This window comes from Mojavia sp., from assembly GCF_059505145.1.
The window spans coordinates 1-53,987 of record NZ_JCACKA010000081.1 but is presented as its reverse complement, the minus strand read 5'-3'; the positions used below and the strand labels follow the sequence as shown (position 1 = coordinate 53,987).

The 53,987-nt window shown below is 42.1% G+C and carries 39 protein-coding genes and 1 pseudogene; 17 read left to right on the top strand and 23 right to left on the bottom strand.

Annotation, left to right across the window (positions count from 1 at the left end; translation table 11 throughout):
* From AC5JL8_RS23870 to AC5JL8_RS23850, 5 genes are all read right to left on the bottom strand, one after another.
* Positions 1 to 2,713, bottom strand: a 2,713-nt coding sequence (locus AC5JL8_RS23870; RefSeq protein WP_495882156.1) for an Hpt domain-containing protein, incomplete at its 3' end; no start/stop codon positions are given.
* 135 nt (positions 2,714 to 2,848) lie between these two features.
* Entirely contained in the window at positions 2,849 to 5,776 is a 2,928-nt protein-coding gene (locus AC5JL8_RS23865; protein ID WP_495882155.1) for a methyl-accepting chemotaxis protein, read from the bottom strand.
* 16 nt (positions 5,777 to 5,792) lie between these two features.
* Positions 5,793 to 6,323: a chemotaxis protein CheW gene (locus tag AC5JL8_RS23860; RefSeq protein WP_495882154.1), complete on the bottom strand. Its 531-nt coding sequence runs from the start codon at positions 6,321 to 6,323 to the stop codon at positions 5,793 to 5,795.
* A 13-nt stretch (positions 6,324 to 6,336) separates the two neighbouring features.
* The gene (locus tag AC5JL8_RS23855) at positions 6,337 to 6,702 is read right to left on the bottom strand and encodes a response regulator transcription factor (protein ID WP_086687337.1); all 366 of its coding nucleotides are present in this window, start codon (positions 6,700 to 6,702) and stop codon (positions 6,337 to 6,339) included.
* Positions 6,703 to 6,884: 182 nt separating this feature from the next.
* Positions 6,885 to 8,108: a response regulator gene (locus AC5JL8_RS23850; RefSeq protein ID WP_495882153.1), complete on the bottom strand. Its 1,224-nt coding sequence runs from the start codon at positions 8,106 to 8,108 to the stop codon at positions 6,885 to 6,887.
* A 404-nt stretch (positions 8,109 to 8,512) separates the two neighbouring features.
* Here AC5JL8_RS23850 and hmpF point away from each other — a divergent pair, with 404 nt between their 5' ends.
* Positions 8,513 to 10,288 (top strand): pilus motility taxis protein HmpF, encoded by a 1,776-nt coding sequence (gene hmpF, locus AC5JL8_RS23845; protein WP_495882152.1) that lies wholly within the window; start codon positions 8,513 to 8,515, stop codon positions 10,286 to 10,288.
* Between the two features lie 350 nt (positions 10,289 to 10,638).
* Here hmpF and AC5JL8_RS23840 read toward each other — a convergent pair whose 3' ends face one another.
* Entirely contained in the window at positions 10,639 to 10,977 is a 339-nt protein-coding gene (locus tag AC5JL8_RS23840; protein WP_495882151.1) for a hypothetical protein, read from the bottom strand.
* Positions 10,978 to 11,224: 247 nt separating this feature from the next.
* On the opposite strand from AC5JL8_RS23840, the pseudogene AC5JL8_RS23835 reads away from it, so the two are divergent.
* Positions 11,225 to 11,720: pseudogene (locus tag AC5JL8_RS23835) on the top strand (DUF4351 domain-containing protein).
* A 128-nt stretch (positions 11,721 to 11,848) separates the two neighbouring features.
* Here AC5JL8_RS23835 and AC5JL8_RS23830 read toward each other — a convergent pair.
* From AC5JL8_RS23830 to AC5JL8_RS23820, 3 genes are all read right to left on the bottom strand, one after another.
* Complete coding sequence (locus tag AC5JL8_RS23830; protein WP_495882150.1) at positions 11,849 to 13,030, bottom strand: low temperature requirement protein A; 1,182 nt, start codon at positions 13,028 to 13,030, stop codon at positions 11,849 to 11,851.
* A gap of 80 nt (positions 13,031 to 13,110) precedes the next feature.
* Positions 13,111 to 13,791: a peroxiredoxin-like family protein gene (locus tag AC5JL8_RS23825; protein WP_495882149.1), complete on the bottom strand. Its 681-nt coding sequence runs from the start codon at positions 13,789 to 13,791 to the stop codon at positions 13,111 to 13,113.
* A gap of 120 nt (positions 13,792 to 13,911) precedes the next feature.
* Positions 13,912 to 16,440, bottom strand: coding sequence for an AAA-type ATPase lid domain-containing protein (locus AC5JL8_RS23820; protein WP_495882170.1), 2,529 nt, complete (start codon positions 16,438 to 16,440; stop codon positions 13,912 to 13,914).
* Positions 16,441 to 16,572: 132 nt separating this feature from the next.
* On the opposite strand from AC5JL8_RS23820, the gene AC5JL8_RS23815 reads away from it, so the two are divergent.
* The 3 genes from AC5JL8_RS23815 to AC5JL8_RS23805 all read left to right on the top strand — a co-directional run bounded on the left by AC5JL8_RS23815 (position 16,573) and on the right by AC5JL8_RS23805 (position 20,468).
* Positions 16,573 to 16,788: a hypothetical protein gene (locus tag AC5JL8_RS23815; RefSeq protein WP_495882148.1), complete on the top strand. Its 216-nt coding sequence runs from the start codon at positions 16,573 to 16,575 to the stop codon at positions 16,786 to 16,788.
* A complete protein-coding gene (locus AC5JL8_RS23810; protein ID WP_495882147.1) occupies positions 16,785 to 19,205 on the top strand; it encodes a hybrid sensor histidine kinase/response regulator in 2,421 nt (806 codons plus the stop codon). Before AC5JL8_RS23815 ends, AC5JL8_RS23810 begins: the two co-directional genes overlap by 4 nt.
* 480 nt (positions 19,206 to 19,685) lie before the next feature.
* A complete protein-coding gene (locus AC5JL8_RS23805) occupies positions 19,686 to 20,468 on the top strand; it encodes a sensor histidine kinase (RefSeq protein ID WP_495882146.1) in 783 nt (260 codons plus the stop codon).
* A 172-nt stretch (positions 20,469 to 20,640) separates the two neighbouring features.
* Here the strand turns inward: AC5JL8_RS23805 and AC5JL8_RS23800 are convergent, their stop codons facing one another.
* The 4 genes from AC5JL8_RS23800 to AC5JL8_RS23785 all read right to left on the bottom strand — a co-directional run bounded on the left by AC5JL8_RS23800 (position 20,641) and on the right by AC5JL8_RS23785 (position 27,255).
* Positions 20,641 to 21,840 carry an MFS transporter gene (locus AC5JL8_RS23800; protein WP_495882145.1) on the bottom strand — a complete coding sequence of 400 codons (1,200 nt, stop codon included), beginning with the start codon at positions 21,838 to 21,840 and terminating at the stop codon, positions 20,641 to 20,643.
* A 105-nt stretch (positions 21,841 to 21,945) separates the two neighbouring features.
* Positions 21,946 to 22,659: a rubrerythrin family protein gene (locus AC5JL8_RS23795; protein ID WP_495882144.1), complete on the bottom strand. Its 714-nt coding sequence runs from the start codon at positions 22,657 to 22,659 to the stop codon at positions 21,946 to 21,948.
* Positions 22,660 to 23,306: 647 nt separating this feature from the next.
* Positions 23,307 to 24,047 (bottom strand): SDR family oxidoreductase, encoded by a 741-nt coding sequence (locus AC5JL8_RS23790; RefSeq protein ID WP_495882143.1) that lies wholly within the window; start codon positions 24,045 to 24,047, stop codon positions 23,307 to 23,309.
* Positions 24,048 to 24,081: 34 nt separating this feature from the next.
* Positions 24,082 to 27,255 (bottom strand): efflux RND transporter permease subunit, encoded by a 3,174-nt coding sequence (locus AC5JL8_RS23785; protein ID WP_495882142.1) that lies wholly within the window; start codon positions 27,253 to 27,255, stop codon positions 24,082 to 24,084.
* Between AC5JL8_RS23785 and AC5JL8_RS23780 the strand changes: the two genes are divergently transcribed.
* The gene (locus tag AC5JL8_RS23780; RefSeq protein ID WP_495882141.1) at positions 27,203 to 27,376 is read left to right on the top strand and encodes a hypothetical protein; all 174 of its coding nucleotides are present in this window, start codon (positions 27,203 to 27,205) and stop codon (positions 27,374 to 27,376) included. The two genes, AC5JL8_RS23785 and AC5JL8_RS23780, sit on opposite strands and share 53 nt — an antisense overlap.
* Positions 27,377 to 27,438: 62 nt before the next feature.
* Here the strand turns inward: AC5JL8_RS23780 and AC5JL8_RS23775 are convergent, their stop codons facing one another.
* The 8 genes from AC5JL8_RS23775 to AC5JL8_RS23740 all read right to left on the bottom strand — a co-directional run bounded on the left by AC5JL8_RS23775 (position 27,439) and on the right by AC5JL8_RS23740 (position 35,289).
* Positions 27,439 to 28,758 (bottom strand): efflux RND transporter periplasmic adaptor subunit, encoded by a 1,320-nt coding sequence (locus tag AC5JL8_RS23775; RefSeq protein WP_495882140.1) that lies wholly within the window; start codon positions 28,756 to 28,758, stop codon positions 27,439 to 27,441.
* Between the two features lie 900 nt (positions 28,759 to 29,658).
* Positions 29,659 to 29,874: a hypothetical protein gene (locus AC5JL8_RS23770; protein ID WP_495882139.1), complete on the bottom strand. Its 216-nt coding sequence runs from the start codon at positions 29,872 to 29,874 to the stop codon at positions 29,659 to 29,661.
* Between the two features lie 280 nt (positions 29,875 to 30,154).
* Complete coding sequence (locus AC5JL8_RS23765; protein WP_495882138.1) at positions 30,155 to 30,370, bottom strand: hypothetical protein; 216 nt, start codon at positions 30,368 to 30,370, stop codon at positions 30,155 to 30,157.
* Positions 30,371 to 30,731: 361 nt separating this feature from the next.
* A complete protein-coding gene (locus tag AC5JL8_RS23760; RefSeq protein WP_495882137.1) occupies positions 30,732 to 31,448 on the bottom strand; it encodes a pirin family protein in 717 nt (238 codons plus the stop codon).
* A gap of 500 nt (positions 31,449 to 31,948) precedes the next feature.
* Positions 31,949 to 32,518, bottom strand: a complete 570-nt coding sequence (dps, locus tag AC5JL8_RS23755; protein WP_495882136.1) for a DNA starvation/stationary phase protection protein Dps — start codon at positions 32,516 to 32,518, stop codon at positions 31,949 to 31,951.
* A gap of 140 nt (positions 32,519 to 32,658) precedes the next feature.
* Positions 32,659 to 33,711 carry an aldo/keto reductase gene (locus AC5JL8_RS23750; RefSeq protein WP_495882135.1) on the bottom strand — a complete coding sequence of 351 codons (1,053 nt, stop codon included), beginning with the start codon at positions 33,709 to 33,711 and terminating at the stop codon, positions 32,659 to 32,661.
* A gap of 299 nt (positions 33,712 to 34,010) precedes the next feature.
* Entirely contained in the window at positions 34,011 to 34,304 is a 294-nt protein-coding gene (locus AC5JL8_RS23745; RefSeq protein ID WP_495882169.1) for a helix-turn-helix domain-containing protein, read from the bottom strand.
* A gap of 76 nt (positions 34,305 to 34,380) precedes the next feature.
* On the bottom strand, positions 34,381 to 35,289 hold the full coding sequence (locus AC5JL8_RS23740) for a helix-turn-helix domain-containing protein (RefSeq protein WP_495882134.1): 909 nt from the start codon (positions 35,287 to 35,289) through the stop codon (positions 34,381 to 34,383).
* Between the two features lie 165 nt (positions 35,290 to 35,454).
* On the opposite strand from AC5JL8_RS23740, the gene AC5JL8_RS23735 reads away from it, so the two are divergent.
* The 3 genes from AC5JL8_RS23735 (at position 35,455) to AC5JL8_RS23725 (ending at position 38,958) form a co-directional block, all read left to right on the top strand.
* On the top strand, positions 35,455 to 35,865 hold the full coding sequence (locus AC5JL8_RS23735) for a thiol-disulfide oxidoreductase DCC family protein (protein ID WP_495882133.1): 411 nt from the start codon (positions 35,455 to 35,457) through the stop codon (positions 35,863 to 35,865).
* 572 nt (positions 35,866 to 36,437) lie between these two features.
* Positions 36,438 to 38,162: a hybrid sensor histidine kinase/response regulator gene (locus tag AC5JL8_RS23730; protein ID WP_495882132.1), complete on the top strand. Its 1,725-nt coding sequence runs from the start codon at positions 36,438 to 36,440 to the stop codon at positions 38,160 to 38,162.
* 394 nt (positions 38,163 to 38,556) lie between these two features.
* Entirely contained in the window at positions 38,557 to 38,958 is a 402-nt protein-coding gene (locus AC5JL8_RS23725; RefSeq protein WP_495882131.1) for a response regulator, read from the top strand.
* A gap of 5 nt (positions 38,959 to 38,963) precedes the next feature.
* Here AC5JL8_RS23725 and AC5JL8_RS23720 read toward each other — a convergent pair whose 3' ends face one another.
* Entirely contained in the window at positions 38,964 to 39,308 is a 345-nt protein-coding gene (locus AC5JL8_RS23720; RefSeq protein WP_495882168.1) for a response regulator, read from the bottom strand.
* A gap of 473 nt (positions 39,309 to 39,781) precedes the next feature.
* Here AC5JL8_RS23720 and treZ point away from each other — a divergent pair, with 473 nt between their 5' ends.
* From treZ to AC5JL8_RS23705, 3 genes are all read left to right on the top strand, one after another.
* Positions 39,782 to 41,647, top strand: a complete 1,866-nt coding sequence (gene treZ / locus AC5JL8_RS23715; protein WP_495882130.1) for a malto-oligosyltrehalose trehalohydrolase — start codon at positions 39,782 to 39,784, stop codon at positions 41,645 to 41,647.
* 126 nt (positions 41,648 to 41,773) lie between these two features.
* Positions 41,774 to 44,566 (top strand): malto-oligosyltrehalose synthase, encoded by a 2,793-nt coding sequence (treY, locus tag AC5JL8_RS23710; RefSeq protein ID WP_495882129.1) that lies wholly within the window; start codon positions 41,774 to 41,776, stop codon positions 44,564 to 44,566.
* Between the two features lie 176 nt (positions 44,567 to 44,742).
* Positions 44,743 to 46,284, top strand: coding sequence for a trehalase family glycosidase (locus AC5JL8_RS23705; protein ID WP_495882128.1), 1,542 nt, complete (start codon positions 44,743 to 44,745; stop codon positions 46,282 to 46,284).
* Positions 46,285 to 46,288: 4 nt separating this feature from the next.
* On the opposite strand, the gene AC5JL8_RS23700 is transcribed toward AC5JL8_RS23705, so the two are convergent.
* Positions 46,289 to 47,494: a 3-dehydroquinate synthase gene (locus tag AC5JL8_RS23700; protein WP_495882127.1), complete on the bottom strand. Its 1,206-nt coding sequence runs from the start codon at positions 47,492 to 47,494 to the stop codon at positions 46,289 to 46,291.
* 525 nt (positions 47,495 to 48,019) lie between these two features.
* On the opposite strand from AC5JL8_RS23700, the gene AC5JL8_RS23695 reads away from it, so the two are divergent.
* The 5 genes from AC5JL8_RS23695 to AC5JL8_RS23675 all read left to right on the top strand — a co-directional run bounded on the left by AC5JL8_RS23695 (position 48,020) and on the right by AC5JL8_RS23675 (position 53,734).
* Positions 48,020 to 48,901 carry an EboA family metabolite traffic protein gene (locus AC5JL8_RS23695; RefSeq protein WP_495882126.1) on the top strand — a complete coding sequence of 294 codons (882 nt, stop codon included), beginning with the start codon at positions 48,020 to 48,022 and terminating at the stop codon, positions 48,899 to 48,901.
* Positions 48,902 to 48,929: 28 nt separating this feature from the next.
* Positions 48,930 to 49,835 (top strand): TatD family hydrolase, encoded by a 906-nt coding sequence (locus tag AC5JL8_RS23690; protein ID WP_495882125.1) that lies wholly within the window; start codon positions 48,930 to 48,932, stop codon positions 49,833 to 49,835.
* Between the two features lie 251 nt (positions 49,836 to 50,086).
* Positions 50,087 to 51,019: a UbiA-like protein EboC gene (gene eboC, locus AC5JL8_RS23685; RefSeq protein ID WP_495882124.1), complete on the top strand. Its 933-nt coding sequence runs from the start codon at positions 50,087 to 50,089 to the stop codon at positions 51,017 to 51,019.
* Between the two features lie 93 nt (positions 51,020 to 51,112).
* Positions 51,113 to 52,339: a metabolite traffic protein EboE gene (gene eboE, locus AC5JL8_RS23680; RefSeq protein ID WP_495882123.1), complete on the top strand. Its 1,227-nt coding sequence runs from the start codon at positions 51,113 to 51,115 to the stop codon at positions 52,337 to 52,339.
* Positions 52,340 to 52,354: 15 nt separating this feature from the next.
* Positions 52,355 to 53,734: an alkaline phosphatase family protein gene (locus AC5JL8_RS23675; protein WP_495882122.1), complete on the top strand. Its 1,380-nt coding sequence runs from the start codon at positions 52,355 to 52,357 to the stop codon at positions 53,732 to 53,734.
* Positions 53,735 to 53,987: the final 253 nt, after the last annotated feature.

The following is a 53,987-nucleotide window of genomic DNA, read 5'->3' as shown; positions in this document are numbered from 1 at the left end:
TTGGGGACTGTTGTAAGCTAACAGGTTCGGTTACATCTGGATCTATTGGGGCGATGGCTAACAAATCATCGACAGGCCGATCTGTAGTGGTAAGCTGAATATCGCTTAAGTTAGCAGTGGCTATATCCTCAAATAAAAATTGTGGATTTTCGTTGCTGTTTTCGTCTATGGCATCGAACAAATCCATCTCCAGTTCTCCAAAAGGTTTGGGAGAACTATTAAGCGTTGTTTCTGTGGACTGGTGAGTAAATTCGGGGATAAAATCTAGAGCTTCTGGAGGCAATGCTGTTGAGGAGAGTGGCGTATCACCATCTTGCTCTGGCGAAATGTTGCCAATATCTATCAAAGGCACTTCGCTTTGAACAATGTTAGCAGAAATTGTGGTGTTAGTTAGTGTCAACTGTGCAAACAAATCATCTCCAGCATCTGATGTCAATATCAGATCTAGCTGTTGCTCTTGCTGCGAGAAAGTAATATCAAAATCTTCCAGTCCAAAACTTGTTGGGGAGGTTGTAGGTGGCTGAGTATCGCCAAAAAAGTCATTAGCAGCTGTAAACAAACTTTCCTCTAATGCTTTAGCCACATCCTGCTCAAGTACAGGATCAAAGTCAGGCTGTTGTTCTGCTTCGGCTTCCTCATTCCAGAAGTTGCTCAGATCGTCTGTTGACTGAGAAAATTCTGTTGCTGTTGTCGAAGATGTATCAAATAAATCTCCAATATCTGGCTTGGTTTTAGCCAGTGGTGCATTTTCTTCCAGTTCAGTAAACAGATTATCGAAAGATAAATTTTCTGGCTGGAGAAGAGTAAGCTTTGATTCTTCTATATAGTTACTTGGAACAATTTCTTCTACCAAGTTGGCATTTGCAGTTTCTAAGAATAAGTCATCAAAACTGCTTTCCTGGTTAGTAGATGCTTCTATGCTAGTAAGAATATTGGTTTTTGATTGGGTGACTTCGCCTATAGAAAGTAGTTCATTTTCATCTATTGCTAACTCTAATAAATCTTTAACAACATCCTGTGGGGCGCTCCCTACAGCAGACTGCTGTGATTCATGAGAAACTGACGTCAATTCCTTAAGAATTTCCTCATTAGAATCACCTAAACTATCAAGTTCTGAAATATTGCTCAACCCAAGTAACGTAGTAGGTGTTTGTGGATGTTGCAATTTTGAGTTTTCTTTTTCTAGGAAGTTCTCACCAAATAATAAGCTTAAATCTTCAGTTGTAGCTATAGTTGTTTGATGCTCGCCACTGCTTGGGTCTTCATCAAACGACAACAAATCAGCTAAATCGCTATCTACATCTTCAGTTTCACTACTGCTAAAATCAACTCCCAATTTATTAGCGGCGGTGATATCTAAGATTTCTTCTTGTTGCCAAGTTTCATCGAGTTCTGGAGTTTCACCTTCAAACAAATCAGCAAGCGTATTTAACTCAGCTATTCCAACTTCTGGGCCTTTAGAGTCAATATTGTTACTGATAACAGGTGCGTCATCTTCATGGCTAGACAAGGATTGGAACAACTCAGAGATATCAATATTAATATTTTCTGTTGTTGCTGGTATACCCTCGTCTTGATTAAGTTGCTGGGATAGCTCAGATGAATTAGTTATGCTGTTTTTACTTTCACTAACAAAATCAACAGAATCCTTCGTTGTTGTAGACTCTACGTGATTAGCGCCTATTGTATCGGTACTGGCAAATAAACTTGGTTCTGCTGCAAGCTCGTCAACTAAATTAGAGGTTATTTCTAATACCTCAACTTCTGGCAAGCTCAAGAGTACTTCTAGTTGCTGACTAATTGTAATCTCAGCTTCTCTACTTTGTAGAACTAATTCCTGAGCTTGTTTGATTTCTGTAATAACAATTTTGGCTAGAGTTAAATAGGAATTTTCAGGATTAGCGATCGCATTTGCTGCTGCTTGACATAAATTACACCAATTAGGCACATTAAATGCCTCACCAAGTTTAACTAACTGGTGACAACATTGCTGGAGATTTTGCCGAGTTTCGGTTGTTGTATTTTGCTTAAAAAGTTGCAGCATTTCCCGCAGTGTTTGTAACACCTGGGTTTGAAACTCACCCCAATTCTTATTTTCTTGAGCAGGAATAGGCGAATGCGTCTGTTTGGCTACTGTAGGCGAGGACGGTTCACTAGCAGCTATGTGCTTTTCTTCTTCCAGACTGGAGAAATCCCGCTGAAAGAAAATCTCTGTAAGTGTGTTGGCGTTGTCTACAGAAGCTAAATGTATTTCTGTTGCTGCAATGCCATTTTCTACACCACTGTTTCCTTGCTGTACAAGTAGTTCCAGATGCTCATTTAGCCACTGAAAAACTGGTTCAGTTTCTGACATCAGAGTATTAGCTGCCTCTTCTGACAAACCAAACGGCCCGCTCAAATTTTCTAATAGGGCTTTTAGAGTATCAGATACACCAAGAAACAAAGACTCTAATTTTTGGTCAACCTGAATTGGATTCTCTTTGAGAACTTTGAAACAATCCTCCAAACGGTGAGATGTATGCTGGATGCTACTCAGACCAAGCATCGCTGCTCCTCCTTTAATGGAGTGAGCCGCCCGGAAGACTTCGTTAACCATTTCTGGGTCGTTCAGGGTACTCTGGAGATTCAACAACCCCTGCTCAATCGTATTCAGATGATCTCTTGCTTCTTCAATGAAGTAACCCAAAATGCGCTGTTGTTGTTCCGGCAGCATAGGACAGGATGAAGGATAAAGGATGTAGATACCTAGAGGGCGGCTGGCCGTAGGCTAGGATAAAAGCTGAAAGATAAAGGTTAAAGGCTGAAGCATGAATAATAGTTCACACTTGTATACTTGATACTTCATCCTTTACCTTGATTCGAGGGTTTCCACGCGGAAGCGTTCCACAGAGGAAATCAAGTCGCGGGAAACACCCACCAAGTTTTGGAGGGCACCGGAAACTCGCTGTGCTTCCTGGGAGGTTTCTTGCGCGGTGAGTTCCACGGATTGCATTACATGAGCTACAGCACGGGAAGTTTCTGTTTGCTCTACAGTATCGGAGGTAATTGAACGCACAAGAATATCAATCCGATTCGCTACTTGAATAATATTTTCTAGCGATCGCTTGGCTTCTTCTGCCAATTTAGTACCTTTAATTACCTGTTGGGTACCTTCCTCCATTGCGGTCATTACAGAGCCTGTTTCACTCTGGATTTGCATCACAATTTGTTCAATTTCCTTCAAGGATTTAGCAGATTTATCAGCAAGCTGGCGCACTTCATCTGCTACGATGGCAAATCCTCGTCCGGCTTCTCCCGCCCTTGCCGCCTCAATACTAGCATTGAGTGCCAACAAGTTCGTTCTAGAGGCAATTTGAGAAATCAACGCCACAATTTTAGAAATTTCTTGGGAAGATTCCGCTAGCCGCTTAACTTTTCTGGTAGTTTCAGCAACAGTTTCTCGAATTTCTAAAATACCTGCCACGGTGTTTTCCACTGCTTCCCCACCTTTAAGGGCGATGGTGCTAGCATCACGGGCGACAGTCTCCGCTTCCCGCGCCGCTTCTGCTACCCGCTGAATCGAGTCGGTCATCACCTGCACAGAATTTAGTGTTACTGCCAACTCTTCTGCTTGCCGCAGAGCATCACTAGATAAGGCTCTAGCAAAGGTTTCTGAGTTGGTTGCACCTTTTGTTACTTCTTTGGCTGCCACTTTTACCTGTTGCACAATATCTCGCAGGTTTTGAATTGTCAGGTTAAAAGCATCAGCAACGGCTCCCAGTACGTCCGCTGTAACTTCAGCTTGTACTGTTAAGTCGCCTCTAGCAGCGCCTTCCACATCGTCTAACAACCGAATAACTTGGCGTTGCAAGTTTTCTTTGGCTTCCTCTTGTTCGTCAGCTTTGCGTTGGGCTTCATTCGTGGTCGTGAAAATTACCCGCGCCATTTCATTAAAGCCAGTTGCTAATAGCCCTAATTCATCTTCGGAATACACCGTAGCTTGAACATGGAGATTACCTTGACGTACAGCATCAAACTGATTTTGCAGATCTTGGGTTGTGCGCCGAATTTGCTTGAGTGTGAGACTCCCCATAAATCCTGCGGTAGCAAAACCGGCAATTCCAGCTGCGAGTGACATTGCCCAGCCTGTATTGCGTACTGACTCCCGTTGTTGAGGTGGAGAGAATGTGGTAGCCCCAAAGCCAACTGTAGCTACAACTAGCGATGAAACTATACCTACAGCGCCTGCAACCAGCCATTGTTTCCTTTCTAGGGTGGCATTCTCTAGGGGTGCTAACCAGCCTTGCTCGACGCTAACGTTGGGTTCTAACTTCGAGACATCTACTTGAGTAAAGACTGGGACTGCTTCTTGTGAGCCTGTAATCGAGAACAGTTCATCTTCGCGATCGCTATTTTCATCTATTGGGGAAGACTCCACAAGTTGATTACGGTAGTTACCGCTGGCTTCGAGTGAACCAGATGCCATTGCCGCCTCATTGAAGCCGGATTCTCCGTCTGTCAGATCAAACCCTGGAATGTTTCCTAGATCGTCAAATTCATCAAAGTCATCTAAAAACTCTATATTACTTTTAGAATTTTCTCCATGTATATTATTTGTGTCTTCATCAGAGCTGAAGCTCTCCGTCCCAAAAGCAGATTCAAAGGCCTCAAAATCAAAATTATCTTCAATATCCAATTTATTGTTTGTTAGTTTCACATCTGGTCTCTTTTCCTTTTCCTCCAAAGTAAAGTTTCTGCTAGAAGATGTGGATACCTCTTTTAATGTTTCTTCAGCTTCTATAGGCCCTAACCAATTATCTGGTGTAGCTTGAGACAAATTATCCTGAAGGTTGTATCTCAAATCGTTCGTTTTTGCGGTACTCTCTTGGAGAACTGTTTGGTTATTTAATATTAAAGTCTCATTTTCCAGGCTATTGCTTTTCAACTCTAAAACTGCATCGCTTGGTTCTTGATATTTTTCCTCCATCAACAACTCAGTTGGTATTTCCCAGCTATTGCTTGTTGATAAATTCACTTCTGCAAAAGGAGAATTGCTTTCGCTAGCTGAATTTGCAACAGCATCTAGGAAATGATTATTCACTTCTGGCTCATCAATACTTTCTTCTGAAATATCTTCCTGCCAAAAAGCAGGCAAATCTAATTCTACTTGCTCCTCCCAACTGTTGGCATCTGACTCTTGCTCCCTTGGCTGGTGATTTACAATAAACGGATCATCGCTCAAAGGTGGTGAGGAATCTGGTATTGAATTAAATGCAATACTACTGTCTGCTGAGATATCAAATGGATTGTCCAAGGATAGCTCTTCTATCTGATCTATAGCTTGTTGATACTCACCAAAGGAGTTTAAATCAAAGCTATTGCTAGCCAAATCTCCAGTGATTCCCAAATCTTGTATTTCTGGTTCATCAGCTAGCACATCAGATATTTCTTGGGAAGATATTTCTTGGGAAGATATTCGCTCATCATCGTCTATGGCAGCGACTTGATTGGGCAGCGTTTGTTGATATTGATTAATGCTCTCAAGGCCATGATTAGCAAAACCAATTATTTCTTGAGCATCAGTCAACTGCAACACTTTTTGATATTCAACTTTCGCAATATCGTATTGTTGCAAAACGTAATAGATGTGACCCCTTAACAAATGGGAGTTAGGGTCGTCTGGTAAATTTTGCACCACTTGGTCAACTAAAGTCGCGGCAACTTCATAGTTCTGTTGCGCGTAGGCTGTACAAGCCTGCTTATATATATCTAAGTAATCATCTATACTTGCTGCCATTTACACCCTCCCAGTTTCATCCTGCCCACCTTGCACTCCGCAAAATTGCCATTTGATCCAGCAGTCGTAGACACTGATTGTTTTTAGCATCTAATAACCATTCACCGCGTAAAAACGGAGCCATAGTATCTGGCACATGAGTTGGTAGCATTAGATGCTGCACATCAAGCCAGTCCATGCCGCCGATGTTGTCTACCGCCAAGCCGACTATTGTGTCTTGCTCTTCGATAGCAATTACCGGAATTTCTGCTCGGTCTGTATTTAACGCCGTTGCTTCCCCCAAAAATTGACCTAAATCAGCTACCCAAATTACTCGACCTCGTAAATTTAGAGTACCCAAAAGTAAAGGAGAAGCATTAGGAATCGGAGTGATTCTATCAGGACTCAATTCCATTACCTCCCGAATGCCAGTTGCTGGTAGTGCAAACTCCTGATGCGAGGGAATGTAAAACCGCAAATGTAATTCACCTTCAGGACTTTCTACTTGTAATTCAGGACGGAAGTGGTCTTGCCCACTACCACTTAAAAAGTCCGGTTTGCTGACCATGTTATTTTCATCCTTATCCTCGCAGAAGTTGTTTGACTGTTCCCACCAACTCAGTAGGTTGAAATGGTTTGGCTATGTAGGCGTCTGCACCCTGCTTCATGCCCCAGTAGCGATCAAATTCTTCACCTTTAGAAGAACACATCACTACGGGGACATTTTGGGTTTTTGGATCGGATTTTAACCGACGGCAAACTTCGTAGCCGTTCATCCGGGGCATGACAATATCTAAGACCACCAAATCAGGAGGTGCGCTTTGAATTGCCTCCAAAGCTTCAACTCCGTCACTGGCATGGGTGACTGTTAAGCCACTTGCTTTTAGAAGGTCTGTAATCATCTCCCTTTGCGCGATACTGTCTTCCACAATCAGAACTGTACTCATAAATGCCTATCTACCTCCTGATGTAGACGTTCCGTTTTGGAACATTCCCTGATCTCCCCGTAAGTATTTACTGTATAAATTGAATTTATTCCTTCACTAATTTACTAGATAATAACTTTGTACTAGTCGTACTGGGGTTGGTTGACTCTGTGATAACATTTTTTACCCCATCTGTTATCGGATCAACAAGTCTTGTATCTTTTTTGGGTACACATGAAAGGCTCTATGTTGATATATTTTTCTACCAGCGTGATTAACTCAGCATCTGCAAACGGCTTTGTTAAATAATCTGTCGTCCCGGCCATCCTAGCTTTGACTCGATCAATAAATTGATCTTGATCACTCAGCATGATAATCGGTATCAGCCGAAATGCTCTTGAATGTCGCAGCATGGAACAAATCTCGTACCCATCCAATTCCGGCATAGTAATGTCGCATAAAATCATATCTGGCTTGAATTGAAAAATGAAACTCAAGGCTTCTAAAGGATTAGTCAAAGTTAACACTTCATAGCCTCGTGGCTGCAAAATAGACTCTATAGTTTCACCGATGGACATTGCATCGTCAATACATACTATCCGCGCTTTGTCTCTACTTTCTCCCTCGCACTCTTGTGTAGGTGTATCATAATTATTAGTAATTGAATATACTAGTTTTAACCAACCTTGCTGCACGTATGGATACATTGCCTTGGCAACTGTCAAAATGTCTCGGTTGAGGTAGCGAGCTAGTTGACGCAAGGATGTTTTACCATCTGCCCAATGCTTTAACTTATTCACTGTTTCTGCTGGTAATGAGGAGTGTAGCTGAACTACATCAGCAAGTATTGGCAATTGCTCAGGAGACTGAATGTGCGGATATAGCTGCTTCCACTCTTGCAATTGCTTGGCAATTTTGGTAACCGAAGGCGCAATCTCCAAGGCGCTTAATTGTGGAGTGAGTGCCAGATTCTGATGGAAAATAAAGCTACCTTCGTACAAACTCAGCAGGTCAAAAAGCGTCTCATGCACTATTGCGTGCATAATATTACGAGCTACTTTTGGATTAATAATATTGTGTTCCAAGAGCGCCCAAAGATAGCTATACTCTGCGTTATATGCTGATTCTAGAGATGTACGTTGGATGTGGTCGAGTTGCATCTCGCCTTGGTAATGCCGTAAGTAATCGTCAATCCGAGACAAATTACTATCACCTTGTTGGCAATAGATAATTTGACCGTTGAGGAAAAAGAGCAACCAAGACTGTTGTTTGCCGCTAAAGGAATGGTAATGTCTGTTTACCTCTCTACCAAATTTAGCGCTATTGCCAAAGCTATGGGCTTCCACTAACAGTTGACCAGTACGCTGCCCCCACTCAATCAATTGCAGGATACTACGAATATCAATTTCATTTAAATTTCCCTGCATTTAGCTAAAAGGTATTCCTTGTTATTTCGTTTACATTCTTTATTCATTTTGCCCAGTAATTCTTCTATGTTACAAGTAGACAAATTATCTAGTTGATACAAGGAAAATTACTACCTATGCAAACATCTCTTGCCAGGCTATACATTCAGCAATATTCCTTAAATTTTCGTCATCCGCTTTGACAAAGCTAGTGATCACACGGTAGTCATGATTACTGTCATCAGCACAAAATATAAAGGCGCGAACCAGCGCATTTATATATGTATCAAGGCATGATATGTCATGTCTATAAATAGTTTTGTCTGTCTTGTTTTTTCTGCCTGCGGTTAAATGAGGCAAAGTAACAGAATTATCTAAGGTATAACCAAAATCACGGACATCAAGTACACAAAAGGACTAACGGTGTGCTGTATTTAGCAGAAGTACAAAAGCAGAAAGGCGGCTTACTCACTACCAGTTTACTCAGTAGCAGTTCCAAAACCGAACTAAAACTGCTGGCTTGTCAGCGAACCGACCAGAATTGGAGTACTGTGTCGGAAGAAGTGGTTGTGGCTGAGGAAGCGAGTAAATTAAATGATGGCGCACTTGTACTGGTAGAACTGAATCCGAATCGCCAAGTGCAGCGGATTCAAGAAGCAGGGCGTCCGCTAGTTAACATTTTGCAGAATTTTTCCCGACAGTTGGAAAAATTTAAGCTCAAGGAAGATGAGATTGACCAGTGGAAGCAGTCACTGACATTTCAGGCGCAAGAAATGAATCGTCGTGAAATGGATATGGAAGCACGCTTAGAACAGTTGCAACAAATGGAGGATGATTTTCAACGCCTGGAAGCACAAAAACAGGAAGTTGAAACATCCCGTGAAGAGATGGAAAGGTTGCGACAAGAAATTGAGCGTAATCGCCAAGAACTAGAAGGTGCTTGGGAGCATTTGCGGGGTGAGCAGCGTCGTTTGGAGGAGTATCAAGCAGATTCCCAACAGGGAAAGGTTTTGGATGAAGAGCAAAGTCGAGTTTTGAGTGAGTTGCTCGATCGCTTGTCTAGTCGCGTGGCTCCTACGGAAGTAGTGCGGGAAAACCTTCATTTGGCTATTGAATTGGTTGAAAGACAGCAAGCTACTCTGAACCAACACTGGCAACAGATGGAGCAGCAAAGAACTGTAGCTACTCAAAAACAACAAGAAGTTGATAGCCTCTCGCAAACTTTATGCGATCGCCAAGATGTATGGCAACAAGCACAAAGCTCACTGGAGCATCAAACAGCAGATTTGAAGGTGAATATTGCTGTTCTTGCCAGCAAGCAAGAGTATGCTCAGTTATTGAAAGAACAATTACGAAATCAAGAAGATTTATATAAGCAGATTCAATCTTTGGCCATAACATCAGGTAATGTAGTTCTGAGCCAGCCACTGGATTTAAAAGCTTTGGAGAATCTGTCTATAGAAGAACTGCAAAAATTGGTGCAAGATTTGCAGGAAAAGTTTGATATAGATTCTAGCTTTGTCCACGACCAAGAACAAGAACTCAAATATAAGCAACAAGCCATAGATGAACTGCAACAGAAGATTCACCAAGCATCTGACCAAGATGTAATCAATTTGGAAATAGAACTGACAGAAGAACAAGACCTCTACCAAATGCTGAACCAAACTTTGGTGGGACAACGCCGCAATTTGCTAGAGCGGCAAAAGTTACTCAAGCAACACCAATGTATACTACTACGACGACAAGGGCATAGTGTTGCCAATATAGAAGAGGATAATAAAATAGATTTTGGCCCTCTTCTTTTGCAAAGTGAAACCCAGCGACAACAACAGTCACAGGAACTGCAAAGGTTAGAACGTGAAATTGAGCAGATGCGTACTGGTATTGAGTTAGCCCAAAGCATGATTGACAATCAAAGTCATGACTTGCAAGAGAAACGCCAAGAGCTGAAAACTATGGAAGAAAACTTGCAGACTCTGCGAACAGCAACCGCTGAATGTTGGGGCCAGGTTAATCTCTATCAAGAAGCACTACAACCAATTCAGGATTCTTTGGATGGGTTACGGCAGAAGTTGCAAGGAATGGTTGATGCTTTGGCTCAAGTTCAAGAAACTGGTGATTATCAACTCCAGACTATCAGTCAAATGCGCCACACTCTTGTGAGCCTGATATCTCAGCCAGAATTGTTAGCATCTTAACCCCTCTTCTGTCACTTTTCCTAGATAAAAAGATGTAACCATTACCAGACAAGAGTTTCAGCCTAAAGCAATAATGATATCCATCATATTAGAATATAAAGCCACAAACCTAACCCCAGTCAGAGTTTTAAAAGTTGCCTTCGATTTTTGTTTTCGGAGAGTGACAGAAAAGGGTTACAGCAGTTTTCATTTATTTTAACCACATCTGTCGTAAGGTCACAACGGGCGTTGTGCCCTTACAGCATGGTCTATTTACCTGAAAATTATAATGATAGTGTTTCTAGCTTTGCGACGATCGCTTTTTCATTTGGCGCAGATGCTTTTATAATTCGTAATTTAGAATCATCACATTAGCTCTCAATTAACTTGAAGCCCCAAGGTTTGAGAGCTGCTATAGCTAGTTCTTTATCTACACCTTCATAAGCCTCCCATTCCAACGGGTGTTCTTTAGGATGTCCGTCGCCGACATTACCTGCAACTTTAATTATGGGACAGTTTGCCAAGCGATCGCGCTCTAGTCCTTTTGGCAGTGCTAGTTCGATTTTGCGCCCGATAAACTTCGCTGTACTTTCCTTAGCTACAGATTCACGGATTAAACAAATATCACCAGCAGTTCCCCAAGTAGTTTGGTAAATGTGGAGGAACGATATATAGGTTGCTGGTTTGATGGATCTTTTGAGAACTTGCATTAGCTGTAAACCTTACACATACATAATTGGTGCGTTATACAATTCCACTAAATACCTGATACAATTCACTTCCCCAGCTTCCTCAGCTTTCCCTGCCCTCCTAGCTTGCCTAAATGTATCAACCTTAAAGTGAGGAATTTAAAAATATACGCTGAGAGTATGATAACAAGCTCCCTGAATGATCATGCCCACTCAAACCACTGCACGAGATAATAACAATGCCTCCTTGAATTGTCGGCGATCGTCAATGTCCTTTGATAATCTGTGCAAACTCCTGTCAGAAAAATATCCAGAACGTTTTGCCGGTTGGGTTTTGGGTACACAGCAAACCAACGTCACAGCCCTCAAAACCGAATTGAGCATTGAACCGATTTGTGCTGATTATGTGACATTTTTACAACTACAAGGACAACGACCAGAAATCTCCGCTTATACCCAAATCTTAATCAGGACTGATTAGACAATTATTTCGGGAGGGTATGATGCGCGAATCAGTGATTTATCAGGAAATTCTCGCTGAAGGAGAACAACGCAAAGAACAGAGAGGACGGGAAAAAGGACGAAAAGCAGAAGGGCAATTGCTCATTCTCAGACTGCTCACTCGACGTGTGGGAGAATTACCCCAACAGATGAAAGAGCGCATTGAATCTCTACCCTTGGAACAATTAGAAAATCTCGGTGAAGCATTGTTAGATTTTCAGGCGATCGCAGATTTAGAAGCCTGGTTCAATACATTAGAGTAGCAAAAGAAGTATCACCGGAAAAGGCAAAGCTAATATTAATACGATTTTACTTTCATTGATGTTTTTCACCTATACCTATTTAGATCCAGAAACTTCAGCAAGTAGCTATACAGCAACTTAATCAGGCTTTAAATTTGTGGATCTACCAAGCGGGTAGTGGGGCGGTTTTGATATAAATCTTGTGCAACTTGCACAACAGCAACTAAAGCTACAACAGCAATAACTAAAACTGGTAATAAACCTTTACCAAAAATCGCCACAAATAGCAGCACAACTGCACCACCAAATCGGTATTGAGAACGAATTTTGCAGTAGCGGATAACTCCAAATCGGTGGAGAATACCGATAGCTAGCAAGCATAATGCAACTGAACCACAAATTAACCAGCGCTGAGGATCTGGTAATGCTAGCCCTTGCTGGCTCAACAAGACTAGTTCTACCCCAACACCAGCAGCAGCAATGCCAATTACTAAGGGGAGATGGGTATAAAGCCAGAGATTGGCAATGGCTACTTTTCCCTCTTGTCGCGCCTTTTGAATTGGTGAGCCTCCCAAGTTATCAAAATAAATCCACCACAAACTTAAGGCGAGACTCAAACCAAAGACGGCACAAATGACGCTGAACCTATCCCACTTCTGTTGTGAAACACCGTTAACTACTGCGATAATTGCCTCACCTAAAACAATTAAGGTAAATAACCCGAAACGTTCTGGTAAGTGAGAGGCGTGGGGAAGTAGCCCGATTTGAAACTTGCGTGCTGTTAGTGGTGTAGCAAAGTCAATGATTATCCCTAATCCCCAAAGGACAAACCGCCAAGGTAGAGGTATGAATGCTGATATTAACCAAAGTGAAGCTGCGATCGCAAACCCTGTAGCATATCTATTTGTCAAAAGACGTGCTGAGGGGATGTGTCTACCGGCACGAATGTACTCCACTACTAGCACAACTCGACCAAGCCCATAGGCAAGGGCGAAACCAGAGGAACTTTCACCTAAGCCGTGGTGAATGTTGATGGCCATTGCGGTTGTTGTTAACATTTGCAAACCAACTAGTAACCGATGTACCACATCATCACTATCAAAGCGGTTGGCATATAATGTTGTACCAATCCATGACCACCAAATGGGTATAAATAAAACTACAAACCCAATCACTCCTGAAAGCGAAATGTGTTCTTTAAAACTATGAGCAAGTTGCGAGACTGCAACTACAAACACTAAATCATAAAAAAGTTCTAGCCAAGTGGCGTGTCTTTCTTCTTCAATGTCTTCGCCAATGCGTAACCTTGGTGGTTGGAGAAAATTGGTCATAGTATTACCGCTTCACAGAATTCGTAATTGCTAATTCGTAACGGTTTCAGACATTTCCAAGGCTGATTTATGCCATGCTATCAATTTTTAGATGTAGTCAGTGCTTGCTTGGCATTCTGTAGAATACGCTGTGTATCAACAATATTTGCAGGCTCTAAACGTTTAGTAAAGTCTGGCTCAACAAAAGCATAAGCAACTGTACTATCGGGAGCAATTATATAAGTAGCGGGTATTGGCAATTCATAAGTCTCATCTTTGTTATACACAGGTAGGTCAACATCAAAGTCTTGCATTACTGAACGCATAGATTTAGGTATTTGGTAAACAATACCGAAATTACGTGCTACCTGATTACCAACATCGCTTAAAATTTCAAAAGATAAGGTGTTATCCTCTACTGTTGATAAAGAATAATCTGGTGTTTGCGGCGAAATCGCTACCAAAGAAGCACCACTAGCTTGAATTTCTGGCCAAACTTCCTGCAACGCTTTCAACTCTAAATTGCAGAATCTGCACCATGTTCCTCGGAAGAAGCTAATAACAACTGGCCCAGTTGCTAGCAACTGCTTTAGCTGAATCATCTTGCCAGTAGCGTTAGGTAAAGCAAAATCTGGGACGTAATTCCCAATCTTTAAACTATGGTCGAGTATTCCTGATTGTCTAAGTTGCTCAGTGGCTTGCTCAATGATTGCCAACTTTTCTGCAGGGATGTGATTCTGAGCTTGCACACTTACATTAGCTAATTCTTGAGCCAGGTTCATTAGCTTGCTCCTCGATGAGTTATCTATTTCGCAAAAACCCGTTCAACAACTCCCATGTTTTGGGAAATCAACAAAAATTTCATGATTTCGCTTGTGATTATACATTGTTTGTGGTGATTTCTACTGCGAAATAATAATTGCCCACATACTGGCTGCCAATCCAATAGCTGCTAAATGTTGCCAAAACATAGTTCTAAATGGTTGTCGCGCAATTTTTTGAGTTAATACTATCGTTAACAGCACTGAAAAAATCAGGGTTGTACCTTGTAAAAAGTCAATTACTGCCGGGTGTGCCACTAACACAGGTAATTGCTCACTATGCAAACCAAAGGTGGCAAAAGTTATGGGTAAAATGCGCCCACCTTCGCCCAAGCCCAAACGCAGATAATGAGCTAAGTTAGCACCCAAAACTAATGGTAAGTAACCATAGGCAAGTTCAATAAATGCTTTGGGTTTACGGCCAAAATTCAATAGTTGCATTAAGCCATAGGCTGCAAAGGGAATGGCTACTGGAACAAGCAAAGCTAGCAGCGATAATCCTAAGTGCTGCCAAAAATCATTTAAATCCAGATTTAGACCTAGCCAAGATTGCAATTCTGGTAAGCGATGCAGATATACACCACCCAAGAGCAAAAATAATAATGCTACTTCATAACTGCGGGGTACATGAGTTGTCCACAGTTCAATTCCAGGGGGACGCAAGTTAAATTCGACGGAACGATGAGGACAAGCTTTCAGGCAAGTCATGCACAAAACACAATCTCTGTTATCTTCTAACTGGGCAGGGTGCGAGTACAATGGACAGCCATTAGTTTCCATCCCCTCGCCTTTTTGCGGCCCACCTTTATAGCATTGATACGTGGTGCAAGTTGCAGAACAAATACCTTGCTGTGCCCTAAGTTCGGTCATTGAAAGTTTGGCAAATAGACCATTCATCCCACCAATGGGACAGAGATAGCGACACCAAAACCGCCGTTCAAAAATGGCAGAGAAAATCATCGCCCCAGCGGTGATTAATAGTAGTAAACAAGCGGAGAGGTAAGCAGTATTTTCTAAATTCCAGAGTTCTTCCCATAAAAAAATCAGGGTAAATAACCCAAACATAAACCATCCGCCCCATTTTTCAGCTTTCTCTCTCGGCCAGCGCTTGAGTTGCCGAGGAAACAACCATAGCGATAGTTTTTGCGTAATTTCACCATAAATCATGAATGGGCAAACAGAACACCACACACGACCTAAAAAAGGAAAGATAAAGAGGAAGAAAGGCCACCACCAAGCCCAAAATAAAGTTAAAGCAAAATTGCGATCGCGTGTTTGAGGAGCAATAAATAATACGCCGATAACGAAGGCAAAAGCCACTACTGTAAAACCATAATTAATGCGATCAGGCCACCAGTCACTACGCAAAAACCGCCGCAAACTAGGATACACATTTAACAAATTGACGCGAAATTGCTTTTTTTTCGGTTCGGCTGACCAAAAGATTTCTTCTGTGAGTTCTTGCCCTTCTCCGGCCTGGACGATCGCTCGTTCTACCAAATTCTTTAATTCTTTGAGATTGCCAGGGAAATCGTAAGCTTGCAAGCGGCGTAAAGCTTCTGGGGTAATATGCGGTTTAGCTAGACCTCTAGCGCGGCTGTAAAGACTGGTGTAATATTCTACCTGAGCTTTAATATCAGCTTTCCGTACCCGGAGCGGTGGCACTTTAATTACATGACCTACACACCGTTCGATCATCGACTGAGCTTTTTCTGAAACAATGAGAATCTTGGCTCTACTGGTACGAGGTTCAGCTTTTGGTTCTCCAGGACGAGTCACAGGAGTATATGTATCTGTTTGAAGTAACTGCGCTACCGGGGGTAATAACTCTGGTGGCAATTCTTGAATATTGTTGAGAACTAAAGTGCCTTCCCCCAACCATTCCAAAAGCCCTGGTTTACCACCAGCGCGACCAAATAAATCTGCACCACTCGTTTGGAGAATGCCACAATTTACTTTAATAATTGGTTCTCGCCGCCTCGGAGAACCAAAGTGAATTAGAGCAGCGATATTATCTTTTTCTAAACCTGGTTCGCCAAAAATTTCTACTGACTTGCGATCGCCAGCAGCTTCTCGAATTTGCTCGCGCAAACGCACCGCATAGCGGCTAGTACCGACAATTCCCCGTTGCGCCTTGGTAACTAAATAGGGACGTAAGGCTGTAGCACGTTCTTGTTCGTAGGTTAACGCAGATGTTACCTCAGCCAATTCTTGAGCCAATAACCGAGAGAAAGCCTGATTAATTTCGGGATATTGAGTAGCCAAACCGCGAAATTTGTCAGCAGGTACAACCCACAAATGACATTCGTTGAGAGTAGTAATTGTAAATGGCGTTAACTCATCCAATAGCAATTCCTTCAGGTGAATTACTGCACCAGGAAGGAAACCACGAGCTAAAGCTGAGTTAGTTTGATTACTAGTTTCGCTTTCTAAGTGTCCATCTTGAATAATGTAAAGTGCTTCTGGCTGAGTACCTTCGCTCACTAGGGTGCTGCCTTCTGGCACAACTTGTGGTTCAATAACTTGAGCGATCGCCTCTAACACCGCAGGCGAAAGAATTCCTAAAGCTGTGCGTTCTTGTAGCCAAATCACTGTATCTGGAGATGTGATCATAGTTTCTCCGTGCAGGCTGTTGTATAAGAGGAATTATCGCTGATAAAGAATGTTAAAACAGCTGCATGATGAGTTTATCTGATTTACCTAATCTCTGGGTTCCCTTAGTACTTTTAGGATTAATTATCATTGCTGCGGTGTTTTTTAGTCGTAGTAGTTAATTCTCCAAAGTATTACATTAGAGGTGTATGGCTAGGTACTGGGTACTGGGTAATGGGTAATGGGGGCTGGGGACTGGGGGTAATGGGGGCTGGGGACTGGGGGACAAGGAAAATTTACCTAATGCCCAATGCCCATCCCCTTTTACTCTCAGAAACAGATGTTGTGGTTTTGAAAGAAAAATGACTAGCTCCAAAGACATCTTTGCGGGTGGCGGCGAGATGGGTGAGTTGATGCGAACGCAGGATTGGTCAGCAACAGCGTTAGGTCCAGTCACAGGTTGGTCTCAAAGTTTGCTCACTTCAATCAGTATTATTTTGAATTCTCCCGCTCCCATGTCTCTCTTGTGGGGGCGTGAGTATGTGCTGCTCTACAACGATGCTTACCGACCATTTCTAGGAACCAAACATCCCCAAGCTCTGGGGCAACCTGGACTGGAAGTCTGGGCAGAAGTTAGCCAGATTCTTGAACCCATGTTGCAAAGTGTGCTGGATGAAGAATCTGCTACTTGGCAGAGCGATCGCCTGTTACAGATTGAGCGCCAGGGACACTTACAGGAGGAATATTTTACCTTTTCTTATAGCCCTATCCGTGATGAAAGTGGTGGTATTGGTGGTATATTCTGCTTTGTCACAGAAACTACAGAGCGCGTTTTAGGAGAACGGGCACAGCTTGCCATAAATGTCGGTCAGATTGGAACCTGGCGCTACGATCCCAACACGAACCTTGTTGAGCTAGACGCGCGGATGCGCCAGATTTGGGGTGAGCCGGATAATGTGGTAACGATGCCCCTGCCGATAGTGATGGAACGTATACACCCTGATGACCGGGCACAAGTAGCCAATGCGATCGACACTGCGCTCGATCCCAGGTCGTCGGGTACTTACGAAATTGATTACCGAATCGTGTGGGTCGACGGCACTGAACGCTGGGTGTCTGTCAACGGACAGGTACAATTCCAAGGAGAGGGAGAAATCCGTCGGCCAGTTGGGTTCTTGGGAATCGCTCTCGATATCACCGATCGCAAACAAGTCGAGGAAGCCTTCAGTCAGAGTGAGTCTCGATTTCAAACGCTAGTTAGAAATATGCCAGGAATGGTATATCGGTACAACCCAGGCGATCATTGCTTTACCTATGTCAGTTCTGGTTGCCGCGACCTGTTGGAATTAGAACCGGAAACGCTCTTGGAAAATCCAAACTCGTTCTGGGAATTAATTCATCCTGACGACTTACAATCTTTAACAGATTCAGTATCAACGGCAGTGCAGCACTCACTGCCTTGGAAATGGGAAGGACGCGTTATTACTCCATCCGGTAAGCTGAAGTGGATTCAGGGAAATTCCCGTCCCGAAGGAACTACTTGTGAAAAGGTTTGGGATGGTTTGCTAATTGACATCAGCGAGCGCAAGTTCTCAGAAGCTGAACGCGAACAATTACTGGCTCGTGAGCAAGCAGCAAGAGCTGAAGCCGAAAGAGTTAATCGCATTAAGGATGAGTTTTTGGCAGTACTATCTCATGAATTGCGATCGCCCCTCAATCCAATTTTGGGTTGGGCACAACTGCTTCAGGGACGTAAATTGGATGAGCAAACAACTCAGCGTGGTTTAGAAACGATCGAGCGTAATGCCAAGTTACAAACCCAAATGATTGAAGACTTGCTGGATGTCTCCCGCATCTTGCGTGGCAAATTAGTTTTAAACCCCAGTCCAGTCAATTTAGTCACGGTGATTCAAGAGGCGATCGAAACGGTGCGATTAGCAGCTGAGGCAAAGCGGGTTGAAATTCACACAGTGTTCGCTAATGATCTAGAGCGGGTGTCTGGTGACTCTGTGCGTCTCCAGCAGGTCGTTTGGAACTTACTCTCAAATGCCATCAAGTTCAGTTCCGAAGGAGGACAAGTAGAAATTCGCTTGGAGCGAGTTGGCAATTATGCTCAAATTCAAGTCAAGGATACAGGCAAAGGAATCAACCCAGCGTTTCTACCCCATGTGTTTGAGTATTTTCGTCAAGAAGATGCTGCGACAACTCGTCAGTTTGGTGGATTAGGAATAGGGCTAGCGATCGGCCGTTACCTAATTGAACTTCACGGTGGTACTATTCATGCAGAAAGTCCAGGCGAGGGACTTGGAGCCACCTTTACAGTTAGAATTCCTCTGATGATGAACCCTTCAGAATCGTCTCAGGATACAAACTCAGATATTAGTGCTATTGATCTAAGTGGATTGCGAGTTTTGGTAGTAGACGATGAAGCCGATATGCGAGAACTCGCCGCGTTCGTTCTACAGCAATGCAAGGCAGAAGTTAAAGTGGCGGCATCCGCGATGGAGGCATTGACAATTTTCGAGCAATTTAATCCAAATGTGTTGATTAGCGACATCGGGATGCCAATAATAGATGGCTATATGCTGATGCGTGAGGTGAGGCGGCGATCGCCACAACAAGGTGGACAGATTCCCGCGATTGCCCTCACTGCCTACGCAGGAGAGGTTGACCAGCAAAAAGCACTCTCTGCCGGGTTTCAACGACATCTAGCCAAACCTGTTCAACCCAAAGAGTTAATCAAGGCAATTGTGGCATTGCTAGAAAGAAGAGACAAGGGCTGATAAGTAGTTGCACAAAAATCAATATCGCGCTTGTCATAACCAACATCACGATTTTGAGATAAACGCGATCGTAAGTTTCCTAAATCCAAGTCCCTGCCAATAAGTAAGAAGCTATCTTTCTTTTGTCACTCTGGGAAGAGTAAAATCACAAAAGAAGACTGAAAGCCAGGAGGGGACAATGACACAGCCAAGAAGCCCCAAACCAAGAATAAAATTTGTGGACGAATATTGTGCAATCTACTGAAACCTATTTCCAGAAGTCAGGAGTTTTGAAAATTTCCGAGATTTATATTTGGAAATGATATCCGGCTGGTTACTGTCTCTACCATGCTGATGCAACAAGCTTTAATACTGCTTAAGTCTTGATGAAATTGAATTAAAATATTGCGTACAATATCAAGCAGTTTCAAGCTAACTATTTGCTAATTTTAGTGTTTTTACAATCTATGTCTAACCAAGTGTCTAACCGTCTTAAGCAAAATGCTGAAAGAATTATGCAGAGGTGGGAAGAGCGGGCGCGTGATGAAGTTGGTGATCGACTCTATTGAGCAAGCCGTTAACGATGCGGCGACTCAATTTTCCCAGACGTTGCGAGATATTCAAGAGTTATTTATGGTGACACTGACTCACGATCTCAGAGGCCCACTCAATGTCATAAAAATGGGTATTCACCTGAGTTTGCGTCGGCTTGAACAAGGAGACACCCATGTGAATATCGCGGCGAAAATGCTAAAAGCGGTCGAGCGTTTGAATTCGATGATTCAAAATCTGCTCGATGCTAGTCGGCTGCGGACAGGGCAGAGCTTAAAGTTTGAATTTGAAGAATGCAGCTTAGACAGCCTCGTTCGGGACGTAGTGGAGGATTTGAGCTTTGCTTATGGAGATCGGTTTGTTTTAGTCTCTGATGCTGCTATCAAAAGCAATTGCAGCCGTAAAGAGATACAACGGGTAATTGAAAACTTAGCTATTAACGCCGTGAAGTATGGTGCTCCTGATACGCCAATTACACTCACGCTTCAGGAAATTGAAACGCAAATCAGCCTCACTATTCACAATGAGGGTAATCCGATCTCTCTAGACGCTCAATCAATCTTATTTCAACAATTTCGTCGAACCATCTCTGCCAGGGATCGAACAGGATGGGGATTAGGATTATTTTTAGCAAAAAGTATTATTGAGGCGCATCAGGGGACGATTGAAGTTGAAAGTGTGGAGGGGAAGGGGACAAGCTTTATTGTTAAGTTGCCTAAACTTCCCTATTAGGGTGGCTAGAAAAACTCTTTTTGTGGTGCTACAGCTAACACAGTGCTAACAGACAATTCAACTCTTGAACGCCAGGAATTTCCTCGCTTCTTGCCTCTGCTACTGAATACGTTGTTTATAAAATATCAGTGCGATTGCCTTTGGCACTGCGCTCCGCGCGATCGCCTTAAACTCAAGCCTTAGTACAAGTAAAATACCTAAACACAAAAAATATCAAAATTGAAAACCCCACCCCTGCATAAAACACACTATTAATGCCGCCAAAACCAAAGGCTATACCCATCAACACGGGCCCCAAGGTTTGCCCTAAGCCAAAGAATGTCCCATTAACTGATAAAATCGTCGCCAAATATTCTCTGGGTGATAAATCTGCCAAAAGTGACTGAATGCTAGGAAAACCAAGCCCTAAACCAATACCAAAGATTGTGGTAGGAATTAATAAAAACCAAATACTTGGCATGAAGGGAACAATCAAAAGAGCTAAAGCATAAAAAATAAAGGATGCTTGAATTAAATTTGTAGCTTTAAATCTTCTAGCTAATTTGCCTAACTGGGAAGATGAGATAATAATTGCTACAGAAACGCTAGAAAGTAGTATGCCAATTAAGGATGGTGGGGCTTTAAATGTATCGTTAATTAGCTGAGGAAAATAAGTTACATAGGCTCCATAAAGGAGAACAAAGTTAGCAGCACTAGCAATAAATAACCCAAATAATTGCCGATTTTTGAGAACTTTGGCTGCATTACGTAAATACTGTTTAAGATTGCGATCGCCTTTTGGTTCAGGATTTTTGAGTGCGAACAATACAAGTAATCCAATAGGAATCGCTATGATCGGCAGCATAAACGGATAATACCAGCCCAGTGTTGCCAATGCGCCGCCTATTGTTGGATAGCTTGCTGTACCTACGCTGCTAACGCTGGCATTGTAGCCCATTGCTGTAGTACGTCTATCTCCTTTATATAAATCGCCAATTAAGGTAACACTTAAAGACAGTAAACAAGCTGCACCAATTCCTTGCAGAAAACGTAACCATAGCAACAGATTAAAATCACGAGCAAAGCCACAAGCTGTACCTGCAATCCCAAATAACAATAAAGAAGGAACAATAATCTTTTTTCTACCAAATCTATCAGCAAGCACACCAATAACAGGGCCAAGTATCAGAGATGGTAATGTAAATGCTGTAACCAATAAACCTAAATTTCTTGGATTAACATTTAACTCTTTGGCTAAGTTCGGAAAAGCCGGAGTGACACTAGAAACTCCCAACACAGCAATCAGAGAAATAGCACAAACAATTTGAAAATTCAAATCTAGATAAACTGGTTTGCGAGGCTCTAATTGACTGATTTCTTCTTCGGAATTCATGACAATCACCCTAATAATTACTATTTAACCAGTAAGGGCACAACATTGTTGTGCCCCTACCGCGTGTTCATCCGTTGAGGATATAAGAACCGCTATATTGGTAGCTTAAGCAGCAAGTTTTTCTTCCAGTGGTTTAAAGGTCTTTTTGGTAGCACCACAAATTGGGCACTTCCAATCTTCAGGAATTTCTTCAAATGGTGTACCAGGAGCAATTCCAGAATCAGGATCGCCAGCAACAGGATCGTAAATCATGCTGCACTGTCTACAAACCCATTTACGAGTTTTAGGATCTTCTCCAGCAATCCTAGTTACAGTTTGTCCACCATTTAAGACTTCTAAAGCTTCTGCGTAGCGATCGGCGTGGTAATTTTCGATAAATTTTAACAAGCCAAAACGGTGGGCTGCTTGCCGGAAAGTGTTAGCGTGTTCGTTAGATTCTTGAGCTTGTTTAAGAAATTCTTCCGCAGCAGGATTGTCGCGATCGCGCTGGGCAGCAGTGGCAAACTCTGGATACATTGTGGTGTATTCATAAGTTTCACCTTCAATTGCCAAAGATAAGCAACGAGATACAATTGCCCGCTTTTGTTCTTCAGTTAAAGCATCTGGATCTTTTACTAGAAGTTCTGGGTGTAGCAAAACAAAATGTGCAAAAGCGTGTGCAGTTTCTTGTTCTGCTGTTTCTTTAAATAGTTTTGCTAAGTCTTTATAACCTAGTCTATTTGCTACCTCAGCAAAAAACAGATACTTTCGATTCGCCATCGATTCACCACCGAAGGCAGCTTCTAAATTTTGAAGAGTAGTAAAGTTTGACAAATCCATAGTTTTGGGATGTTGGGAAATCATATCTCATAGGTAAAACAAAAGCCAAAACGAAGTAAATAAACTAAATATATGAGTTTTAGAAACGTTTTATACAACGTTTTGTAACTCATATTCATTTACCCATTTTGTTGGCTGTCTCAGGATATTATAAAACTGAAAAATTTTGCAGATGACAAATTATATCTTTGATTTATGAGATGGCCTATGTGTGATTTATTACATGGCTCAAAAGTTATAAGTATAGCTCAATACGGTTCAGATAAGAGTTGATCCTCCCTAACCCTCCTTAAAAAGGAGGGAATTAAGCTCCCTTTTTAAGGGTGTTGGGGGGATCTTCCGAAACCAAATACCACTAACTGAACCGTATTGAAGTATAGCTAGCCAGTGTATCACGTGGCATCAAAATTTTGGATGCTCGGTTTATTTGTGCCTTGTTGTACTAAATTTTCATCCCTAGATTCCTATCGAGTCAGATTTACTAGTTATCATTTTGGGTACTATAGCAATCCGATTTGATTTCTGAATAACTCGTAGAGGTAAGGGACTGGGGATTGGGGGCTGGGGACTGGGAAGAAGGAATAAAGGTGTACTGAATTTTGTTCAAAAATCAAATATGAGTCCTATATTTATTATTCAATTTGGGATTAAGCAATTCCGCCATTGACGCGGATATTTTGCCCAGTGATCCATCTTGCTTCATCGCTGGCTAGAAATGCCACCACACTGGCAATCTCTTCCACGTCTCCCAGCCTTCCCAAAGCAGCCATTTGAGCTAAACGGTTAATTTGTTCTTCTGTTTTACCTTCTCGAAAAAGTTCTGTATCTGTAGGGCCAGGAGAAACAGCATTGATTGTTATTCTCTTTGTACCGAGTTCTTTAGCTAGTACTCTGGTTATTTGTTCCACAGCACCTTTCGTTGCTACATAGGCGCTATAAGTTGGGAGCATCATTGCTGTGGTTGAGGAAGAGAAGTTGATAATGCGTCCTCCCTCAGCCATCTGTTGGGCGGCTTGTTGGCAAGCAAAATAAGTACCTTTGACATTAATTGCTAAAATCTTGTCGAACTCTTGGTCTGTAACTTGAGTTATGGGTTGATAAAAAGCGATTCCGGCATTGTTGACTAAAATATCGACTTTGCCAAAGTGTTCAATAGTTTGATCAAAAAGTCTTTTGATGTCACCTATTTGGCTGATGTCCCCTTGTACAGCGATCGCCTGTCCTTTCTGCTGGGTAATTTCGGCAACAACTTCTTGAGCTTTAGCTGTATTACCTACATAGTTAACGACAACAAACGCACCGTTACCCGCTAATTTTAGGGCGATCGCTCGTCCAATCCCCCGCGATGCACCAGTAACAATTGCAACTTTTTCTGTTAGGGGAGCCATAGATTAACCTCAGTTCGTGTTGTTGATTATGAGCTTAAAGATGAGTTGTATGAGGAACTGTGGCTTCTTCGTCTGTTTCTGATAGTTGCGGCTGACGCTGGGGTAGATAGCGATCGCGGATTTGCCCAATCACTATATATAGAATTGGCACAACAAACAAACTCAAGAAAGTAGAAACAATCATTCCACCAGCCACAGCTGTACCAAGGGATCTTCTACTGGCTGCGCCTGCTCCTTCGGGATTGACTAATGGCCAAATACCCAAAATAAAAGATAAGGAAGTCATCAGAATAGGTCGTAAGCGCTCTTGAGAGGCTTGTATAGCTGCTCTAGTTAGCGAAAAACCCTGTTCGCGCAGTTGGTTGGCAAATTCCACAATCAAAATGGCGTTTTTACTTGCCAGACCAATCAACATCACTAGTCCTACCTGGCAAAACACATCGTTGGCTAGACCCCGCATTGACTGTGCTAACAGTGCGCCCAAGATAGCCAGGGGAACTGAGAGCATGATAATTATTGGGTCAACATAGTTTTCATACTGAGCAGCCAGTACTAAGAAAACAAAGACCAATCCCAAGATGAAAATTATCGGTGCTTGACCGCCAGACTGTTGTTCCTCGGCGGCGATCCCAGACCATTCGTAGCCCATACTCGCCGGTAAAACCTGCTTTGCTAGTTGCTCCATAGCTGCGGTTGCTTGTCCAGAACTATAACCAGGTGCGGCTGCGCCGTTAATTTCAATCGAGCGAAACAAGTTGTAATGATTAATTGTTTGTGCGCCGATACTAGGAGTAACTTTTATCAGACTGCTCAAAGCAATCATTTGATTGTTCTGCGAGCGAACGTACAATTTACCAATATCCTCAGGATTGGAGCGAAACTGAGCATCTGCTTGCACATATACCCGATAAGTTCGTTGTAGCAAATTAAAGTCGTTGACATACCGCGAACCCAAGTAACTCTGTAGGGTATTAAAGATATCGCTTACTTGAATTTGCAAGGCTTTGGCTTTGTTGCGGTCTACTTCAATTAACATTTGCGGCGTACTAGCGCTAAATGTGCTGAATACAGCTTGTAAGCCTGGTGTTTGATTACCGCGTTCGAGTAACTGCCCCATAGCTTGCAGTAATCCGTTTAAGCCACTGTTACCTGTTCTGTCTTGTAACTGAAATTGGAAACCACCAAAACTGCCTAAACCTTGAATTGATGGGGGATTAACCGGGAAAATTCTTGCTTCTGGTATTGTTGACAGCACTCCTGCTAATTTGCCAATGATCGCTTGTGCTGACTGTCCCGGTTCGTGACGCTCATCCCAAGGTTTGAGGGTAGTAAAAATTGCACCACTATTAGCAGAGTTGCCACTAAAACCAAAACCACCAATAGCGAAAGTTCCTGTGACTTCTGGTAATTTCAGGATTTCTTTTTCTACCTTAGCCATAACTTTGCTCGTGTAGTTGAGCGAAACTCCCTCTGGCCCTTGGATGATGGTAATGAAATAACCTTGGTCGTCATCAGGGATAAATGCTGTAGGCACACGCATGTAAAGCCAGGCCGTCAATCCTAAGGAAATGATAAATAGTAGTACAACGATCGCTCTGATGCGATTGAGCCGGATGAGCGATCGCTCATACTTGCGGCGCGTCCAATCAATAAATCTGTTAATCTGAGCAAAAATCCAGCCCAACCAACCGCGCTGTCTTTGCCCCCGGCGCAACAGCAAAGCTGAAAGCGAAGGAGTCAGAGTCAAGGCCAAAAAGGTAGAAATCACCATCGAAAAGGCGATCGTTAGTGCGAATTGTTTATATATCTGTCCTGTAGATCCTGGAAAGAATGCCACAGGGACAAACACAGCCATTAGCACTAGAGAAGTTGCAATAACTGCCCCGAACAACTCCCTCATTGACTGGAAAGCAGCTTGACGAGGTGTCATTTCCTCATCTTCGATTAAGCGAGAGATATTTTCGACCACAATGATCGCATCATCAACCACCAATCCTGTTGCCAAGGTTAAACCAAACATGGTCAAGGTGTTGATCGAAAATCCAAAAACCTTGATAAAGGCAAATGTACCCACCAAGGTTAAAGGAATCACAATCACAGGAATCAGCGTGGTACGCCAGTCTTGCAAGAACAGAAAGATAACTAAGACAACCAGAGCGATCGCTTCTATTAGCGTCTTTACAACTTCTGCTAGGGATGCTTCTACAAATAGCGTTGTATCAAAGGCTACTTGATATTCCATTCCTGGGGGAAAGCTTTGTGCCAGTCGCACCATTTCTGCTTTCACCGCCTTAGCGACATCCAAGGCATTACTTCCTGGGCTGGCAAATATCCCTATACCCACACCTTCGTTAGCTCTGAATCGCAGAAATGTGTTGTAATTTTCTGCTCCTAATTCCGCCCTACCTACATCTTTGAGTTTGATCAGTGTGCCATCTGTACCTGTCTTGATTACCATGTCGGCAAATTCTGTTGCTTCCGTGAGCCTGCCGATGGCTTGCAAATCTATTTGATACATTTGCTCTGGTAGTGTTGGCTGCTGCCCAATTTGCCCAGCACCTACCTGTAAGTTTTGTTCATTAAGTGCATCAATCACATCTTGGGCTGTGATGTTGCGACTAGCAAGACGGTTAGGGTCAAGCCACAGGCGCATTGCATAGCGGCGTTCACCAAAAACCTGCGCTTCACCTACACCATTAATTCTTTTAAGGGCATCTATTATATAGAGGTCGGCATAATTACTTAAAAATACGTTGTCGTACTCTTGGTTATCTGAATACAACCCGATCGCTAAAAGAATATTATTAGACTGTTTTCTGACAGTAACTCCAGTTTGCTGCACAGCTTGTGGTAACTGCGGTTCGGCAAGAGACACGCGATTTTGCACATCGACCGCTGCAATATCTTTGTCTCGTGATGGGTCGAATGTGACTGTAATTGTACTAGTGCCATTGTTACTACTGCTCGAAGTCATATACTTCAAGCCCTCGACACCGTTAATCTGGCGCTCTAAAACAGTTGTTACTGTGTTTTCTACAACTTCAGCACTAGCACCAACATAGTTTGCATTCACAGTAATTTGAGTTGGGCTGATTTCTGGATACTGTGCAGTGGGTAGTGTGGGAATGCTGATTGCTCCTACCAGGAGAATAACTATGGAGCAAACACTAGTAAATACAGGTCGCCTGATAAAGAAGTCAACAAACATGGGGATTGGGGATTGGGGATCGGGGATTGGGGATTGGGGGTTGGGGATTGGGGGTTGGGGATTGGGTATTGGGGATTGGGTATTGGGTATTGGATATTGGGTATTGGGTATTGGGTATTAGCTTAATTGCCGTCACTAGTTCCCAGCCACTAGTCCCCAGTCCCCAGTCCCCAGCCCCCATTTCTAAGACTCTGGAACGATAGGAACACCATCTCTAAGATTCAGCAAGCCTGAGACAATGATTTTCTCATCTGGTTTCAATCCATCAAGAACTTGGTAATTATTACCTCTAATCTCACCTAACTTCACCCGCTTTTGTCGAGCTACTAGTTGCAAATCTCCTTGTGGAGATTGTTGTTTTCGCGCTAAATAGACAAAAGTTTCCCCAGCTACACGCGCGACTGCTGTTGTTGGGATTAAAACCCCTGGCTGTTGGCTCCAAATAACTCTAGCCCGCACTAATTGATCTGCCCGCAGCCTACCTTGAGAGTTGTTCAAGAGTGCTTTAATCAATATTGATTGGGTATTACTACCGATATTTGGAGAAATGAAAAATACTTGGCTTCTGCCTAAAGGTCGCCCTTGCTCATCCATGATCTCTACTGGCAACCCTTTACGCAATTGAGAACCCCGCTCAAGCGGCACGGAGATATTTACTTCTAAAGGTCGGTTTTGAGTGATAATAGCTAATTGTGTGGAATTATTCACAAAATCGCCTACTTTTACCGGAATATCACCAACCGTGCCCGCAAAGGGGGCAGTAATTTTGTAGTATTGAAGCTGGACTACTTCTTCTTTAGTATTGGCCTGAGCTTGCTGCAAAGCTTTTTCATACTGTGATACGGTAGCTTCTTGTGCTTGAATTCTGGAGCCTATTGCAGCGAGTTGAGCTTTGGCTGTGGCGAGCCGATTGGCATACTGATCCCTAGTTTGTCGAGCTACGGCTCCTTGTTCAGCCAAGCTAGCATACCTGTCAAATTCTTGCTGGTTCAATTGCACATTAGCTACATTAGATAGGCGATCGGCTTGTAGGGATTTGAGTGTAGCGATCGCATTTTGGAGTTGCGCTTTAGCTGCTTCGGCCCCAGCATTTATCCCACTGACCGCTGCTTGTTGCTGTCTAGGGTCTACTTGGATAATTGCTGCTCCTTGAGCAACTGAATCTCCAGGTCGTACAAATATTTGAGTGACTTGTCCCTGAATTCTCGGTTGCAGCCGCACTGAGCGCCGAGATTCTAAGTTAGCAATAAAATCTGAACTTTGCTCAAGCACACCTGTTTGAACTGCGGCTATCCTGACTCGCACTCCTTGAGGTTGAGCATTAGCAGGTGAAGTCGGTGGATTTTCAGGAGTTAGCAAACGCCAAACTATAGCTGCTCCACCACCAATCAATAGTAGTGCAGCTAACAATAACCGAAGCCACCGCCGTTGTTTTGGAGGTGGCTCAAATGATGTCTGCGGAATACTTTCTTCAAAATCAGTTTGTGGTTCAGGGGATGTCATGGTATACAGAAAACCTAAAAAATTTAACTAAAACTGAATCAGAATTTAACCTCTTGATATTGAATTTATTAATTTAGCATGAAGCCTCATGGCAAATTATGTGTTAGCTCATCTACAATATACTCCTTTTCTAATTGGGCCTAATCTACCCAAAGGTGAATGATAAAATTCAGTTTACAAATATGGTAATTATGTTGAATTTGCAATTATTGCACAAAATGTTCTAATCTTGCTGCGGTATGCTTACCTCTTTGGTCTCAGCGCCAGTAAATGTAATTTATTATTCTGTTCTCATGATTTTTTTACACTTAATTATTCTAGAAATAAAATACAAAACCTTTCTACAGACTGCCTGAGAGCAAAAAGGATTATCTAAAATGTTGTTGGCTACGGTATAACCAATAACTTTAACAAAAAAAAGGAATACAGGTAATACCAATTTTATTTAAGGTTGCTACAGACGACGAGCAAGGAGTAAGGGAGAATAATTTGTATCTGTATTTTAGAGAGGAGCAGAATTGGTGTTGAAATTAATACAGTTGAGTTCTTTAACTGTCTTCTTTACAGTTACCCAATTAATTTGTCAATGACTGATTTTAATGAATTTTGCTCTGAATAATTCAACACAGAAGATAACAACTTTTGTTCAAAGGCTTTTGAGAGAGCGGTTTGAAAACGCTACCGATGTTTGATATGATGTCCGGCAAATCACCCTGAATATGTCATTACGAGTGGAACGAAGTGAAACGACTCAATCGCAAAGTTTTTGGGATTGCTACTCTTCGGTCGCAATGACGGTTATTTAAACGGACATGATATGAGCTGGAAAAAGGGTCAAATTATTTCTGCACTAGCAGTATATACTTCTGTTATCGATAACTCGCATTGCGCGCAGAGTATCTAGCTATAGTTCTTTTTGTTACCATTAACTTCAGATATCCCCGTGACACCTGCACCGCTTTCCACAGCAGCTTTTGTCATTTCGCCACTGTTGAAAACTAAAATCACATCAAGTTCACTGAGATTAAATAGCATCACAGCCAAAAGCAGAGAACACCTAGCGTAAACACTAACGAAAAAAACTTTATAATTTTGGCTAATTGATTTAGTTTTCAACTTGTTTTATTTAGATATCTGCATTAATATAAATTAAATATTATAAATACATAACCCAATTAGAGATACATCAAAAATGCGACAATCGCACACAGTGCAAATCATCTGCAAGTAGATTTGCTGTCATCTTACTGTTTTTTGGAAAGGAATCTCCTGGCGATGAGAGCATTTAATGCAGGTGATTATACAAATAGGGAGACCCTGACGCAGCGCTGTCTCAACGCATATTTGCGTCCTAATCATCACTAAATTATCTCTTTGGCCGCAACTGAGGATAAACTCACCCAAGCTCTCTTTCAATTAAAGACAATCGCTGACGCTGCTTTAACCAGGCTTCACAAACTTCTTTAGTAAGTGTGATCTCTTCTTCAGTCAAAAGCTCGTCCGCTTTTTTATCTGCCAGAATTTGGGCAGCTTTAGCAGCTTTTTGGTAATTAACGCCGTATTTGACTAATTCTGTATGTAATAATTCCTGTTTATCTTCATTATTAGACATTTTTATGTTAAAAAATATATTTTTTCCTTACTTTACTATTTTTGCAATTTAAAAACTAAAAACTTCTAACTCCAGATAGATTAAATAATTAAATTAAGATTTCCATAAGATTTTAGAAAATATTAATAGTTTGAATGCCTCATCAAAGCTATGTCATTAAGAAAAGGTTGATAATGCAAGGAAAATTAATCAGAAGGTGATTACTCCAGAAGCATTGGTTAAACCTAAAAACAAGTTTATGCTTCCAGAAAAACTGCGCTCTGTAATTTACTTGCAGAGCGCAATTCCATGATGGTACGTCTTTACGTGCAAAGTTGCTAAACAGCTCTTTCAAAGAGCCTTTTAGGATACCAAGTTAATCTCACCCTAAATCGAACAGCAGAATTTCTGCACTGTCATTAGTACTGATTTCGAGTTTTTCTTCTGCGGTGATTTGTACGCCATCCCCTGCTTGAAGTTCCTCGCCATTGAGAGTTGCTACGCCTTGAGCTATATGTAACCAGGCATAACGATTAGGTTTGACGTGATAATTAACAACATCACCGGTTTCCAAAACAGATGCATATAAATCGACATCTTGGTGAATTGTTACAGCACCATCACGCCCATCTTTAGCAGCAATTAAGCGTAGTTTTCCACGCTTTTCTTCTAAAGAAAAATTTTTCTGTTCGTACCTTGGTTTCATTCCTTGCTTGTTAGGTAGAACCCATATTTGCAAAAAGTGAACTGGTTCAGTTTGTGAGTGATTATATTCGCTGTGGGTAATACCAGTACCAGCACTCATAATTTGTGCATCCCCAGGACGAATCACCGAACCTGTACCTAGACTATCTTTATGTTCTAGCGCACCTGCCAAAACATAAGTCAAGATTTCCATATCTCGATGTCCGTGGGTACCAAACCCAGCACCAGGGGTAACTGTATCATCATTAATCACCCGTAGAGAGCGAAACCCCATGTGATTCGGATCGTAAAAACCACCGAAGGAAAATGTATGGTAACTATCGAGCCAACTAATTTTAGTATGACCGCGTGAGTTACTAGGATGAATTACGTGAGTTGTCGTATTTGGAGACATAAAGTTACCTAATTTTTAGTAGATTTTTAAATTCACGGAATCTCGCATTTTTACTGCTAGTCCAAGAAGGCAGAAGGCATATTGTTTATTTCACCAGCTTTTTAACCTTTTTCAACTGGATAGTTATTTACGCCACGCTGCACTAGTTATTGATTAACTCTGGTGTACAATGCCTAACAGGTGCAATTAAATATCAAATCTGGCTAAATTACTCACCGCTGTTGCAGATTTGGATATTTGAAACTCCAAACCTGGCAATACTATTGCTAAGGCAAATATGCTGGTCGTCATTCGATTTATTTGGTGAAGAATACTAGTACAATTGGGTTTTATCAGCAAAACAGCATTGTCAGATTTAGTTTCACTTATGTTTAGCCCTGTTTTGAACTATTTAAATATTAATGTATAGAAATATAAAATGAAAAGTACGCACTTAAAAGTGACGTACTTACCAAAAGGTGACTGCTAAGTTTAAGAAATTTTACTTCGCTCAAAAGTACTTATCTGACACCAGCTGGCTGTTGAGTTGCCTTAACAGCAGATGTACCATTCTCTCCTTTGATTTCTGCAACTTGCAGATGAGCTTCTAAGAACCAGAGACGTTTGTCAATGGTGCGAGAAATTTCAGTGTAAAGGTCAGCGGTGTCAGCGTCACCTAAATTATTAGTTTTATCGATCGCTCCTCTGAGGTGTTTAGCATAAAGTGCAAAGCGATCTGCCAAAGCTGTCACATGGTCTTTACCATCCAAAATGTCAAAGGGATATTCTGGCAAAATCGAATTAGTTGCTGCGGCGCGGGCTGTTCCTACAGCGTAGCCTCCTAAAGCTGTGACGCGTTCAGCAATCATATCGACGTACTCTTCTAATTCGCCAGCCAATTCATCAAATAATTCATGCAGCTGATAGAAGTCTGTGCCTTTAACGTTCCAGTGCGCCTGTTTTACTTGGGTTTTGAGATCCAAGGTAGCTGGCAAGGTTTGATTGAGGATGACTACGATTTGCTTACGCGCTTCGGCTGGAATATCAATGCGGGTGGGATAAAGCCGTGATGAAAGTTTATTGTCGCTCATGTGTTGTATCTGCTTGGTGGATTGTCACGACAAGTCTACAAATTATGGCTGATGTTGCGAAACTCCCTGCGGGCAGATGGAATTAAGGGATTAATCAATTAATATCTTTCTCATTATCCAGAAATTGGCTACTAGCTTACTCAGAGTCGATGGTTCTCAATGTTATTAAATGTACCTCCAAAAAGCCGATCGCGGATGGTATCATTCTGCAAAAAGTCATGGGGGAAACCAAGCTCAATGTGACTGACTTCATTCAGACGTTGCAGATGTTCCGGTGATAAATCGACATCCAAAGAAGCTAAGTTATCTTGAAACTGAGTTAGCTTACGTGCGCCAATAATCGGGATAATCACACCAGTTTGAGCGCGTAACCAAGCTAGTGCTACCTGTGAGGGTGTATGTCCAATTTCTGCGGCTACTTGACTCACAACATTAGCGATCGCTAAATTCCGTTCCGAAATACTTCCTAATGCTGGATTTGCTAATCGTCCTTGTTCGCCGCTTTCTTGAGGAGGCTTATTGTACTTACCTGTTAGCACACCACCACCTAAAGGCGACCACGGCGTTACTGCCAAGTCGAAGGCTTTTGCCATTGGTAGCAAATCCCGTTCTGGTGTCCGCTGAATCAAACTGTATTCAACTTGCAACGCGACAAAAGTTGTCCATCCTTGATATTGGGCAATTGTGTTTGCTTGAGCAACGATCCAAGCAGGTGCGTCCGAAATGCCAATGTAGAGTACCTTACCTTGGCGAATGACATCATCAAGCGATCGCATGACTTCTTCTACAGGTGTTGTGAAGTCCCAAGCGTGCAACCAAAATAAATCAATGTAGTCAGTGTTCAGCCGTTTCAAACTGCCTTCTAAAGACTGAATCAGATTCTTGCGATGGTTACCACTGGCGTTAGGATCGTTCTTTTTGTCATTCATTCGCAAAGGAAACGAGTATTTAGTAGCAACTACAAACCGTTCCCGTTCTTTTGCAATTAACTCACCAACAATTTTCTCGCTAGTGCCATCTGTGTAACCGTTGGCAGTATCAATGAAATTACCGCCTGCTTCCACAAAAGTATCAAAAACTTTTTGGCTTTCATCTTTAGAAGCACCCCAGCCCCAATCTTCACCAAAGGTCATTGTTCCCAAGCAGAGTTCAGAGACTCTTAACCCGCTTTTACCCAAAAGTTTGTATTTCATCACAACTTTCTCAATGACTGAAATTAAGTTTAGCTGTGTGCTGCACTTTTATTTTTGTCAGTTTTTGCTAATAATATGAAATTCTTGCTGCCATATCCGCAAGCTTTCACTCTGCAAGAGTGGTAGTAAATATTATGAAAACAATGTTAGTGCTTAGTTCGAGGTTATCTGCCGATCCAAAATCACGGAGCAACAACCCGTGTTCGAGCTTTTGATTGAGATTTCGGTTTGGTCACTACAATTTCCACATCTCGACCCAAAGCGTTTAAGAGGATGTTTTAAAAGTCCTTGGTGATGTATCAAATACTTTGAGATCCCCCTAAATCCCCCTTAGAAAGGGGGACTTGAAGAAGGTTCCCCCCTTTCCAAGGGGGGTTAGGGGGGATCGATAAGTGCCTAAAGTCACAGCAAACCACTTTTAAAACAACCTCTAAGAAGCGAAACATTCGTACAGTTGAAAAGCCCGATAATTTTCCATTGATTAATGCTGAAACTTTTGGCTGGTCAACTCCTAAAAGCTCTGCTGCCTCAGCCTGTGTTATTTGCTGCTTAGTAATAATGTTACTAATCTTAGTATATGCTAGTTTTAGCATATTATTGTCAATAGAGACTTTACACACATATTTTTCTTTCTTTGATTGATAAATTTTAAATCGATGAGGTGAACTGCTAAATCTTCACCTTTTCTCTATAAACTTTGGGCGTTGTACCTATCAATTTGCGGAAGACATTTGTGAAATGACTTTGACTTTGAAAACCCACCTGCTGACATATTTGGTCTATAGTTTGTTCAGTGCGAGTTAATAGCTTTTTGGCTTTCTCAATTCTGCAATTCATTACATATTGATGAGGAGTATAACCCATTGACTGTTTGAATAGACGCGAAAAATGATACATACTCATTCCCACTGTTTCCGAAATCTCAGTCAAGGTCAAATCTTTCTCTAAATTATCTTGAATATATGAAATTGCTTGGCGCAACTTCAGCCGCGAAAGTCCTCTGTTTTGAGAAGATTCGGTAATGTCAGTAGATGCAGAATAGTGCTTGAGCAGATGAATGCAGAGTGTAGTTGTTAAAGATTCGATGTAAATACGACTACCCATGCCATCTGATTTAAGTTCTGAGTGAAGTGCCAGCCCAATCTGTTGAATTAGGGGATCAGGTGCAGCAAAGCGCGGTATAATATCAGCACTCTGTAAATCAACTGACTCGAAAGCAACACGAGTAAATAAAGTTGGTTCCAGGCTGATAACTAAAAATTCTGCTTCTGATTCCCACCGTGATAAGTGATTGGTGTTTGCCGGAATCACCGCCACATCTCCATATACTATGTACTCACCCTGAAGCCGTCCGTTAATAACCCGTTCTGCCTTGGTTACACTTTGCTCTAGGCTAATAGTGATAATATGCTGATGGAAATAGTGTTCAGGAGTTTCATAGCCAGGCTGTTGATGATGATCTAGGCGAATGCCATCCCAGTTGGCATCGTAACTCGAGAATAGGGGCGATCGCGGTAGAATTTCTGAACAAGCATCTCTTTGAGCAAAATCAACAGTCAAGATTTTCTCATCTAGCATTGTTCGCACCCCAGCAAGCATTTGGGTTCAGGTGTAACACTATACTTACTTTTTAAAATAGCCTAGATAATCTTTTTACGAGTAGTAAAATTTTATTTATAGATAGAAATATAATCTCATAATTTGAAATCAAATCAGGGATTCTAAGGAGCATAACTAAAACTAATGAATTACTATGTAATTTATGACGGCAATTGCAATCTCTGCGTTACCCTAGTGCAATTACTAGAAAATCTAGACCAAGGAAAGCTGTTTCGCTACAGCCCCATGCAAGATGAACAGACACTTACCCAATGGGGAATTACAGCCCAAGATTGCGAACAGGGGATGATTTTAATTGATGGCAATGTCCCTGCAAGACGTTGGCAAGGTAGTGACGCTGCTGAAGAGATTGGGCGGTTATTGCCCGTAGGAAGCATATTTGTAGATGCTTATCGAGCATTACCTGGAGTGAAGTGGGTAGGCGATCGCTTTTACGAACAAATCCGCGACAACCGTTACACTATCTTTGGCAAGCGTTCCAGCACTTATCAATCGTCATACTGTGTGGATGGTAATTGCAAGGTAGATAGCTAGTACTCAGTCACACAGGTGATGACAGATTAAGGAAGTTCGTAGTGGGCGCTTTAGTGCTTCAATAAGGGCTGGAGCTACCCATCACAAAAATATCGCTGAATTTCAAAGGCATTTCCTACCCTGGGGCAAGCAAGTGAAAAAAGTATAGATAATCATTATTACAGTATATTTTAGAACATCTTTCTCCCCCAGCCTTTCCAGCTTCCCCAGCTTGCCTCAACAAATAACTAAACTTAGTGCCATTCGACCAAGGGGAGTATTAGGGAACTCCAAAAAATAAATTATTCCAATTTCTGGTTCAACACGACTGTTCCTTCCCCATACTTCCTGCTCCCTGCTCTCAATGCGATGGGATATTTTTTTAGTTGGAAGTCCCTTATTTTCTGCTTGACCTAACTGAACCCAAATGAGCATTAATGGTCAGTCGGCAATAAATTGGGTGTTCTGGTGAATGTATAGATTTAAATCAATGCTATTAAGATAAATATTGAAGCAGCACAACAAGAATTGATGCAGCCGCAACAGCCAGAACACAAGTGCCATCATCCCTCTGCCGAAAATAACAATTAATTATGAATATGCCTGACTTACTCAGCAACTTCCTTTCAACTGCCTTCATTCCCCACGGGCATTGTTACCTTTGGAGGCCGGGTTTAGTCTGGCTACATTTAATTTCAGATGCATTGACCGCGATCGCTTATTACTCAGTCGCCATAGCAATTGTTTACTTTACAAATGAGCGCAAAGATCTCCCAGCCAAGACTGTGACACTCCTGGTTGGGTACTTTTTTGTCTTTGCCCTGTGTGGCACCACTCATCTAATGGGAGTAGTTACGCTCTGGTATCCCATTTATTGGTTTTCAGGACTGTTGAAAGCTTTCAATGCCCTATGGTCATCCTATGCGTTCACCTTTTTATTGATTCCCTTAATTCCAATCGCGATCGATGCACCAAGTCCAGCTCAGCTAGCCATCACGAACCAGGAACTGGAAGATAGCCGAAGGCGCATCCAATCGATCAATGCGGAACTGGAGCAACGGGTACAGAAACGCACAGCAGAACTGGAAGCATCCAATCGCGTCAAAGAAGAATTGTTAATCCGCGAACAAGTCATCCGATCTGAGGCTGAGGCAGCTAATCGCGCTAAAGACGAGTTTCTCTCGATTCTCTCTCATGAATTGAGAACACCGCTCAATGCCATCTTAGGATGGTCGCAGATGTTACGGAAACAACATCTGAGCGAGGATAGAGTAATGCATGCCTTAGAGACGATCGAGCGGAACGCCAGATCTCAAACAAAGATCATCGAAGACATCCTCGATATCTCTCGCATTATCACAGGCAAGCTACGTCTGCAAGTCCGTCCAGTCAATTTAATTACAGTAATTGAGGCAGCCATTGAGTCTGTGCGACTGGCGGCTGAGGCAAAGTCAATTCGCATTCAAAGCATTCTTGATTCCTCAGAAAATCCCATCTCTGGTGATGCCGACCGTTTACAGCAAGTCGTTTGGAACCTGCTTTCAAACGCCATCAAATTCACGCCCAAAGGAGGGCGATTACAGATCCGCTTGGAGAGGGTCAATTCCCATGTCGAAATTACCGTTAGCGATAATGGGCAAGGCATCAGCCCAGATTTTCTACCCTATGTCTTTGATCGCTTCCGCCAACACGACAGTACTACCACCCGAAGTTATGGTGGACTCGGTTTGGGGTTAGCAATTGTTCGTCAACTAGTTGAATTACATGGCGGGACAGTAACTGTGGCAAGTCCAGGAATAGGACAGGGGGCAACCTTTATTGTCAAGCTGCCCATCATGATTATCCATAAACCATCGAGTGAGCCAGAGGCATTAGACTTGATCGCTGAAGTTGATGGCAGGATTGATGCTCCGCCTACCTTGGAAGGCTTACAAATATTAGTTGTGGAGGACGAGGCAGATTCGTTGGAATTGCTAAGTACAATTTTGCAAGAGTATGGCGCTAAAGTCATTTGCGCTGCCTCTGTCAGTCAGGCATTGGAAATCATCGAAAACGCGACAGGTCAAAGCTTAGATGTTTTAGTCAGCGATATTGGGATGCCGAATGAGGATGGTTACTCACTGATTCGGAAACTGCGACAACTTGAAGCACAGCGTGGCGATCGGATGCCAGCTGTTGCACTAACCGCGTATGCAAGAAGCGACGATCGCAGAAAAGCTTTGTTAGCAGGCTTTCAGATACATCTTACAAAACCCGTAGATGCAGCGGAGTTAGCGGCTGTGATTGCCAGTCTAACAGGACGAACCGGAAGGTTTTAATTTGTTCTAATGATAATACCCTTTAGCCCCGACTGAGCAAGAAAGGTACGCGGTCGAGCCTCGCCAGGGGTAGCCACACTGCAACAGCGGATCATTCTTTTTGCTGGTTCATATCATGTCCGCTTAATTAGTTATTATTCTCGCATCTGTGTAAAAACCGCGAAATGCTCTTTCTCCCTGCTCTTTGCTCCCTCCTCCCTGCGGTCTTAATGATAAGTCTTTCACCGGACACGATATCACACATCTAGCTTTCAGGATATGCATCTATTAAAAGATGGATTGATACACATCTAATATTTACATAAATATGTAATAAGTATCACTCTAAAGGTTGAAGCAAAAGCTCGCAACTTTAAACATGGTAATAGATAAAATGTTATAGCTTAATTATGGAATGCTTAATCAAGGCGTAAGACCGAACAGTGTTAATAACTATATTTTGATTTGTGACGATGTTGAAGATAATTGTATTTTCTTTCAAACAATTTTAGAAATGGAAGGTTATACAGTTGAGTTTGTAACGTCTGGAATCGAAGCTCTCAATAAAATTAAATCTCAAAAGCCAGACTTGTTGCTACTAGATATCATGATGCCTGAAATCAATGGGTATGAAGTAGTTAGACGTGTTCAAAAAGATAAACATTTACAAACTCTACCTATTTTGCTAATTACAGCACATCAAGAAGTATTTGCAATGGAATTAAGTGATATAAGCGTTAATGGAATTATTCAAAAACCTGTAGATCCTGATGACCTGGTTGAAAGGATTCAAGAGATTTTTGAGGCTGTAGACTAACAGGGTTAATCTAAAATTGCTCTAACCTGAGAAATTACAGTATCAATATTAATAGGTTTGTGAATAAATCCATCAACTTTTATATCGAGATTAGTAGCATCTATATCCATACCTGTTACTAATAATATAGGGAGAGATTTTAATTTATTTGACGTTCGGATGTGCTGAACAACTTCAAACCCATCCATTAGAGGCATCATAACATCTATTATTACTAAGTCTGGTAGATTAGAGTTTGTTTCAAGAAATTTAAGCACTTCTCTACCAGAATTAACTATTTGAATTTTACAATTATCTGCTAATAGTATTGCTTCTAATAGCAGTGCATCATCAGCAACGTCATCACAAATTAATATGAGAAAAAATAGCTTTCTATGCGTGATCTACTACACAAAAGAGCTAAAATGTGTAATCCAGCCGCGAAAGTAGAGTACCCATACTGCTAAAACAGAATCGGTTCGCTGTCAGGCGTTCTCGTACCCCTATGGGGAAGTAAACTACGCGTAGCGTCTCCGGCAGGAGAAGACTAGGTAGGAAGACGCGGAGATTGATCTGTTGCAAAATTATAGAAAATTGGTGTAACAACATTTTTTAGCTTCTTACTTAAACTATCTATAACCTCTCGCAACAAAATTACATAATTCGATAGAGTTTTTTAGTTCAATCTTCCCTACAAGGGTGAATAGACAGACTTTTGCCGTGAAAAAAATCCGTCTGCGGGTGCTAGAAAATTGTCTGAGAGACCAACCATGATGCTAGCTGGCGCGATCATTACGCTCATGTCACACTTCGGCACACACATTATCTAACGGGAGGATACTGCGTGAAAACTGGTGCTCACTACTTGGGTAACGGAGAGTGCGAATTTATAGTTTGGTCTCCGACCTTAAATAGCGTTGCAGTAGAAATTTTGACCCCACAACAGCAAGTAATTCCGCTCAAACCTCAAGGAGAGGAATACTGGCAAACAAAAGTGAATGATGTCTATCCAGGCACGCTTTATCGCTACGTCTTGGATGGAGAAAATGCCTTTGCCGATCCAGCATCGCAGTATCAACCCGAAGGAGTTCATGGGCCGTCTCAAGTTATCGATCACCAGTTCGAGTGGACAGATAACGGGTGGAATGGCATTCCCTTGGAGTCGATGATTTTTTATGAACTTCATGTTGGTACATTCACGCCGGAAGGAACCTTCACCGCCATCATTCCCCGTCTAGCGGAACTGAGAGAAGTGGGAATTAACGCAATTGAGATTATGCCGATCGCTCAGTTTCCCGGAGACACTCATATTGAAGCTAGTTTGGCATACCGTAACTGGGGCTATGACGGCGTTTACCCATTTGCTGTGCAAAATTCTTATGGTACTCCCGCCGATCTCAAGCAACTAGTGAATGCTTGTCATCAACATGGTATTGCTGTTGTGCTGGATGTGGTCTATAACCACTTTGGCCCAGAAGGCAACTATATGAGCCAGTTCGCGCCCTACTTTACTAAAACCTATAAGACACCGTGGGGCAACGCGATGAATTTCGATGATGCCCACAGTCAAGGTGTGCGTAACTATTTCATCCAAAATGCACTGTATTGGTTACGAAATTTCCACATTGATGCATTGCGACTCGATGCTATTCAGGCGATTTACGATCTGGGAGCCAAGCACTTTTTGTGGGATTTGGCAGAAGCTGTTCATAGCTTTTCCCTTGGGCAGGAAAACGGATGGAAACGCCACTTAATTGCCGAAAGTGACCTGAATAATCCGCAAATAATTCGTCCCCCAGAATTAGGTGGTTATGGGCTTGATGCTCAGTGGAGTGATGACTTTCACCATTCGTTGCACGCACTTTTGACAGGCGATCGCCAAGGATATTATCAAGACTTTGGACAATGTGCCCAGCTAGCGAAAGCTTACGAAGATACTTTTGTCTACGATTGGAAGTACGCTCCTCACCGCCAGAGATTTCATGGCATGTCTTGCCGCGATCGCTCGCCATCGCAGTTTTTGGTATGTATCCAAAATCACGATCAAATCGGCAATCAAATGAAAGGAGAACGCCTGACTGAGCGTCTTTCCTTTGAGGGTTTGAAATTAGCCGCTGGTGCTGTGCTGTTGTCGCCTAACTTACCACTGTTGTTCATGGGTGAAGAATACGGCGAAACTGCACCGTTCATGTATTTTGTCAGCCACTCCGATGCAGATTTAATTCAAGCTGTTCGCGCCGGACGCAAACAAGAATTTGAAGCATTTCACTATGCAGATAATCCACCAGATCCAGAATCAGCAGAAACTTTTTTACGTTGTAAACTTAATTGGCAATTACGTAACGAAGGCCAACACAAAGTTTTACTAGATTGGTATCGCCAATTAATTAACTTGCGCCAGACTCATCCTGCACTTTTAAAACTAGACCGCAACTTCATCCAAGCAACTAGCGATGAAGATAAACAATTAGTCATTGTGCGCCGTTGGTGCGAGTCGAGCGAATTGATATTTGCGATGAATTTTAATAAATCTCCAGTGACAGTAACTCTGCCAATAGAGAGCAATGCTCACAAACTATTAGACTCCGCAGATACATCATGGGCCGGGCCTGGTTCCCAAGCACCTGAGCATTTGTCTGTAAAACAAGAACTGCAACTGCAACCCACAAGTCTCGTGCTGTATGAACTAGAGGCAGAAGGCACAAGCTAGAAGGCAAAAGGCTTTAACAATAAAAGGATTAGGGACTAAGGAAAACCCCCAGTCCCCAATCCCCAATACCCAATCCCCAATACCCAATCCCCAATCCCCAGTACCCAATCCCCAATCTTCAATCCCATGCGAGTTCCCAAGGCAACTTATCGAATTCAATTTACATCTCAGTTTGGCTTTGAAAACGCTAAAGCGATCGCAGCTTATTTGGCAGATCTGGGCATTTCTGATCTGTATGCTTCTCCCATTTTTAAAGCACGATCTGGGAGTACGCATGGCTACGATGTAGTAGATGCTGCTCAACTAAATCCAGAATTGGGAAGTGCTGAGTCCTTTGAGGCATTAGTGAGCGAACTACAAAGCCTTGGTATGGGCTGGTTGCAAGATATTGTGCCCAATCACATGGCTTATAGTAGCGAAAACCCTTACTTAATGGATGTGTTAGAACATGGCCCAGATTCTAGTTATACCGACTACTTCGATTTGTGTTGGAATGCTCCCTTTGGCGATCGCCAAGAACGAATTTTAGCTCCCTTACTGGGAGACTTCTACGGTGTATCCCTAGAAAAAGGAGACATCCAGCTGCAATATGAACAAAACGGTTTAACCGTCAACTATTACAGCCTAAAATTACCCCTGAGATTAGAGTCTTACACCAAATTTCTAACTCACAATTTGGGCAAACTCACCCGCACACTGGGACGCAACCATCCCGATTTCATTAAGCTATTGGGTATTCTCTACATTCTCAAAAGTGTGCCCTCAGAGGTTGCTGGCAAACAGCGACAAGACCAAATCGCCTTTATTAAAGGTTTGGTATGGGAACTTTACACCACAAACGATACTATTCGTGAGTTTATTGACGAGAACCTCAAAACTTTCAATGGAGAAGTAGGTAATCCTGATAGCTTTAATTTGCTAGATGACATACTGAACGATCAATTTTACCGTCTCGCCTTTTGGAAAGTTGGGGCGGAAGAAATGAATTACCGCCGTTTTTTCACTGTTAACGAACTTATTTCTGTAAAAGTTGAAGAACTGCGAGTATTTAATAACACTCATAGCTTAATTCAAAAACTGGTAGAAGAAGGCAAATTTACTGGTTTAAGAATTGACCATATTGATGGGCTGTACAACCCAACACAGTATCTGGAACGCCTCCATGAAAAGTTGGGAGATGTTTACATCACAGTTGAAAAAATCTTAGAACTCACCGAAGATTTACCGGAAAATTGGGAAATTGCAGGTACGTCGGGATATGACTTTTTAAACTATATAAATGGTGTATTCTGCCAATCGGAAAATGAGTCGCGGTTCGATAAAATTTACCATAATTTTGTAAACTCGAAAGTAAATTATGCGTCCCTTGTCAATGCCAATAAGCACCTCATCCTCGAAAAGAACTTAGCGGGTGACATTGATAATCTGGCTATCTTATTAAAGAATATTTCCAGCAAATACCGCTATGGCAATGACTTTACAGTTAATGGACTCAAACGGGCGATCGCGGAAATTTTAACTCTGTTTCCGATTTATCGTACCTACATTACCCCCGATGGCATTCACGATAGCGATCGCGTTTACATTCAAGAAGTAATTCGCCAAGCTAAGGAACAAGTACCTCTGTTGCAGCATGAAATGGACTTTATTGAAAAGCTCATGCTGTTAGAGTTTGATGACTCTCTCACTCAGACAGAACGGGAACAGTGGCTATATTTTGTCCTGCGGATGCAGCAATACACTGGCCCGCTGATGGCAAAAGGCGTAGAAGATACTACGTTATATGCTTACAATCGGTTGCTGTCGCTCAATGAAGTAGGCGGAAATCCTAGTCATTTTGGCATCTCTTTAGCCGACTTCCACGCTTTTAACCATAAGCACCAAATCCATTGGCCCCATACAATGAATACCACCGCGACTCACGATACCAAGCGCGGTGAAGATGTGCGCGCCCGGTTAAATGTGTTATCGGAGATTCCAGAAGAATGGGATCAACAGGTAAACACTTGGAGTAGCTTGAATCAAGGGCACAAAACCGAGCGCAATGGATTAGCGATGCCCGATCGCAACGATGAATATTTTCTCTATCAAACGTTAGTCGGGGCGTTTCCTTTTGCCGAACACGAACACGCATCCTTTGTGGAACGGGTGAAGGAATACATCATTAAATCAATTCGAGAAGCGAAAGTTCATACAGCATGGTTGCGCCCTGATAGTGAGTATGAAGACGCTTGTACTTCGTTTGTGGAAAAAGTATTAAACCCGTCCATTTCCAGGCAATTTATTGAAGCTTTTCGCGTTTTTCAGGAGCGAATTGCGGACTATGGCATATTTAATTCCCTGTCCCAAACTTTACTAAAAATTGCTGCACCTGGTGTACCCGACTTTTATCAAGGAACTGAACTTTGGGAACTCAGCCTAGTCGATCCAGACAACCGCCGCCCTGTAGATTTTGAGCAGCGACGTGCTTACTTAAGTACGATCAAAGAACAAAGCAAAACTGACATTCTGGGCTTGATTCAAAAGTTACTTAATCACAAAATCGATGGCAGAATCAAACTGTTTTTGACAACCCAAGCACTCAAAGCCAGAACAGATTATCTCTCTCTATTCCAAGATGGTGATTATCTGCCATTAGAAATTCAGGGAACCCACGCCGATCACATCATCGCCTTTGCCAGACAGCAGGGAAATCAAACAGCGATCGCGATCGCCCCTCGTTTGTTAACTCGTCTCATCCAGCCAGGAGAATATCCTTTAGGCGAGTCCGTGTGGCAAGATACGCACCTACAATTACCTCAAGGAACTTCCTCAAGCTGGAAAAATCTTCTGACTCAGCAAACCGTAGAAGCGACAGGAACGTTACCTATTGGTGCAGCCCTAGCTCATTTTCCAGTTGCTTTGTTAGTAAGCGAGTGATGATTGATCAGTGCTGAGTGCTGAGTACTCAGTAAAAATATTAATCCCCAGTTCCAGTCCCCAGTCCCCAATCCCCAATCCCCAGTCCCCAGTCCCCAATGCCCTATACCCAATCCCTAGTGCTGAGAAAGAAATAAAATCAGCACTCTTTTGATAACGATAATAAATTGCTAATTATGACTACTGAATTTTCTACCCAATCGGCATTTACTAAAACACAGATTGACGCCGTGCGGGACTATATCAAAAAAACGTGGAAAACACTAACGCGATCGCACGAACATTTATTGGAGTCCGCACAGGATGCCAAGCTAGACCATCAAGTAGAAACTCCCTGGATTATCTACATTTCGCCTAGAGAAGACTGCCCCAATATTCAGTCGGTGTTGGAGCGATCGCTATCTGCGGAGGATGTAAGTAGGATAGCAATTCGCACTTTGCCGCCCGAAGCCGAAGCGATTCGAGAGCATGGTTTGCTGTACCTGCCTGGGTCTTACGTTGTGCCCGGTGGACGTTTTAATGAATTGTACGGTTGGGACAGTTATTTTATCTTGCTGGGGTTGTTGCGAGATGGGGAATTGGATCTGGCACAAAGTCAAGTTGATCAGTTGCTTTATCAAGTGCAGCATTACGGCACGATCCTCAATGCCAACCGAACTTATATGCTGTCGCGATCGCAACCCCCAGTCCTCAGCCTGATGGTTTTGGCACTGTTCCAGCATACCCAGGATGAAGAGTGGCTACGGTCAACTGTACCTTTGTTAGAGCAGTTTTATTATTACTGGGTAGTACCGCCCCACCTTAACCCAGCCACAGGCTTATCCCGATACTATGCTTTAGGAGAAGGGCCAGCACCGGAAGTAGTATTTTCTGAACGGGATGAGGAGGGAAGAAGCCACTACGATCGCGTCAAGCAATACTATCAAAGGTTTGAAATTGAAGATTATGATGTCAGCCTTTACTACAACCGCGATCGGGATGAATTGACTAATCTGTTTTACAAAGGCGATCGCACGATGCGCGAGTCCGGCTTTGATATCACTAACCGCTTTGGCCCTTTCAGTATTGATATTATTCACTACGCGCCCGTGTGCCTCAACAGTTTGCTCTATCAAATGGAGCAAGATTTAGCACAAATTAACGATATTTTTGGGAACCAAGAACTAGCCAAGCAATGGCGCGATCGGGCAAAAGTCCGCCGCGATCGCATTGATCAGTGTCTCTGGGATGAGGAACAAGGGCTATATCTGGACTATCATTTCCAAACTGAAAAACGCCGCAACTACGAATTTGCTACCACTTTTTATCCCCTCTGGACAGGACTCGCATCAGAAGCGCAAGCCAAACGCGTTGTCGAAAATCTTTCTTTGTTTGAAGCACCAGGCGGAATCTTTACTAGTACCCGCGTTACAGGTAATCAGTGGGATGCTCCTTTTGGTTGGGCTCCATTGACATTGATTGCTGTTGAGGGAATGCACCGCTATGGTTATTACAAAGAAGGCGATCGTATTGCCCACAAGTTCCTGGCGATGGTGATTAAGGAATTTGAGCGCCGCGGTATTTTAGTTGAGAAATACGATGTCGAGCGCTGTTCTGCCAATGTTTCTGACGAAATCTGCTTTGGATACAGCTCTAACGAAATCGGTTTTGGCTGGACTAATGCTGTTGTTCTAGAACTGCTAGCAGCATTGAACCGAGGACGGGGGATTGCAGATTAGGGATTTATGAATGTGAAACTTCCCAAGTTTGCAGCATTGAAATAGCTTCTCTGTATAAAGCCAAATCTACTTGGTGAGTTTCTATTCCCTGTCCGATTCCTTGTAAAAGGGTAATTGTCAATTGTCCACCTAAGTGTTCGCGGAACTCAGTCAGCCCCTGAAATAAGCACTGGGGATGAGCGGGTTGATCTAATTGCTCTGTCAGTGCTGATACGTACAAGGTGAACCCTAATTTTTTGAGTGTGCCTAAAATTCTTTGCCACTCTGATTGCAAAAGTTGCCCTGTTAAATAAGAATAAGTGCTGTCTAAAGCAATACCAATCGCTACCGCTTCACCATGACGTAGTTTGTAGTCAGTGATTTGCTCTAATTTGTGGGCTGACCAATGACCAAAATCTAAGGGACGTGATGAACCCTTTTCAAAGGGGTCGCCGCTATTGGCAATATGCTCTAAGTGCAACTGGGCGCATCGATAAATAAGCTTTTCCATGATGCCCATGTCTCGTGCAGCTAATTTATCGGCATTTGCCATAATAAAATCAAAGAATTCTGCATCTTTGATCAGCGCCACCTTCACAGCCTCTGCAATCCCAGATCGCCAATCACGATCGTCAAGTGTAGTTAGAAATTCAAAATCATTTAATACAGCATAAGGTGGCATGAATGTGCCTAAAAAGTTTTTCTTGCCAAATGCATTAATTCCATTTTTTACGCCTACACCAGAATCGTTTTGTGCTAACACTGTAGTCGGCACTCGCAGCAGCCGAATTCCTCGGTGAGCAGTTGTTGCTGCATATCCTACCATATCTAATAAGGCTCCACCCCCAATTGCTAACACGTAGGAGTGGCGGCATAATCCAACAGCATGAATACGCTGATGAATTTGCTCTAAAAATATTGGTTCGTTCTTAACTATTTCTCCACCTGGAACTATGATTGGCTCGCCGCTTAAAGTTATAATATCTTCGTAACGTTGAGCATAAAGTAATAATTTATTTACTAAATCATTGTGGTAATAGAGCAATCCTTTATCTATAACTGCTAACACTTTTTTCCGGCTTGTCTCCCGATCTGTGGCAATCACTTGTGCTAGTAAAGGATTGTCTAACTCAAACAAACCATTAGTGAAGTGAATATCATATTTAAAGTTAACGCGCACAGATTGTTCAATTGGTTGCAGAATTAAAGGAGTCTTTTCTTTAGTAAACATCTTATCAGTATTTTTTAAGTTAGCTTTTTACTAAATAACTATGAGTAGTTATATTGCTACCATGAAGATTGACAGCAAATTTATAACTATGAATCTATTCCAGTATTTGAACTCTGAAATGCTGGGAAAGTTATTTAAATTCATCAAACACAGATATTAACTACTGTTTTTTTGGGCAAATAAAGATGACAATAACATTAATTCTCAAACTTGCTTGATGCAATAGCTTGAAATTTAATTAGCGTAGTAGTTATCATTACTGAGTTGAGTTGTAAAAGTATTTTATTAACTTAGTATTATGATTTAACGTCCAAAAACTCTATCTTTACATTATCTTCTTTAAAATAGATTGTTTTTTATAGATTCAGTGAAGTTCTGGCAATAGAATTTTGATAAACTCAGTACATTATCTGAATTTAGTTAAGATATTATCTAGCTGACTTAATCATAAAGAATGTATTTTAGTAGCAAATTTTAACCGAGTTTGCCACATAAAAAACTAGGAAAACTTCTCCTGAATCAATCATGAGTAGCGTAAACAAGTTACTTTATCACTGGCTAGCACAGTCTGTTTCAGATACAGCGCTTGCTTGGCTGGAACAGAAGCAGGCACAGATTTCTAGCGGTGCTGCTGAACGAGTATTTTTCACGGCTTTTAGTGCTGTGCCACGTTATTTAGGTAAAGATAATTTGCAGGTAACATTCCAAGACTTGGAAGCAGCCCAAGATTTGATTCCCGGTTGGTTTCCTGGCGATTGGAGTGTAGATCAAGCAGGCCGCACACTCTTGCTTTTAGCTTTACCCTGCGATCGCCCAGAGGAGTACGTGCAAACACTTGATAAAGTCTTCAGTACGGCTGATATGGGGGAATTGATTGCACTGTATCAAAGTTTACCCCTAATACCACATCCAGAGTTACATCGTCAACGAGCTGCTGAAGGTATTCGCAGCAACATGAGTACAGTTTTCCAAGCTATAGCACTACGCAATCCTTATCCGGCAAATTATTTAGACAATATTGCTTGGAATCAGATGGTGCTGAAAGCTTTATTTGTCGGTAGCCCGTTGCATCTGATCTGGGGTTTAGATCGCCGTGCTAACCCAGAATTGGCAAGGATGTTGGTAAACTACGCCCATGAACGTTGGGCAGCAAAACGCCCCGTATCACCAGAACTTTGGCGACCAGTGGGACGGTTTGCTGATACTGCAATCATCGCGGATTTGGCAAAAGTGTTAGCTGATGGGGATATGGCTGAACAACAAGCAGCCGCATTAGCTTGCTCCCAATCTCCTTTACCAGAAGCACAAGCATTACTCTCTGGTTACCCCCATTTGCAATCATCTATTCAACAAGGTGATCTGACTTGGAGTAATTTTGACCGCGATCGCCTAGCGATCTGCAAATAACATTTAGCCGTCATTAAGCCGTAGCATTATGTTTATCGATCCTCACATTCATATGTGTTCGCGGACTACGTATGATTATCTAATCATGCGGGAGTATGGTATTGTCGCCGTCATTGAACCATCCTTCTGGTTAGGACAACCCCGCACTAGCGCTGGCTCATTCAAAGACTACTTCAGCAGCCTTGTGGGTTGGGAAAGGTTTCGTGCTAGCCAGTTCGGTATCCAACACTACTGTACAATCGGCCTCAACCCCAAAGAAGCTAATAACGAAGCCTTAGCAGCAGAAGTTATGGAACTGCTACCGCTTTATGCGTGTAAAGAGGGAGTTGTGGCTATTGGCGAAATTGGCTATGACGACATGACAGAAGCAGAAGATAAATACTTTTGTCAACAGTTAGCACTAGCCAAAGAACTAGATATGCTGGTACTGATTCATACACCCCACCGTAATAAAAAGGAGGGTGCTAGCCGCAGTATGGATCGTTGTATTGAATATGGACTAGATCCCGCACAAGTAGTTATTGATCACAATAACGAAGAAACCGTTGAAGAAGTTTTAAAACGGGGATTTTGGGCGGCTTTCACAATTTACCCACAAACAAAGATGGGTAACGCCAGAATGGTAGAGATTGTGCGTCAGTATGGATGCGATCGCGTGATCGTAGATAGTAGCGCTGATTGGGGCGTGAGCGATCCATTAGCAGTGCCGAAAACGGCTCGGTTGATGTTAGAAAAAGGCATCCCAGAAGCTTATGTACGAGCAGTTTGTTATGAAAATGCCCTAGCTGCTTACAGTCAAACTGGACAAATGAAAGCATCAGATTGGCTTAATGCCCCATCTGCCGATCAGCGTCAGATGTTTAACGGCAATTCCGTATTGCGGGGACAAGAACCAGGGATTAAATCAACAGCAGATTACGTGCTGATTGAGTAAAAAGCCACAGATATCATCATATTTAAGCCATGAAAATATTATGGTTTAAGAATTTTTTGAAGCGTAGATAAACACCGATAAATACAGATAATTCATCGGTGTTTATCTGTGTTTACCTGTGGTTATATTTTCTTCAATTTGGCTGATGCCAAAAATTTATTTTGGTCGTAAGTTACTAAGGCCAAGAAAAAATAACTATCAAATTCATGTAGCACTTATTTGTAAAAAATACAAGTTAGAGAGGTAGAAGAGTGAATGTTGCAAGCTTGAATTTTCCCAAATGGCGGGGGTATCTAGAGTTGATGCGCCCAGCCAACATCGTAACTGCTTGGGCTGATATTTTGGTTGGTTTTGCTGCTTCTGGCTCCGGGATTATTTTAGCTCAATTAATTAATGGACAAACAAGTTTGGCTAGTTTAACTACACTCGGCTGGTTGTTATTAGCAACAACTGGTTTATACGGTGGTGGTATAGTTTTTAATGATGTTTTTGATGCCGAATTAGATAAAAAAGAGCGACCAACCAGACCAATTCCTAGCGGGCGTGTGTCTCGCCAGAATGCAACTGTATTGGGAAGTATATTGTTTGCAATCGGCATTTTAGCAGCTTCGCAAGTCTCTTATTTAAGTGCTGCGATCGCTATCTTCATTACTTTTGCTTGTTTATTGTATGACTCCCTTGCCAAACATCATCCCTTTTTTGGGCCGCTAAATATGGGTTTGTGTCGTGGCAGTAACTTATTATTGGGTGTAAGTGCTGTACCAGCGATCGTTTGGGAACGTTGGTATTTAGCCCTAATTCCTATCCTTTACATTGCTGCAATCACAGCAATTAGTCAGGGAGAAGTTCATGGAGGTAAGAAAATCACGGGAGTAATCGCCGTACTCCTAATTGCAATAGTTCTAACGGCAGTTTTAGCTTTAGGATTTTTGGGAGAATATACAGCGATCGCAGCATTACCATTTGCTACTTTATTAGCTGTGCGAGTATTGCCGGATTTTGTCAAAGCTGCCCGTGAACCAGCACCCGAAACAATCCGAAATGCTGTAAAAGTTGGTGTGTTATCTTTAATTATCTTAGATGCAACAGTTGCCGCTGGTTTCGCTGGTTTATATTACGGTTTATTAGTATTAATTTTGCTACCAATCTCAATGTCATTTGCCAAAATATTTGCTGTTACTTAAAGCAAACAAGGACATTGGGGATTGGAAGTAGAGAAATTATTACTCAGCACTCAGAACTCAAAACTCAGCACCAATAAAGCGTTAATATCTAAAATGAAGATTTCCACAGACAGTAACTTTCATCTCACTTATTGCACAAATATTCATCCAGGTGAAAGTTGGCCAGAGGTTTTTGCTAATTTAGAAAAGTATATTCCCCAACTCAAATCACGGTTATCACCGCAAGCACCATTTGGGATTGGCTTGAGATTAGCAGACACAGCTGCAAAGCAACTTTTAGCAAGTAATAACTTGGCTCAGTTTAAAGAGTGGCTAACTCAACAAGATTTATACGTTTTTACCTTAAATGGATTTCCTTACGGAGGATTTCATAATCAGGTTGTTAAAGACCAAGTTTATGTACCGGATTGGTCAACTCAGGAACGGCTAAATTACACATTAAGCTTGACAAAAATTTTAGCTACTCTATTACCAGAAGAAATTGACGGTGGAATTTCTACATTACCTTTGTCTTATAAACCTTGGTGGGGAGAAGACCAAGCAACTTGGGAAATAGTTCTAAAAAATAGCTGTTTTCACCTAGCATTAGTTGTAGCAGAAATGATTCGCATCCGAGAAGCAACAGGAAAGTTGCTTCATCTTGATTTAGAACCTGAACCGGATGGATTAATTGAGAATACATCAGAAGTAATTGAGTTTTTTCAAAATTGGTTATTGCCAATTGGTGGAAGCTATTTAGTTCAAAAATTAAAGATAGAGCAGAGTTTAGCAGAAACTAAATTACTAGAGCATGTTCGTATTTGCTATGACACCTGCCATCTCTCAGTTGAATATGAAGATCCAAAGTCTGTGTTTGCACGTTTGCAATCAGCAGGTATTAAAATTGGTAAAATTCAAATCAGTGCGGCAATTCAAGTCAAAATACCATCTGATACTGAGAAGCGTAGCTTAATAGCTGAACGCTTACGCCCCTTTGCAGAATCTACCTATCTTCACCAAGTAATAGAACGTCGCAGTGATGGTACTTTATATCACTATCCAGACTTAATCACTGCATTACCACATTTAGAACAATCTCTAGCTAAAGAATGGCGCACTCACTTTCATGTGCCAATTTTCATTCACGATTATCAAGTTTTGCAGTCTACGCAAGATGACATTGTTACTGTTTTGCATTTACTGCAAGAAAATAATGCTTGCCATCATCTAGAAATTGAAACTTACACCTGGGATGTATTGCCATCAGAAATGAAGATAGATTTGCTGACTTCTATTCAGCGAGAGTACGAGTGGGTATTAACAGAAATTGCTGCCAATTAACAGGAGATTAAGTTTATGCAAAAAACGGTTGTTTTGAATGTTGTGGGATTATCGCCCAATTTATTAGGAGAAAACACGCCGTTTTTATCTTCGTGGGCGGCTAAAGGGCGAGTAGCGCCAATTGCCAAAGTATTACCTGCTGTAACTTGTTCTGTTCAGGCTACTTATTTAACAGGAAAATTGCCTGATGAGCATGGCATTGTTGCTAATGGTTGGTACTTCCGTGATGAGTGTGAAGTGAAGTTCTGGCGACAGTCTAATAAATTGGTGCAGGCTCCCAAAGTTTGGGAAATTGCTAAATCTATTGACCCCAATTTCACTTGTGCTAACCTTTTTTGGTGGTACAATATGTACTCTTCGGTGGATTATTCTATTACACCGCGCCCAATGTACCCCGCAGATGGTAGAAAATTACCTGATATTTATACATATCCTGCTGATATTCGAGGAAAAATTCAATCAGAATTAGGGCCGTTTCCTCTGTTTAATTTTTGGGGGCCAAATACTTCAATTCTTTCTAGTCAATGGATTGCTAATTCGGCCAAATGGGTAGAAGAACGCTATAGCCCAACTCTGACATTAGTTTACTTACCTCATTTAGATTACTGCTTACAAAAATTTGGTCACGACGAAAAGCAGATACAAAAAGATTTAAAAGAAATTGATGCTGTTTGTGGCGAATTAATTAATTATTATCAAGCACGTAATGCTCAAGTAATTATTCTTTCTGAGTATGGCATTACTCCGGTGTCCAAAGCAGTAGATTTAAACCGTGTACTGAGAGCGAATAATCTAATTGCTGTACGAGAAGAATTAGGGCGAGAATTACTCGATCCTGGTGCTAGTATTGCTTTTGCCGTTGCCGATCATCAAATTGCTCATGTATATGTAAATGATCCGGCTTATATTCCGAAAGTGCGTTCTTTGCTAGAAGCAACTGAAGGCGTAGCTCAGGTATTAGATGAAGAGGGCAAAAAAGCCTATCATCTTAATCATCCTAGATCGGGAGAACTAGTGGCGATCGCTCAATCTGATGCTTGGTTTACTTATTATTACTGGCTAGATGACGCCAAAGCACCGGATTTTGCTAGAACTGTGGATATTCACCGCAAACCTGGTTACGATCCTGTAGAACTTTTTCTAGATCCAAAACTGAAACTTCCTAAACTCAAAATTGCTCTTAAGTTATTACAGAAAAAATTAGGTTTTCGCTACCTGCTTGATGTAATTCCTCTTGATGCTTCGGTAGTGCGTGGTTCTCATGGGTGTATTACTACCTCCCCAGCCGAAGGCCCAATGTTGATTAGTCAACAGACTCACCTAGTTGATCAAGAGTTAATTCCCGCAACCGATGTTTGCTCTGTGATACTCAAACATTTAAATATTCTTACGTAAATGCTTATCAAAGGTAGGGGAGCCACTGCGTTGGTGAGGCAGCGACGGGTACGCAGGGGGTTTCCCCCATGAGCGACTGCCGAAAGGGTTCCCTGGCTTGAAGCATCTGGCGTTGGGCACTGCTCACCCTAAGTATTTCTACACGCCTTTCAAAAATCAAATGGATGAACGAGTATCAGAACTCCGTTAATCAGTATCTGAGGTGGATGAACGAGTATCAGAACTCCGTTAATCAGTATTTGAGGTGGATGAA

What these genes read in the sequence shown, in the direction of transcription:
- AC5JL8_RS23865 (WP_495882155.1), bottom strand. Translation starts at nt 5,776, where the DNA reads ATGGCAGCAAGTATAGATGATTACTTAGATATATATAAGCAGGCTTGT.
- AC5JL8_RS23860 (WP_495882154.1), bottom strand. Translation starts at nt 6,323, where the DNA reads ATGGTCAGCAAACCGGACTTTTTAAGTGGTAGTGGGCAAGACCACTTC.
- AC5JL8_RS23855 (WP_086687337.1), bottom strand. Translation starts at nt 6,702, where the DNA reads ATGAGTACAGTTCTGATTGTGGAAGACAGTATCGCGCAAAGGGAGATG.
- AC5JL8_RS23850 (WP_495882153.1), bottom strand. Translation starts at nt 8,108, where the DNA reads ATGCAGGGAAATTTAAATGAAATTGATATTCGTAGTATCCTGCAATTG.
- AC5JL8_RS23840 (WP_495882151.1), bottom strand. Translation starts at nt 10,977, where the DNA reads ATGCAAGTTCTCAAAAGATCCATCAAACCAGCAACCTATATATCGTTC.
- AC5JL8_RS23830 (WP_495882150.1), bottom strand. Translation starts at nt 13,030, where the DNA reads ATGACCAATTTTCTCCAACCACCAAGGTTACGCATTGGCGAAGACATT.
- AC5JL8_RS23825 (WP_495882149.1), bottom strand. Translation starts at nt 13,791, where the DNA reads ATGAACCTGGCTCAAGAATTAGCTAATGTAAGTGTGCAAGCTCAGAAT.
- AC5JL8_RS23810 (WP_495882147.1), top strand. Translation starts at nt 16,785, where the DNA reads ATGACTAGCTCCAAAGACATCTTTGCGGGTGGCGGCGAGATGGGTGAG.
- AC5JL8_RS23805 (WP_495882146.1), top strand. Translation starts at nt 19,686, where the DNA reads ATGCTGAAAGAATTATGCAGAGGTGGGAAGAGCGGGCGCGTGATGAAG.
- AC5JL8_RS23800 (WP_495882145.1), bottom strand. Translation starts at nt 21,840, where the DNA reads ATGAATTCCGAAGAAGAAATCAGTCAATTAGAGCCTCGCAAACCAGTT.
- AC5JL8_RS23795 (WP_495882144.1), bottom strand. Translation starts at nt 22,659, where the DNA reads ATGGATTTGTCAAACTTTACTACTCTTCAAAATTTAGAAGCTGCCTTC.
- AC5JL8_RS23790 (WP_495882143.1), bottom strand. Translation starts at nt 24,047, where the DNA reads ATGGCTCCCCTAACAGAAAAAGTTGCAATTGTTACTGGTGCATCGCGG.
- AC5JL8_RS23780 (WP_495882141.1), top strand. Translation starts at nt 27,203, where the DNA reads ATGGAGCAAACACTAGTAAATACAGGTCGCCTGATAAAGAAGTCAACA.
- AC5JL8_RS23785 (WP_495882142.1), bottom strand. Translation starts at nt 27,255, where the DNA reads ATGTTTGTTGACTTCTTTATCAGGCGACCTGTATTTACTAGTGTTTGC.
- AC5JL8_RS23775 (WP_495882140.1), bottom strand. Translation starts at nt 28,758, where the DNA reads ATGACATCCCCTGAACCACAAACTGATTTTGAAGAAAGTATTCCGCAG.
- AC5JL8_RS23765 (WP_495882138.1), bottom strand. Translation starts at nt 30,370, where the DNA reads ATGTCTAATAATGAAGATAAACAGGAATTATTACATACAGAATTAGTC.
- AC5JL8_RS23760 (WP_495882137.1), bottom strand. Translation starts at nt 31,448, where the DNA reads ATGTCTCCAAATACGACAACTCACGTAATTCATCCTAGTAACTCACGC.
- dps (WP_495882136.1), bottom strand. Translation starts at nt 32,518, where the DNA reads ATGAGCGACAATAAACTTTCATCACGGCTTTATCCCACCCGCATTGAT.
- AC5JL8_RS23750 (WP_495882135.1), bottom strand. Translation starts at nt 33,711, where the DNA reads ATGAAATACAAACTTTTGGGTAAAAGCGGGTTAAGAGTCTCTGAACTC.
- AC5JL8_RS23745 (WP_495882169.1), bottom strand. Translation starts at nt 34,304, where the DNA reads ATGCTAAAACTAGCATATACTAAGATTAGTAACATTATTACTAAGCAG.
- AC5JL8_RS23740 (WP_495882134.1), bottom strand. Translation starts at nt 35,289, where the DNA reads ATGCTAGATGAGAAAATCTTGACTGTTGATTTTGCTCAAAGAGATGCT.
- AC5JL8_RS23735 (WP_495882133.1), top strand. Translation starts at nt 35,455, where the DNA reads ATGAATTACTATGTAATTTATGACGGCAATTGCAATCTCTGCGTTACC.
- AC5JL8_RS23730 (WP_495882132.1), top strand. Translation starts at nt 36,438, where the DNA reads ATGAATATGCCTGACTTACTCAGCAACTTCCTTTCAACTGCCTTCATT.
- AC5JL8_RS23725 (WP_495882131.1), top strand. Translation starts at nt 38,557, where the DNA reads ATGCTTAATCAAGGCGTAAGACCGAACAGTGTTAATAACTATATTTTG.
- treY (WP_495882129.1), top strand. Translation starts at nt 41,774, where the DNA reads ATGCGAGTTCCCAAGGCAACTTATCGAATTCAATTTACATCTCAGTTT.
- AC5JL8_RS23705 (WP_495882128.1), top strand. Translation starts at nt 44,743, where the DNA reads ATGACTACTGAATTTTCTACCCAATCGGCATTTACTAAAACACAGATT.
- AC5JL8_RS23700 (WP_495882127.1), bottom strand. Translation starts at nt 47,494, where the DNA reads ATGTTTACTAAAGAAAAGACTCCTTTAATTCTGCAACCAATTGAACAA.
- AC5JL8_RS23695 (WP_495882126.1), top strand. Translation starts at nt 48,020, where the DNA reads ATGAGTAGCGTAAACAAGTTACTTTATCACTGGCTAGCACAGTCTGTT.
- AC5JL8_RS23690 (WP_495882125.1), top strand. Translation starts at nt 48,930, where the DNA reads ATGTTTATCGATCCTCACATTCATATGTGTTCGCGGACTACGTATGAT.
- eboE (WP_495882123.1), top strand. Translation starts at nt 51,113, where the DNA reads ATGAAGATTTCCACAGACAGTAACTTTCATCTCACTTATTGCACAAAT.
- AC5JL8_RS23675 (WP_495882122.1), top strand. Translation starts at nt 52,355, where the DNA reads ATGCAAAAAACGGTTGTTTTGAATGTTGTGGGATTATCGCCCAATTTA.